This is a genomic window from Roseiarcus fermentans (assembly GCF_003315135.1).
Classification (GTDB): Bacteria; Pseudomonadota; Alphaproteobacteria; order Rhizobiales; family Beijerinckiaceae; genus Roseiarcus; species Roseiarcus fermentans.
Map to the genome: position 1 here is coordinate 112,693 of NZ_QNRK01000013.1, position 51,947 is coordinate 164,639.

47 protein-coding genes, 2 pseudogenes and 1 riboswitch (1 of these 50 running past the window's edge) are annotated in these 51,947 nt (G+C 68.3%); of the genes and pseudogenes, 23 read left to right on the plus strand and 26 right to left on the minus strand.

What is annotated here, in order from left to right; all coding sequences use genetic code 11:
• The 4 genes from pqqC to pqqA form a co-directional block, all read left to right on the plus strand.
• Positions 1-270, plus strand: the 3' portion of a protein-coding gene (gene pqqC / locus DFR50_RS13315) for a pyrroloquinoline-quinone synthase PqqC (protein WP_113889752.1). 471 nt of this gene lie to the left of the window's left edge; the window shows 270 of its 741 coding nt (coding positions 472-741); its start codon lies beyond the left edge, outside the window; it ends in the stop codon at positions 268-270.
• A gap of 4 nt (positions 271-274) precedes the next feature.
• Complete coding sequence (gene pqqD / locus DFR50_RS13320; protein ID WP_113889753.1) at positions 275-544, plus strand: pyrroloquinoline quinone biosynthesis peptide chaperone PqqD; 270 nt, start codon at positions 275-277, stop codon at positions 542-544.
• A gap of 37 nt (positions 545-581) precedes the next feature.
• The gene (gene pqqE, locus DFR50_RS13325) at positions 582-1,682 is read left to right on the plus strand and encodes a pyrroloquinoline quinone biosynthesis protein PqqE (RefSeq protein ID WP_113889806.1); all 1,101 of its coding nucleotides are present in this window, start codon (positions 582-584) and stop codon (positions 1,680-1,682) included.
• A 523-nt stretch (positions 1,683-2,205) separates the two neighbouring features.
• Positions 2,206-2,283 carry a pyrroloquinoline quinone precursor peptide PqqA gene (gene pqqA / locus DFR50_RS33595; RefSeq protein ID WP_113889807.1) on the plus strand — a complete coding sequence of 26 codons (78 nt, stop codon included), beginning with the start codon at positions 2,206-2,208 and terminating at the stop codon, positions 2,281-2,283.
• 175 nt (positions 2,284-2,458) lie between these two features.
• Here pqqA and DFR50_RS13335 read toward each other — a convergent pair whose 3' ends face one another.
• Positions 2,459-2,791 (minus strand): hypothetical protein, encoded by a 333-nt coding sequence (locus tag DFR50_RS13335; protein ID WP_113889754.1) that lies wholly within the window; start codon positions 2,789-2,791, stop codon positions 2,459-2,461.
• Between DFR50_RS13335 and DFR50_RS13340 the strand changes: the two genes are divergently transcribed.
• The 9 genes from DFR50_RS13340 to DFR50_RS13380 all read left to right on the plus strand — a co-directional run bounded on the left by DFR50_RS13340 (position 2,766) and on the right by DFR50_RS13380 (position 11,303).
• Complete coding sequence (locus DFR50_RS13340; protein WP_113889755.1) at positions 2,766-4,079, plus strand: ABC transporter substrate-binding protein; 1,314 nt, start codon at positions 2,766-2,768, stop codon at positions 4,077-4,079. The genes DFR50_RS13335 and DFR50_RS13340 overlap by 26 nt on opposite strands.
• A 191-nt stretch (positions 4,080-4,270) precedes the next feature.
• The gene (locus DFR50_RS13345) at positions 4,271-5,218 is read left to right on the plus strand and encodes a PQQ-dependent catabolism-associated beta-propeller protein (protein ID WP_245427746.1); all 948 of its coding nucleotides are present in this window, start codon (positions 4,271-4,273) and stop codon (positions 5,216-5,218) included.
• The gene (locus tag DFR50_RS13350) at positions 5,215-5,994 is read left to right on the plus strand and encodes an ABC transporter ATP-binding protein (RefSeq protein WP_245427727.1); all 780 of its coding nucleotides are present in this window, start codon (positions 5,215-5,217) and stop codon (positions 5,992-5,994) included. Before DFR50_RS13345 ends, DFR50_RS13350 begins: the two co-directional genes overlap by 4 nt.
• Positions 5,991-6,830 (plus strand): ABC transporter permease, encoded by an 840-nt coding sequence (locus DFR50_RS13355; protein WP_113889757.1) that lies wholly within the window; start codon positions 5,991-5,993, stop codon positions 6,828-6,830. The genes DFR50_RS13350 and DFR50_RS13355 overlap by 4 nt, the downstream gene beginning before the upstream one ends.
• On the plus strand, positions 6,827-7,876 hold the full coding sequence (locus tag DFR50_RS13360; protein WP_245427730.1) for an ABC transporter substrate-binding protein: 1,050 nt from the start codon (positions 6,827-6,829) through the stop codon (positions 7,874-7,876). Before DFR50_RS13355 ends, DFR50_RS13360 begins: the two co-directional genes overlap by 4 nt.
• A 3-nt stretch (positions 7,877-7,879) precedes the next feature.
• Entirely contained in the window at positions 7,880-8,620 is a 741-nt protein-coding gene (locus DFR50_RS13365) for an ABC transporter permease (protein WP_113889758.1), read from the plus strand.
• Positions 8,589-9,308 carry an ABC transporter ATP-binding protein gene (locus DFR50_RS13370; RefSeq protein WP_113889759.1) on the plus strand — a complete coding sequence of 240 codons (720 nt, stop codon included), beginning with the start codon at positions 8,589-8,591 and terminating at the stop codon, positions 9,306-9,308. Before DFR50_RS13365 ends, DFR50_RS13370 begins: the two co-directional genes overlap by 32 nt.
• A 164-nt stretch (positions 9,309-9,472) precedes the next feature.
• Positions 9,473-9,943 (plus strand): peroxiredoxin, encoded by a 471-nt coding sequence (locus DFR50_RS13375; RefSeq protein ID WP_113889760.1) that lies wholly within the window; start codon positions 9,473-9,475, stop codon positions 9,941-9,943.
• A 49-nt stretch (positions 9,944-9,992) separates the two neighbouring features.
• The gene (locus DFR50_RS13380) at positions 9,993-11,303 is read left to right on the plus strand and encodes a DUF1576 domain-containing protein (RefSeq protein ID WP_113889761.1); all 1,311 of its coding nucleotides are present in this window, start codon (positions 9,993-9,995) and stop codon (positions 11,301-11,303) included.
• Positions 11,304-11,316: 13 nt separating this feature from the next.
• Here DFR50_RS13380 and DFR50_RS13385 read toward each other — a convergent pair whose 3' ends face one another.
• On the minus strand, positions 11,317-12,294 hold the full coding sequence (locus tag DFR50_RS13385; RefSeq protein WP_113889762.1) for an urea transporter: 978 nt from the start codon (positions 12,292-12,294) through the stop codon (positions 11,317-11,319).
• A 158-nt stretch (positions 12,295-12,452) separates the two neighbouring features.
• Between DFR50_RS13385 and DFR50_RS13390 the strand changes: the two genes are divergently transcribed.
• The 3 genes from DFR50_RS13390 to DFR50_RS13395 are packed head-to-tail and all read left to right on the plus strand — an operon-like array spanning position 12,453 to position 13,926.
• On the plus strand, positions 12,453-12,959 hold the full coding sequence (locus DFR50_RS13390; protein WP_245427733.1) for a hypothetical protein: 507 nt from the start codon (positions 12,453-12,455) through the stop codon (positions 12,957-12,959).
• Positions 12,878-13,045: a phosphoribosyltransferase family protein gene (locus tag DFR50_RS32965; RefSeq protein WP_245427749.1), complete on the plus strand. Its 168-nt coding sequence runs from the start codon at positions 12,878-12,880 to the stop codon at positions 13,043-13,045. The genes DFR50_RS13390 and DFR50_RS32965 overlap by 82 nt, the downstream gene beginning before the upstream one ends.
• Positions 13,042-13,926 carry an addiction module antidote protein gene (locus DFR50_RS13395; RefSeq protein ID WP_113889763.1) on the plus strand — a complete coding sequence of 295 codons (885 nt, stop codon included), beginning with the start codon at positions 13,042-13,044 and terminating at the stop codon, positions 13,924-13,926. Before DFR50_RS32965 ends, DFR50_RS13395 begins: the two co-directional genes overlap by 4 nt.
• A 141-nt stretch (positions 13,927-14,067) precedes the next feature.
• Here DFR50_RS13395 and ltrA read toward each other — a convergent pair whose 3' ends face one another.
• From ltrA to rplJ, 5 genes are all read right to left on the minus strand, one after another.
• Positions 14,068-15,312, minus strand: a complete 1,245-nt coding sequence (gene ltrA / locus DFR50_RS13400; RefSeq protein WP_113889764.1) for a group II intron reverse transcriptase/maturase — start codon at positions 15,310-15,312, stop codon at positions 14,068-14,070.
• A gap of 615 nt (positions 15,313-15,927) precedes the next feature.
• Positions 15,928-20,184 (minus strand): DNA-directed RNA polymerase subunit beta', encoded by a 4,257-nt coding sequence (gene rpoC, locus DFR50_RS13405; RefSeq protein ID WP_113889765.1) that lies wholly within the window; start codon positions 20,182-20,184, stop codon positions 15,928-15,930.
• 131 nt (positions 20,185-20,315) lie between these two features.
• Positions 20,316-24,443 carry a DNA-directed RNA polymerase subunit beta gene (gene rpoB, locus DFR50_RS13410; protein WP_113889766.1) on the minus strand — a complete coding sequence of 1,376 codons (4,128 nt, stop codon included), beginning with the start codon at positions 24,441-24,443 and terminating at the stop codon, positions 20,316-20,318.
• 230 nt (positions 24,444-24,673) lie between these two features.
• Positions 24,674-25,051 (minus strand): 50S ribosomal protein L7/L12, encoded by a 378-nt coding sequence (gene rplL / locus DFR50_RS13415; RefSeq protein ID WP_113889767.1) that lies wholly within the window; start codon positions 25,049-25,051, stop codon positions 24,674-24,676.
• 50 nt (positions 25,052-25,101) lie between these two features.
• Positions 25,102-25,617 (minus strand): 50S ribosomal protein L10, encoded by a 516-nt coding sequence (rplJ, locus tag DFR50_RS13420; protein WP_113889768.1) that lies wholly within the window; start codon positions 25,615-25,617, stop codon positions 25,102-25,104.
• A gap of 561 nt (positions 25,618-26,178) precedes the next feature.
• On the opposite strand from rplJ, the gene DFR50_RS13425 reads away from it, so the two are divergent.
• The 6 genes from DFR50_RS13425 (at position 26,179) to DFR50_RS13450 (ending at position 32,127) form a co-directional block, all read left to right on the plus strand.
• Complete coding sequence (locus DFR50_RS13425) at positions 26,179-27,294, plus strand: hypothetical protein (protein WP_210208887.1); 1,116 nt, start codon at positions 26,179-26,181, stop codon at positions 27,292-27,294.
• A 28-nt stretch (positions 27,295-27,322) separates the two neighbouring features.
• Positions 27,323-27,760 carry a hypothetical protein gene (locus tag DFR50_RS13430; RefSeq protein ID WP_113889769.1) on the plus strand — a complete coding sequence of 146 codons (438 nt, stop codon included), beginning with the start codon at positions 27,323-27,325 and terminating at the stop codon, positions 27,758-27,760.
• A 24-nt stretch (positions 27,761-27,784) separates the two neighbouring features.
• On the plus strand, positions 27,785-28,555 hold the full coding sequence (locus DFR50_RS13435; RefSeq protein WP_113889770.1) for a hypothetical protein: 771 nt from the start codon (positions 27,785-27,787) through the stop codon (positions 28,553-28,555).
• Between the two features lie 506 nt (positions 28,556-29,061).
• Positions 29,062-29,697: a LuxR C-terminal-related transcriptional regulator gene (locus DFR50_RS13440; protein ID WP_113889771.1), complete on the plus strand. Its 636-nt coding sequence runs from the start codon at positions 29,062-29,064 to the stop codon at positions 29,695-29,697.
• A gap of 124 nt (positions 29,698-29,821) precedes the next feature.
• A complete protein-coding gene (locus DFR50_RS13445) occupies positions 29,822-30,919 on the plus strand; it encodes a Zn-dependent alcohol dehydrogenase (RefSeq protein WP_113889772.1) in 1,098 nt (365 codons plus the stop codon).
• Positions 30,916-32,127: a mandelate racemase/muconate lactonizing enzyme family protein gene (locus tag DFR50_RS13450; protein ID WP_113889773.1), complete on the plus strand. Its 1,212-nt coding sequence runs from the start codon at positions 30,916-30,918 to the stop codon at positions 32,125-32,127. Before DFR50_RS13445 ends, DFR50_RS13450 begins: the two co-directional genes overlap by 4 nt.
• Before the next feature lie 293 nt (positions 32,128-32,420).
• Here DFR50_RS13450 and DFR50_RS13455 read toward each other — a convergent pair whose 3' ends face one another.
• The 4 genes and pseudogenes from DFR50_RS13455 to DFR50_RS13470 form a co-directional block, all read right to left on the minus strand.
• Entirely contained in the window at positions 32,421-33,302 is an 882-nt protein-coding gene (locus DFR50_RS13455; protein WP_113889810.1) for an NADP-dependent oxidoreductase, read from the minus strand.
• 77 nt (positions 33,303-33,379) lie between these two features.
• Positions 33,380-34,120 carry an SDR family oxidoreductase gene (locus DFR50_RS13460; protein ID WP_113889774.1) on the minus strand — a complete coding sequence of 247 codons (741 nt, stop codon included), beginning with the start codon at positions 34,118-34,120 and terminating at the stop codon, positions 33,380-33,382.
• Positions 34,121-34,165: 45 nt separating this feature from the next.
• Positions 34,166-34,568 (minus strand): annotated as a pseudogene (locus tag DFR50_RS33600) (cupin domain-containing protein).
• A gap of 605 nt (positions 34,569-35,173) precedes the next feature.
• Entirely contained in the window at positions 35,174-36,010 is an 837-nt protein-coding gene (locus DFR50_RS13470; RefSeq protein WP_113889775.1) for an HD domain-containing protein, read from the minus strand.
• Between the two features lie 199 nt (positions 36,011-36,209).
• Here DFR50_RS13470 and DFR50_RS13475 point away from each other — a divergent pair, with 199 nt between their 5' ends.
• Entirely contained in the window at positions 36,210-37,121 is a 912-nt protein-coding gene (locus DFR50_RS13475; protein WP_113889776.1) for an NAD(P)-dependent oxidoreductase, read from the plus strand.
• A gap of 107 nt (positions 37,122-37,228) precedes the next feature.
• On the opposite strand, the gene DFR50_RS13480 is transcribed toward DFR50_RS13475, so the two are convergent.
• The 15 genes and pseudogenes from DFR50_RS13480 to DFR50_RS13545 form a co-directional block, all read right to left on the minus strand.
• Entirely contained in the window at positions 37,229-38,032 is an 804-nt protein-coding gene (locus DFR50_RS13480; RefSeq protein WP_113889777.1) for a DODA-type extradiol aromatic ring-opening family dioxygenase, read from the minus strand.
• Positions 38,033-38,154: 122 nt separating this feature from the next.
• Positions 38,155-38,343 carry a helix-turn-helix domain-containing protein gene (locus DFR50_RS32545; RefSeq protein WP_210208888.1) on the minus strand — a complete coding sequence of 63 codons (189 nt, stop codon included), beginning with the start codon at positions 38,341-38,343 and terminating at the stop codon, positions 38,155-38,157.
• Positions 38,344-38,580: 237 nt separating this feature from the next.
• Entirely contained in the window at positions 38,581-39,285 is a 705-nt protein-coding gene (locus DFR50_RS13490; RefSeq protein WP_113889778.1) for a 2OG-Fe(II) oxygenase, read from the minus strand.
• Between the two features lie 86 nt (positions 39,286-39,371).
• Positions 39,372-40,010 carry a LysE family translocator gene (locus DFR50_RS13495; protein ID WP_170153206.1) on the minus strand — a complete coding sequence of 213 codons (639 nt, stop codon included), beginning with the start codon at positions 40,008-40,010 and terminating at the stop codon, positions 39,372-39,374.
• 28 nt (positions 40,011-40,038) lie between these two features.
• Positions 40,039-41,214, minus strand: coding sequence for an HNH endonuclease (locus tag DFR50_RS13500; RefSeq protein ID WP_113889780.1), 1,176 nt, complete (start codon positions 41,212-41,214; stop codon positions 40,039-40,041).
• An 88-nt stretch (positions 41,215-41,302) separates the two neighbouring features.
• Complete coding sequence (mutS, locus tag DFR50_RS13505) at positions 41,303-44,005, minus strand: DNA mismatch repair protein MutS (protein WP_113889781.1); 2,703 nt, start codon at positions 44,003-44,005, stop codon at positions 41,303-41,305.
• An 80-nt stretch (positions 44,006-44,085) separates the two neighbouring features.
• Entirely contained in the window at positions 44,086-45,231 is a 1,146-nt protein-coding gene (locus tag DFR50_RS13510; protein WP_113889782.1) for a DUF3095 family protein, read from the minus strand.
• A gap of 67 nt (positions 45,232-45,298) precedes the next feature.
• The gene (locus DFR50_RS13515) at positions 45,299-46,108 is read right to left on the minus strand and encodes a hypothetical protein (RefSeq protein ID WP_113889783.1); all 810 of its coding nucleotides are present in this window, start codon (positions 46,106-46,108) and stop codon (positions 45,299-45,301) included.
• A gap of 66 nt (positions 46,109-46,174) precedes the next feature.
• Positions 46,175-46,975, minus strand: coding sequence for a bifunctional hydroxymethylpyrimidine kinase/phosphomethylpyrimidine kinase (thiD, locus tag DFR50_RS13520; RefSeq protein WP_245427751.1), 801 nt, complete (start codon positions 46,973-46,975; stop codon positions 46,175-46,177).
• Positions 46,961-47,248: pseudogene (locus DFR50_RS32970) on the minus strand (bifunctional hydroxymethylpyrimidine kinase/phosphomethylpyrimidine kinase); the annotation flags it as partial. The gene thiD and the pseudogene DFR50_RS32970, both read right to left, overlap by 15 nt.
• Complete coding sequence (locus tag DFR50_RS13525; RefSeq protein WP_113889784.1) at positions 47,245-47,868, minus strand: thiamine phosphate synthase; 624 nt, start codon at positions 47,866-47,868, stop codon at positions 47,245-47,247. The pseudogene DFR50_RS32970 and the gene DFR50_RS13525, both read right to left, overlap by 4 nt.
• A gap of 1 nt (position 47,869) precedes the next feature.
• Entirely contained in the window at positions 47,870-48,277 is a 408-nt protein-coding gene (locus DFR50_RS13530) for a PIN domain-containing protein (RefSeq protein ID WP_113889785.1), read from the minus strand.
• An 11-nt stretch (positions 48,278-48,288) separates the two neighbouring features.
• A complete protein-coding gene (locus tag DFR50_RS13535; RefSeq protein ID WP_113889786.1) occupies positions 48,289-48,555 on the minus strand; it encodes a type II toxin-antitoxin system prevent-host-death family antitoxin in 267 nt (88 codons plus the stop codon).
• Positions 48,556-48,664: 109 nt separating this feature from the next.
• Positions 48,665-50,485 (minus strand): phosphomethylpyrimidine synthase ThiC, encoded by a 1,821-nt coding sequence (thiC, locus tag DFR50_RS13540; RefSeq protein WP_113889787.1) that lies wholly within the window; start codon positions 50,483-50,485, stop codon positions 48,665-48,667.
• Positions 50,486-50,540: 55 nt separating this feature from the next.
• Positions 50,541-50,646: riboswitch (TPP riboswitch) on the minus strand.
• Between the two features lie 75 nt (positions 50,647-50,721).
• Positions 50,722-51,579, minus strand: coding sequence for a hypothetical protein (locus tag DFR50_RS13545; RefSeq protein WP_113889788.1), 858 nt, complete (start codon positions 51,577-51,579; stop codon positions 50,722-50,724).
• Positions 51,580-51,947 lie beyond the last annotated feature (368 nt).

The following is a 51,947-nucleotide window of genomic DNA, read 5'->3' on the forward strand; positions in this document are numbered from 1 at the left end:
CACCGCCAGCGGATCGCCGGCATGCTGGCGAATTACGACTTCATCGACGAGCGGGTGGTCGCCTATTTCCGGCGGCGGCTCGACCAGGCGCCGAAGGACGCGGACTTCGCGCTCGACTACGTCAAGCGCAACGCCCGCACGGTCGCCGAGCAGAAGGGCGCGCTCGCCGCGCTGACCTTCAAGACCGAGGTGCTGTGGGCGCAACTCGACGCGCTGCATCACGCCTATGTGTGCGGGGCGATCCCGCCCGGCGCATTCCGGCCGGAGTGACACGATGGAGACGTCAGCCAAGCCGCGGCTGCCGCGCGGCGTCAAACTTCGCCACGACGATGTCCGCCAGCGCTGGACGCTCTTGGCGCCGGAGCGGATCTTCGAGGTCGACGGCACGGCCGCGGCGGTGCTGCAGCTCTGCGACGGCGAGCGCGATCTCGGGCGGATCGTCGCCGAGCTCGCAGCCCGCTACAATGCCCCGCCGGCCATGATCGAGAAGGACGTGGTCGCGATGCTCGGCGATCTCGAGGCCAAGAGGGTGCTGGACCTATGACGCAGGTGCTGGAGCCATGAAGAAGGGCGCTGGAAGCATGACCGCGCTTGCGCCGCCGATCGGCGTCCTCGTCGAGCTGACTCATCGCTGCCCGCTCGGCTGCCCGCACTGCTCGAATCCGCTCAAGCTCGAACCCCCGGCCGCGGAGCTCGACACGGAGACGTGGAAGCGCGTGTTCGAGGAGGCGGCGGCGCTCGGCGCGCTGCACGTGCACCTGTCGGGCGGCGAGCCGACCGCGCGGCGCGACATCGTGGCGTTGACGCGCCACGCCGCGCAATGCGGGCTGTACACCAATCTCATCACCTCCGGGATCGGGGTCGGCGAGAGACTGTGGGGCGGGCTGGTCGAGGCGGGCCTCGATCACGCGCAGCTTTCGTTCCAGGGCGCCGACGAGGGGACCAATGACCGCCTCGGCCATTACGACGGCGCGTGGGCGAAGAAGCGCGCCTTCGCGGCGATGGTGACGACGGCCGGCGTGCCGCTGACGGTCAACGCGGTCGTGAGCCGTCCCAATCTGCATCAGGTCAGCGCCTTCATCGACCTCGCGCTCGAGCTCGGCGCCCGGCGCCTCGAAGTGGCGCACACGCAATATTACGGCTGGGCGCTCGCCAACCGCGCCGCGCTGATGCCGGCGCTGAAGGAGACCGAAGAGGCGATCCGGCTGGTCGAGGCGGCGCGGCCGAAGCTCGCCGGCCGGCTGGTCATCGACATGGTCGTGCCCGACTATTACGCGCGCTACCCCAAGCCCTGCGCGGGCGGATGGGGGCGGCTCGCGATCAACGTCTCGCCGTCCGGCAAGGCGATGCCCTGCCATGCCGCCGAAACGATCCCGGGCCTCGAATTCTGGAATGTGCGCGACCGCTCGCTCGCCGAGATCTGGGCCGACAGCCCGGCCTTCAACGCCTTTCGCGGGACGGACTGGATGCGCGAGCCGTGCCGGACCTGCGACCGGAAGGAGATCGACTTCGGCGGCTGCCGCTGCCAGGCGCTGGCGCTCGCCGGCGACGCCGCCGCCACCGACCCGGCCTGCTCGAAGTCGCCCCTTCACGCGCGCATCGGGCGGACGGCGGCGGCCGAGGCGGAAGCCGGCTCCGAGGCGATCCGCTGGCGCTCGTACAAGGCGGCGCTCGAGGGCTGAGGCGGCGCCGAACGCATCGGCGCTTGCGCGCGTCGGGGCCGAGTCCGGCGCACGCCGCGACGACCGTTCGGCGCCCTTCTGCGCGGCGCGCCCGCGCTGATTCAACCGTCCTGATGTCAACGCGTTCCGGGGGCATTCGCGAACAGAGGAACAGAGGTAACTCCCAAGGCGGGGGGAAGAACGCCGTCATCGCGAGCGACCCCCGGGCCGAAGAGCCCGGGGGGAAGCGATCCAGGGCCGCTGGGCCGCTGTTGCGCCCTCTGATCGTCCCGCCGCCCTTCGTCGCGAGCAGAAGACGGAGCAATTTTTTCCGCAGTCAGCAACCGGCGGCATGGGTTGCTTCGTCGCTTTGCTCCTCGCAATGACGGGGCGGGCCGTTACCGAGCAGAGTCCGGGCGCGAAGTCGCGCCGGCCGCGGTATGTACCTTCGGACAGGTGACGACCAGAAACAGCGCTGTTAGGTTCTTTCGCGTGAAGGGGGTCTAACACCCTTTTTGGAAACGCGCCCCCAAGGAGAGAGCCCATGAGCTGGACCACCCCGGTTGTCGTCGAAATCTGCGCCGGTCTCGAAGTGACCGCCTACGTCAGCGCCGAGATGTAAGCCGCGGTTTCGCCGACCGCGAACGACCGCCGCTCTTTCGCCGCGCTGACTGGTCTGCCGTCCGCGCGGCGCTCGAAGGAGCGTTGTCAAGAGACGCGGGAGCGTCGCTTGCGCGGCGCCGGCCTCTCGGGCTCGGCGCCGCACGCGTCTCAAGAACCCCGATGACCCCTGCCGGTCATTTTCTGCAGTCGGTGAGATCCTTGTCCTCGATCACGAACGCCTTGCCGGCTTCGATCCGTACGGTCCTGGCCATGCAGGTTCGCCCGTCGGCGAGCTTCAGTCGGGCGACATACACGCCGCTGGCGACCCCCTCGACCTTGACCCGCTCGTCGTGGTCGACGGCCTTGTCGGGGTCGTTGAGGCACTGGTTCGGCCCGAAGACGAGGGTGGCCGCCGGCGCGAGCTCCAGCGACGTCACGGTCGCCGACGTCAGATTCCAGAAGCGGGTATCCTTGGCCATTGCGGGCTGCGCGAGCGCGGCGATGGCGAGAGCAATCTCGAGGCGCATCCGGCTGTCCTTGTCCTTTCCGTCCGCCGATCATGGCGGCGGGCGCCGGCGCGCGCAACCCGCGCCATCCCCTCGTCCTGCGGGACGACCGCTTGGCGAGCGCCTCGGGTTCGCGGCCGCGCTCGTCCTCGCCGCGCTGCTCGGGATCGCGCCCGCCGCCCACGCCGATCCGCTCGCCGTCAGGGTCGGCGTGCTCCGGCAAACCCATTCGCGCGACACGATCTCGATCCTCGACATCCCCGCCGCCGACGATTTCGTCGCCGGGGCGAAGCTCGCAATGGCCGACGACAACACGACCGGGAGATTCCTCGACCAGTCGTTCGCGATCGAAGACGTGAAGCTTGCTCCAGGCGACGACGCGGCCGCGGCGGCGAAAACGCTTCTCGACTCCGGGATCGGCTTTCTGATCGCCGATCTGCCGGCGGACGCGCTCCTGAAGGTTGCCGACCTCGCCCGCGCAGGCCGCGCCCTGGTGTTCAACGCCGGCGCGCCGGACGAGCGGCTGCGCGAGGAGGACTGCCGCGCCAACCTCGTCCACGTCGCGCCGTCGCGGGCCCAGCTCGCCGACGCCCTCGCCCAATACCTGATCTGGAAACAATGGCCGAAATGGCTGCTCGTCGTCGGCTCCCATCCCGAGGACGTCGCGCTCGGCGAGGCTTACGAGCGGGCGGCGCGGAAGTTCGGCGCGAAGATCGTCGAGAAGCGGACCTACGCCGACGCCGGCGGCGGACGGCGCTCGGATTCGGGCGTCGTGCAGACCCAGCGCCAGATGCCCGTGTTCACCCAGAAGGCCCCCAATTACGACGTGCTGGTCGCCGCCGACGAGAACCAGGTGTTCGCCGGCTACCTGCCCTACCGCACCTGGGACCCGCGCCCGGTCGCGGGCTCCGGCGGTCTCATGCCCACGAGCTGGGACGCCTCGCACGAGCTGTGGGGCGCCGTGCAGTTGCAGAACCGCTTCGAGCGCATGGCCCATCGCGGCATGAACGCCCGCGACAATCAGGCCTGGGTGGCGATGCGGATGATCGGCGACGCCGTCAACCGGACGAAGTCCGCCGACCCGCAGGCGGCGCGCGACCTGATGCTGTCGCCCGACTTCGACGTCGCCGACTTCAAGGGCGTGAAGCTGACCCTGAGGCCCTGGAATCTCCAGCTTCGCCAGCCGATCCTGCTGACCGACGGGCGCGGCACGGTCAGCGTCTCGCCGCAGGAAGGCTTTCTTCATCAGGTGTCGGAGCTCGATACGCTCGGCCTCGACCAGCCGGAGACGAAATGCAAGCTCAAGTGAAGCGCGCGAGACCCCTTCCCCAGCTTGCTGGGGAAGGTGGCCGAAGGCCGGATGGGGTGTGGCCCGCTGCATTGACCCCAGTCGGACTGCGCGACCGGCGCCCCGAACCTTCGTGGGACCATGCGCTGCTTTCCTCACCCCATCCGGCCTCCGGCCACCTTCCCCGCTTCGCGGAGAAGGGGAAGCTCGCCCTGCTTGCCCTGGCGCTGGCCGCGACCGGGCCGGCCCTCGCCGGCGCCGCCTACGTCACCAACGAGAAGGGCGATTCGGTCTCGATCATCGACACCGCGAAGATGCAGACGACGAAGACCGTCGCGATCGGCCAGCGTCCGCGCGGGCTCGCGCTCTCGAAGGACGGCGCCTTCCTGTTCGTCTGCCTCGGCGACGACGACACGATCGCGATCCTCGACACGAAGTCGCTTCGGATCGTCGGCGCGCTGCCGTCCGGTCCGGACCCGGAGCAGCTTCGGCTGAGCCCCGACGGCGCGACCCTGTTCGTCGCCAACGAGAACGACGCGCTCCTGACCGCGATCGACGTCGCCTCGCGCAAGGCGATCCGCGAGACGCCGGTCGGCGTCGAGCCGGAGGGCGTCGCGGTCAGTCCGGACGGCAAGACGGTGGTCGTCACCTCCGAGACGACCAGCATGGCCCATTTCATCGACTGGCCGGGCGGCGAGTCGGTCGCCAATATCCTCGTCCCCTCGCGTCCGCGCTTCGCCGAATTCAAGCCGGATGGCGCGGAACTCTGGGTGAGCTCGGAAGTGGGCGGCAAGATCTCGGTGATCGATCCCGTCAGGAAGGCGGTCGTCCAGACGTTCGCCTTCGACGTTCCGGGCCTGCGCAAGGAGGCGATCCAGCCGGTCGGCATCCGCTTCACCCGCGACGGCAGGCTCGGCTTCGTCGCGCTCGGGCCGGCGAACCGGGTCGCCGTCGTGGATGGCGCGACCAAGGCGGTGCTCAAGTACATTCTCGTCGGGCAACGCGTCTGGCACCTCGCGCTGACCCCGGATGACACGCAACTTTACGCCACCAACGGCGTCAGCAACGACGTCACCGTCATCGACGTCGCCTCGCTGAAGGCGCTGAAGTCGATCCCCGTCGGGTCCTACCCGTGGGGCGTGGCGATCGCCGGGCCATGAACGAGACCATGGCCCTCGGCGGGGCGGCGGCCGGACCGGCGGCGCTCGCCGTCGAGCGCGTCTCGCACGCCTATGGCGCGCGCAAGGCGCTCGACGATGTCAGCTTCTCGGTCCGGCCGGCGACCTTCGCCGTCCTGCTCGGCCTCAACGGGGCGGGCAAGAGCACGCTGTTTTCCGTGATCACGCATCTCTACGCCGCCCGCGCCGGCGCGGTGCGCATCTTCGGCCACGACGTGGCGCGCCAAAGCGGCGCGGCGCTCGCCGAGCTCGGCGTGGTGTTCCAGAGTCGCACCCTCGACCCCGACCTCAGCGTCGAGCAGAACATGCTCTATCAGGGCGCGCTGCAGGGCATTGGACCGCGGCAGGCGCGCGCCCGCGCGCGCGACCTCGTCGCTCGCATGGGCCTCGCCGACCGACTGAAGGACCGCGTTCGCCAGCTCTCGGGTGGTCAGGCGCGGCGGGTCGAGATCGCGCGCGCGCTCCTGCATGCGCCTCGTCTGGTGCTGCTCGACGAGCCGACCGCGGGGCTCGACATCAAGGCGCGGGCCGACATTCTGGCGCTCACGCGCCGCCTCGTCGCCGAGGACGGCGTCGGGGTGCTCTGGACGACGCATCTCGTCGACGAGATCCGCCCCGACGATCAGGTCGTCCTCCTGCACAAGGGCCGTGTGCTCGCCGACGACCGCGCCGTGGCGGTTATCGCGGCGGCCGGCGCCGACTCGATCGGCGCAGCCTTCTCGCGATTGACCAGCGGCGCCGGCGAGGAGGACGCATGAGCGTGGCGGCGCGCGACGCGCGCCGGCCGTTCGGCCTCGCCGCCTACCTCGTCTGCCTGCAGGGCATCGTCTGGCGCGAGAGCCTCCGCTTTCTCCATCAGCGCGAGCGATTCGTCTCCGCGCTGGTCAGGCCTTTGGTGTGGCTGTTCATCTTCGCCGCCGGCTTCCGCCAGACGCTCGGCGTCTCGATCATCCCGCCCTACGAGACCTACGTCCTCTACGACGTCTACATAACGCCCGGCCTGATCGCGATGATCCAGCTGTTCAACGGCATGCAGTCGTCGCTGTCGATGGTCTACGACCGCGAGATGGGCTCGATGCGCATGCTGCTCGTCAGCCCCGCCCCACGCTGGTTTCTGCTGACCTCGAAACTGCTGGCCGGCGTCGCGGTGTCGATCCTGCAGGTCTACGCCTATCTCGTCATCGCCTATCTCTGGGAGATCGAGCCGCCGACCTGGTGGGGCTACCTGACGATCCTGCCGGCGCTGGCGCTGTCGGGCCTGATGCTCGGCGCGCTCGGCATGGTGCTGTCGTCGCTGATCAAGCAGCTCGAGAATTTCGCCGGCGTGATGAACTTCGTGATCTTTCCGATGTTCTTCGCCTCGTCCGCGCTCTATCCGCTGTGGCGGGTGCAGGAGGGAAGCCCCTGGCTCGCGACCGTATGCGCGCTCAATCCGTTCACCTACGCGGTCGAGCTGATCCGCTTCGCCTTCTGGGGGAAGTTCGAACCGCTGTCGTTCGCGGTCGTGCTCGGCTGCACGATCGTGTTCCTCGCCGCTGCGGTCGTCGCCTACGACCCGTCGCGCGGCATGCTGATGCGCCGAGGCGGCGGATGAAGGGCAATCCAGCGATGAGCGCGACCCTGCTCGCGGGCGCAGAGGACCCGCCCCCGCATGGCTTTGTTCGATCGGCGCGCATGCAGCTCGTCGCCCTGCTCGCCGGCGCGCTCCTCGCCTCGCCCTGCGCGGAGGCGGCGGACACGATCCGCCTCGCCATGCAGAAGACCGGCACCGTCGCCTGGGAGATCGCGACGATGAAGGCGCTCGGCCTCGACAAGGCGGCGGATCTCGACATTCAGACGGCCGAGCTCGCCACTCCCGAATCCGGAAAGATCGCGCTCCAGGGCGGGGCGGCCGACCTGATCGTCTCCGACTGGCTGTGGGCGGCGCGTGAGCGCACGCTCGGCGACAAGCTGCTGTTCGCGCCCTATTCGACCGCGCTCGGCGCGGTGATGGCGCCGAAGGAGCAGCCCATCCACGCGCTCGCCGACCTCGCCGGCCGCTCGCTCGGCGTCGCCGGCGGGCCGCTCGACAAGAGCTGGCTGTTGGTCCAGGCCGCCGCGCGGAAAGAGGGCGTCGATCTCGCCAGGGCCGCCCGCCCGGCCTACGGCGCGCCGCCGCTGATCGCGGAGAAACTCGCGAGCGGCGAACTCGACGCGGCGCTGGAATTCTGGACTTTCTCGGTCGCGCTCGAAGCCCGCGGCTTCCGCCGGGCGGTCGACATGGCGGGCGTCGAAAAGACGCTCGGCGCGACCGGCCCGGTGGCGATGACCGGCTACGTCTTCACCGAGGCCTTCGCTCGCGACCACGGCGACGCGCTGCGGCGCTTTCTCGACGCCGCGGCCAGGGCGCGCCAGGCGCTGGCGAGCGATCCAGCGCTGTGGACGCCCATCAAGGCCCGCCTGCGCCTGACCGACGAGGCGGCGCTCGACATCTACCGGAAGCGCTACGCCGAGGGCGTGCCGAAGCGCTCCGTCGCCGAGGAAGCGCAGGACGCCAAGGCGCTCTATCGCGCGATCGTCGCCGTCGGCGGGCCGGATCTCGTCGGCGGCGCCGCGGACCTCGACACGGGCCTGTTCTACGATGCGAACGCGGCGAGATGACCGATGGCCGCGCGGCTCCTTTCGCTGCTTTCGCTGCTGGCGCTGTGGATCGTCGCGGCCCGTTTCGGCGACCCGCGCCATCTGCCCGGCCCGCTCGCCGTGTTCGCCGCGATGGGCAAGGCCGCCGCTTCGGGCGAGCTGTTCGCGGCGATGGCGATCACCATGGCGCGCGTGGCCGCGTCCTTCCTGCTCGCCATGGCGGCGGGCGCCGCGCTCGGCTATGCGATGGGGCGGCGCGCGCTCGTCGACCGTCTCGCCGATCCGTGGGTCGTCGTGCTGCTCAACCTGCCGGCCCTCGTGATCATCGTCCTGCTTTACATCTGGGCGGGCCTGAACGAGGCGGCGGCGATCGCCGCGGTGGCGCTGAACAAGCTGCCGAACGCCACCGTGACCATCCGCGAAGGCGCGCGCGCCCTCGATCCCGCGCTCGACGAGATGGCGCGCGCATTCGCCTTTTCGCCCTGGAAGCGGCTTCGCCACGTCGTCCTGCCGCAGCTTGCGCCCTATATCGCCGCCGCGACCCGCTCGGGTCTGTCGCTGGTGTGGAAGATCGTGCTGGTGGTCGAACTGATCGGCCGCCCGAACGGCGTCGGCTTCGAGATCAACGAGGCCTTCCAGCTTTTCGACGTCGCCATGCTGCTCGCCTACGCCCTGCCGTTCACCGCGGCGATGCTGGTCGTCGAAGCCCTCGTGGTGCAGCCGTTTGAACGCCATGTCTCCCGCTGGCGCCCCCGGCCCGCTTGACGTTCGCATCGCGCGCAAGCGCGTCGCGAGCGTCGCCGGGCTCGAGGTCGAGATCCTCTCGAACCTCGCCTTCCGGCTCGACGCCGGCGAGGTCGGCGCGCTGATCGGGCCGTCCGGCTGCGGCAAGTCGACAGCCATGCGGATCGTCGCCGGCCTCGATTCGGCGTTCGAAGGCGCGGTCGCCCGCCCGCAGGGCCCGCTCGGCATGGTGTTCCAGGAGCCGCGCCTCCTGCCGTGGCGCAGCGTCGAGGACAACATTCGCCTCGCCGCGCCTGACATCGGCGAGGCGGAGTTCGCGGCCCTGCTGAAGCGGCTCAGCCTCGCCGACCACCGGGCGCATTTCCCCAGCGAGCTGTCGCTCGGGCTGGCGCGTCGCGTGGCGCTGGCGCGCGCCTTCGCCGTGCGCCCGTCGCTGCTGCTGCTCGACGAGCCGTTCGTCTCGCTCGACGCGCCGCTCGCGCGGGCCTTGCGCGGCGAACTCCTGGCGCTCGTCGGCGAGCGCGCCGTGACCACGGTTCTGGTGACCCACGACGTCGAGGAAGCCATTCGCCTCGCCGACCGCATTTTCGTGCTCTCGCCGCGGCCGGCGCGGGTGATCGGCGAGATTCGCGTCCGACCGCCCCGGGAGGGGATGAGCGCGGCGGAGGCGCGATCGATCAAAGCCGATATCGACGCGCTGTCGCCGTGAACGCCGGGCTCTCGCGGGGTGCGAGCGACGCCCGTGCGGCCGCGATTGTTTATCCCCACCGCCGCCGGACCGCTTGAAACGCGCCGCCGTCCGATCCAACGTCCGCGGCGCGAGCGCAGCTTTCGCTGGGCGTCGAATCGACATCGAGACAGGACGAGGGCGACATGGCCAAGGAACTCGACGAGGGCGATCCCGCCCCCCATTTCACGCTGCCGACCGACGGGGGGGCGCGGGCGGACCTCGCGGATTTCGCCGGAAAGCCGGTCGTCCTCTACTTCTACCCGAAAGACGACACCTCCGGCTGCACCGCCGAGGCGATCGCGTTCAGCGGCCTGAAGCCGGAGTTCGACGCGGCCGGCGCCGCGGTGATCGGCGTGTCGCCCGACAGCGCCGCCAGCCACGACAAGTTCAAGGCCAAGCACGCGCTTTCCGTGGCGCTCGCGGCCGACCCCGAGCGCTCGGCGATCGAGGCCTATGGGGTGTGGAAGGAAAAGAGCATGTACGGGCGCAAATATTTCGGCGTCGAGCGCTCGACCTTCCTGATCGGCCGCGACGGGCGAATCGCGAAAATCTGGCGCAAGGTGAAGGTGCCGAAGCACGCCGAGGACGTGTTGAAGGCGGTCCGGGCGCTCTGAGCGGGCGCGCGATCCCATTTTCGCTTAGCATTGCGGCGCAGGAGAAGGCATGGCGATTCCGACCGACGAGCGTGCGCCGCGGCCTGTTCCCGACGGGGTCGTCCTCAGCGTGGTCGCGGCTTATGCGGCCGCGTTCGTGCTGTTCGGCCTCGCCGTCGAGCCCCCGGGAAAGGTTCTCGGCGGACTGTGGGCGATCCTGACCACCCGCGACGCCCTGCTCACCGACTATTTCGGCGTCGGCGGCATCGGCGGCGGCTGCGTCAGCGCCGGGTTGCTCACGCTCGCGGCGGCGTTCGTCTACCGGCGCGCCGGCGCTCCGATGACCGGCGCCGCCGTCGCCTGTCTGTTCCTGGTGCTCGGCTTCGGCCTGTTCGGCAAGAACCTCCTGAACGTCTGGCCGATCGTCGCCGGCGTCGCGCTCTACGCCCGCTTTCGCGGCGAACCGTTCCGCGTCCATATCAACACCGCCTTCTTCGGCGCGGCCCTGGCCCCGATCGTCTCCGAGATCCTGTTCTCGACCACGCTTGCGCCGCTCGCGAGCGTCCCGCTGGCGCTCGCGACCGGGCTCGCGATCGGGTTCATCCTGCCGCCCGCGGCCGCTCACCTGTTTCGGACGCACATGGGGTTCAGCCTCTACAACATGGGCTTCGCCGCCGGCATCGTCGGCACCCTGGTCGTGGCCATGTACAAGGCGTTCGGCTATGTGCCGAACCCCGTCTTCATCTGGACGACCGGCGCCAACCTTCTCCTCTCGGCGTTCCTCGCCGTGGTCTTCGCCTCGATGGCGGCGGTCGGCTATGGGCTCGACCGCGGCGCCTTCAGGCGGCTCGCCGTCATCTTCGCCGCCCCCGGGCGGGCGCCGACCGATTTCGTGGCGCTCGCCGGCTTCGGCGCGACGCTCACCAACATGGGACTGGCCGGCGCGCTCGGCGCCGCCTATGTGCTCGCCACCGGCGGCGACCTCAACGGCCCGAGCATCGGCGCGATCCTGACGATCGTCGGCTTCGCCGCCTTCGGCAAGCATCCGCGCACCATCGCGCCCGTCATGCTCGGTGTTTTCCTCGGCGCGCTCTCTCGCGCGGCCAGTCCGGGCGACCCGTCGCTGACGCTCGCCGCGCTGTTCGGGACGACGCTCGCGCCGATCGCCGGCCGGTTCGGCGCCGGCTGGGGCGTGGTGGCCGGCTTCGCGCACGCCTCGGCGGCCTTGACGGTCGGGCCGCTGCACGCCGGCCTCAACCTCTACAACAACGGATTTGCCGCGGGCATCGTCGCCGCCGTTCTGGTGCCGGTGATCGTCGCCATACGCGCAGGTCTCGGCTATCGTGACGATCTCGACGCCGAGGCGGCGGCCGCGAAGTGATACGCGCGCGTCGTCAGTCGGAGGCGGGCTTCGCGTCCGGCAGCAGGAACATCCACGACACGAGGATGAACGGCGCGGTCAGCGCGGGGATCGCGAACGGCCTCAGCGCGACGTTCAGCGCCGCCTGGGCGACGACCGTGAACACGACGCCGAGCGCCGCATAGGCGAGGGCGTTGCGCCCGGGCCTGCGGAAGGTGACGCCGAGCGCGACCGCGGTCAGGACCGGGCTGAAGCCGAGCAGGCCCTGGCTCACCACGTCGCTCTCAGCGCCGAAGCCGTGGGCGACCGCGACCGCGAGCGCCGCCCCGCCGAGCGCGTAGAGAGCCGCAGGGATGGAGCTGACCGCGAGCCCGGCCAGAAAAAGCAGCGCCGAGACGAGGCTCGCCTTGAGAAAGACTTGCGAAATCGACAGGAGCACCGCGCCCAGATAGCTCGCCACCCCGGCGGAGAGCGCCGGCTCGGGCTCGAAAGGCGCGACGACGCCCGCGGCCGGCAGCCCGGCGCCGGAAAGGCCAGCGAAGCCGTAGCTCGCCAGCAGCATGATCCAGGTCACCGCCACGAACGGCGCGGTCAGCGCCGGCGCGCCGAGCGGCCTCAGCGCGCCCGCCGTCGCGAGCGCGGCGACGGTCGAGACGGCGGCGCCGAGCGCGACATAGACCCAGAGCGCCGGGCCGCTGGCGAGGAAGGTCGCGAGCGCCAGCCCGACGAGCACGCCGTTGTAGCCGTAGAGGCCGGCTTTCAGCGCGGCCGCGTCGGCCTTCAGCCACATCGCCGTCAGCGTCGCCGCGGCCACGCCGACGAGGCCGGCGAGAAAGACATGCGGCGCGCCCGCCGCAAGCGAGCCCCACAGGATCGCCGCGAGAAAGAGCGCTCCCGACAGCGGATTGTCCTGGAACATCACCTGCCCGACGCCGCGCAGGCAGATGTCGACGAAGCGCAGCGCGGGCGACTGCGTGCAAACCTCCTCCCAGCGTGTCAGCGCCGCGTCCAAGAGCCTCTACCCTCCTTCGGCGCAGAGTTCGCCGACGCACGCACGATAGGGCTAGCCGCGCCGGTCGGGCAAGGACGCGGCGCCGCGATGAATGACGGGAGGAAATCCTCCTTGCTCATCTGTAGCCTGCGGGTTACAGTGAGGAGCGGAGGGCGACTATGGCCATCGTCAAAATCAATCCGATTGCTATAGCCGGACACTGGAAATCGGGAGTCGCGTTGGATCTTCACACGATCAGCAGCACGCCGATCGGCTACAATGATTTCGGATATATGCAGTTTGAAACCGCTCGCCCGGAAATCGCTGAACTGCTGTTTCGCTTGAAAAATCGATCTGATCGATCTGCCGCCGGCCCCATTGTCGAAACCGTCGCTGATTTTCTCGGGCGTCACCGGGACAAGTTCGATGCAATCGTCCCCGTTCCGCCCTCCCACCAGCGGGCAGTCCAGCCGGTAATCATCATGGCTGAAGGGATCGGACAGGCGCTGAGAGTCCCGGTTCTCCCCTGCATTACCACGACGCGACCAACGGCCAGCTCAAGAACATCACCGACCCCGACGAGCGCAAGGAGCACGTCAAGGGCCTGTATGCGGTCGACACGGCGCAGACGCGGGGTCGCAAGATTCTCCTGTTCGACGATCTGTTCCGTTCCGGCACCACCATGAACGCAATTACCGATGTCCTTCTGGATGCCGGCAAGGCGGAGGTGGTTCGGGCGCTCACCATCACCAAGACCCGGAGCAACCAATGAACACCATCTTCATCGGCGGCTCGCGACATATTTCCCGCCTTCCGGCCGAGGTCAAAAAGCGCCTCGACAACGTAATCGCCAGCCGTCATCAGGTCATCGTCGGAGACGCCAACGGCGCCGACAAAGCCGTTCAGAAGCATTTTTTAGACGCCAAATATTCCAACGTCACCGTTTTCTGTTCGGGTGATCATCCCCGCAACAATCTCGGATCGTGGATCACGCATCGCGTCGATGTTCCCAAGGAAACGAAAGGCTTTCAGTTCTACGCCGCCAAGGATCGGGAAATGGCTCGCGAAGCCGATTTCGGTCTGATGATCTGGGATGGCAAGAGCCCCGGCACCGTGCTGAACGTGCTGCGCATGGTTCAGGCCGGCAAGATCTCTGTCCTCTTCAACGTTCCCGACAAGGCGGCAGTCAACGTCAAGACGGTCGATCAGTATCGCGATTTCATCCGCCAGCGCGATCCCGCCTTCCGCGCCGACCTCCGCGAAAGGGCGACATCACAAGAATGGTCCCTGATCGAAGCCGATCCGGAGCCGAGTTTGCCCGATCATGCCTCCGTGAGCGGAACCGACGTTTCAAATGCGCCCGCAGTGGCTTCTCCGCCGCCGACGGACGAGACTGTCCGAGCCCTCAACGCCGCGCTGGCGTCCGGTGACGCCGCGCGGATCCTGGATGCTCTGGGTGCGATTGCCCGTGACCGGGGAATGAGCCAAATCGCGCGCGAGACGGGCTTGGCGCGTGAAAGTCTCTATCGGTCCCTCGACGCAGGTGGGAATCCCGAATTCATGACCGTCATGAAAGTCTTGACTTCGCTGGGGGTGCGGTTGGAGGCAAAGCCGCACGATCTGTCCGCGCCGGAGCACGCCGCAGCCGAATAGAGTGAGAGGGCGGCGTTTCGCTCAGTGACGGGTGGAAGCCGGATGAGAGGCTCCCGGCTCGATCGGGATAGGGGGGAACCTCGCGGTCCCTCCCCTCCCACACCACCGTGCGTACGGGTCCGTACACGGCGGTTCGGCTGATTATGCGGTCCTGGCGGTCGCGAGGGAAGCGAGGCCGAGGGTTTTCCGGAAAAGGTCGTTCGAGAGCGCAATGTTCAGCGCAGGGCTGGCGCTGATCCGCCACGGGCCGTGAGCGCTTCCGGCGGTTTGCGCCGCCAGATCGCGGTCCACGTTCCGGCGGCGCAGCTCCGCAAAGCGCATCCGCCCGCGTTTCCATTGCTTCCAGACGATGGATCGAAGCCTGCGCCTGATCCACTGGTCGAGCGCGCGCAGCACCGAAGGCGTCTCGCAGAAGCCGAAGTAGCCGCGCCATCCCACGAGATAGCGCGACAGGTCCTCCACGATCCTTTCGAGACTCACGCCCCGCGTCCGTTTCGTCGCCTCACGCACCCGTTCCTTCAACCGGGCCAGCGCCTGCGGGGCGATGCGACGCTTCGGCGTCACGCCGCCCGTGAAGCTGAACCCGAGGAACTTGCGATGCGACGGCGGAGCGACCGCGCTCTTGGCCCTGTTGACCTTCAGCTTCAGCCTCTGTTCGAGGAACCGTTCGACGCTCGCCATCACCCGCTCGCCCGCGCGCCGGCTGCGAACGTAGATGTTGCAGTCGTCGGCGTAGCGGGCGAAGCGATGCCCGCGCCGCTCCAGTTCCCTGTCCAGCACGTCGAGCATCAGGTTCGACAGGAGCGGCAAGAGCGGGCCGCCTTGCGGGGTTCCTTCGTCGGTCGGTCCGACCAGCCCGTCCGCCAGCACGCCGCAGGTCAGAAACCCACGGATGAGCGTCAGGATGCGCTTGTCGGCGACCCGTTGGGCCACGAGCCCCATCAGGATGTCGTGGTTGACCCGGTCGAAGAACTTTTCGATGTCCAGATCCACCACCACCCGGCGGCCCGTCGCAATCAACGCCTGCGCCGCGCTTACCGCCTGATGCGCCGAGCGGCCGGGCCGGAACCCGTAGCTCGAAGCGCTGAACGTTCCGTCCCAGTGCGCCTGCAACACCTGCAAAACCGCCTGCTGGACAAAGCGGTCGAGAACCGTCGGCACGCCGAGGGCGCGAACGCCGCCGGCGGGCTTCGGGATCTCGACCCGCCTGACCGGCTGCGGCTCGTAGGAGCCGTCGAGCAACCGGGCGCGGATCGTCGGCCAATGGTCCTTGAGATGCGCGCTCAGGGCCTCGACGGTCATGCCGTCGATCCCCGGCGCGCCCTTGTTGCGCTTCACTCGCGCCAACGCTTCCTTGAGATTGTCCCTCTCGACAATCGCTTCCATGCACGGTCCGGCCAACGCCGACGGGCTTTCGACTGCGACGCCCGCCGCAATGGCTTCGGTCCCTCCGGCGCGGACGCTTCGGGCTTCACCCGTCGCTTCCCCTCCGAAAGCCAGCTCGAGCTGGATTTTCGACCGCTTGGCCAATGCGAGAGCTCCGCCCTACCGACCCTTTCAACCGTTCGGGCCTTCAGCCGATACGCAGGCCTACTACGCCCTCTGCTGACTTCCGCGCCGCGGTCACGCGCCTTGCGACGCGCTCAGTCCGGAGGTTCCGGACGCGCACTCGGATCTCCCGAGGTAAGATCGAACGCCTTCCCCGCACACCCGCCGGATCTACCACCCCGGTCTTTGATGACCGTGGACTTTGCGGTCATTGGCCCGCTCGTCCGGCCGGGTAGGCCTCGTATCCGGTTCTTGTCCATCGGGTCGCGGGTTTGCTCCTCGCTTCCTTCAGACCCCGCCTCACGACGACGCCCTTGCGCTTCGCTAGCCCTTCGCCGTCATCAGGCTGGGCAGAGGACTTCCACCTCCAAGCTCCCGATCATGCTCGGCACACCCAAAAAAAGAGCCGCCCGAAGGCGGCTCCGTCGTTCTTTGTCGGATTGGTCCGGGGACCTACTCCGCAGCCGACCGCTCGCGCCGGCGCGCCGGGCCCTCGGTCGTGGTGGGGCCGGCGATCGGCAGCGCCGCGGGCTGCTCCGACTCCTCGGCCTTCTGCGCCAGGATCAGCGTGTCGCGCATCGAGGCGATCGAGCGGATCTTGGTCATCGCCGCGCCGGTGCCGGCCGGGATCAGACGGCCGACGATGACGTTCTCCTTGAGGCCCTCGAGCGTGTCGACCTTGCCGTTGACCGCCGCCTCGGTGAGGACGCGGGTGGTCTCCTGGAACGACGCCGCCGAGATGAACGAGCGCGTCTGCAACGACGCCTTGGTGATGCCGAGCAGCACCGGGATGCCGGTCGCGGGCTTCTTGCCCTCGGCCTGCGCCGCCTCGTTGGCGGCGTCGAGATCGAGCTTGTCGACCTGCTCGTCCTTGAGGAAGTCGGTGTCGCCCGGATCGACGACGTCGACCTTCTGCAGCATCTGGCGCACGATCACCTCGATGTGCTTGTCGTTTATGGCGACGCCCTGGAGGCGGTAGACCTCCTGGATCTCGTTGACCAGATAGGCGGCCAGCTCCTCGACGCCCTTGATGGCGAGAATGTCGTGCGGCGCCGGGTTGCCGTCGACGATGAACTCGCCCTTCTCGATCACGTCGCCATCCTGCAGGTGGATGTGCTTCGATTTCGGGATCAGGTACTCGACCGACTCGGCGCCCTCCTCGCTCGGCTCGATGCTCAGGCGCTGCTTGTTCTTGAAGTCCTTGCCGAACCGCACCGTGCCCGAGATCTCGGCGATGATCGCGTGATCCTTGGGCCGGCGCGCCTCGAACAGCTCCGCCACCCGCGGCAGACCGCCGGTGATGTCGCGGGTCTTGGCGCTGTTGATCGAGATGCGCGCGATCACGTCGCCGGCGCGCACGCTCGCGCCCGGCTCGAACGACAGGATCGATTCGACCGGAAGCGCGTAGCGCGCGTCGCCGCCGCGCGGCAGCTTGAGAATCTTGCCGTCGGGGCCCTTGATCACCATGGCGGGCTTGAGGCTCGCCGTGCGCTGCGACGACCGCCAGTCGGTGACGATGCGCTTGGCGATGCCGGTGGCTTCGTCCACCTGCTCCGACATCGACAGGTTGTCGAGGAGATCCTCGAAGCCGATCACGCCGTCGATCTCGGTGAGAATCGGACGGGTGAACGGGTCCCACTCGGCGATGCGCTGGCCGCGCTTGACCTTGTCGCCCTCGTCGACCTTGAGGCGGGCGCCGTACAAGAGGCGGTGCACCGCCCGCTCGGCCCCGGACTTGTCGACGATCACCACGGCGACGTTGCGCGCCATCGCCATCAGGTCGCCGTTGGAGTTGCGGGCGATGTTGCGGTTGCGGATCCTCACCTCGCCATCGAAGTTCGACTCGATGAACGACTGGTCGGCGAGCTGCGCCGCGCCGCCGATATGGAAGGTGCGCATGGTCAGCTGGGTGCCCGGCTCGCCGATCGACTGCGCCGCGATCACGCCGACCGCCTCGCCCATGTTGACCGGCGTGCCGCGGGCGAGATCGCGCCCGTAGCACGACGCGCAGACGCCGTTCTTGGCCTCGCAGGTCAGCACCGAGCGGATCTTCACCTCCTGGATGCCAGCGGCGTAGATCGCCGGCATGTCTTCCTCGACGATCATCTGCCCGGACGCGATGATCACGTTTCCATCGAGGTCGCGCAGATCCTCGGCCGCGGTGCGGCCGAGGATGCGGGTGCCGAGCGAGGCCACCACCGTGCCCGCGTCCATGATCGCGCGCATGCTGATGCCGCGGGTGGAGCCGCAGTCGGTCATGGTGATGATCGAGTCCTGGGCGACGTCGACCAGACGGCGGGTCAGATATCCCGAGTTCGCCGTCTTCAGCGCGGTGTCGGCGAGGCCCTTGCGGGCGCCATGGGTCGAGTTGAAGTACTCGAGCACCGACAGGCCTTCCTTGAAGTTCGACTTGATCGGGCTCTCGATGATCTCGCCCGAGGGCTTCGCCATCAGGCCGCGCATCGCCGCGAGCTGGCGCATCTGGGTCGGCGAACCGCGCGCGCCGGAATGCGACATCATGTAGATCGAGTTGATCGGCCGGTCGCGCCCGTGCTCGTCCTTGCGCACCGCCGAGATGCCCGCCATCATTTCCTCGGCGAGCTTGTCGGAGCACTTCGCCCAGGCGTCGACGACCTTGTTGTACTTCTCGCCCTGGGTGATGAGGCCGTCGTTGTACTGCTGCTCGTACTCCTTGGCGAGCGCCTCGGTCTCGGCGATGCGCTGCGGCTTGGTGTCCGGCACGACCATGTCGTCCTTGCCGAACGAGATGCCGGCCTTGAACGCCTCGCGGAAGCCGAGCGCCATGATCCGGTCGCAGAAGATCACCGTCTCCTTCTGCCCGCAGTTGCGGTAGACGATGTCGATCATGTTCGAGATCTCCTTCTTGGTCATCAGCTTGTTGACGACGTCGAAGGGAATCTTGGCGTGGTTGGGCACGAGCTGGCCGAGGATCATCCGCCCGGGCGTGGTGTCGAAGATCTTCGCCACGCGCTGGCCGTTCTCGTCGAACGTCCAGGCGCGGCCCTTGATCCGCGTGTGCAGCGTGATCGCCTTGGCGGCGAGCGCGTGCTCGATCTCGCCCATGTTGGCGTAGAAGCCGCGGATCGGGCGCTTGGTCTCGGGATCCTCCGCATACTGGCCGATGTCGCCGTCGCGCATCAACGACACGTAGTAGAGGCCGAGCACGATGTCCTGGGAAGGCACGATGATCGGCTGGCCGTTGGCGGGGTGCAGGATGTTGTTGGTCGACATCATCAGCACGCGCGCTTCCAGCTGCGCCTCGAGCGAGAGGGGCACGTGCACCGCCATCTGGTCGCCGTCGAAGTCGGCGTTGAACGCCGAGCAGACGAGCGGATGCAGCTGGATCGCCTTGCCCTCGATCAGCACCGGCTCGAACGCCTGGATGCCGAGGCGATGCAGGGTCGGGGCGCGGTTGAGCATCACCGGGTGCTCGCGGATCACCTCGTCGAGGATGTCCCAGACCTCGGGCTTCTCCTTCTCGACCAGCTTCTTGGCCTGCTTGACGGTGGCCGACAGGCCCTTGGCGTCGAGGCGCGAGTAGATGAACGGCTTGAACAGCTCGAGCGCCATCTTCTTGGGCAGGCCGCACTGGTGCAGCTTGAGCTCGGGGCCGACCACGATCACCGAGCGCCCGGAATAGTCGACGCGCTTGCCGAGCAGGTTCTGGCGGAACCGGCCCTGCTTGCCCTTGAGCATGTCGGCGAGCGACTTCAGCGGGCGCTTGTTGGCGCCGGTGATGACGCGGCCGCGGCGGCCGTTGTCGAACAGCGCGTCCACCGACTCCTGCAGCATCCGCTTCTCGTTGCGGATGATGATGTCGGGCGCGCGCAATTCCATCAGCCGCTTGAGGCGGTTGTTGCGGTTGATGACGCGGCGGTAGAGGTCGTTGAGGTCGGAGGTGGCGAAGCGGCCGCCGTCGAGCGGCACCAGCGGCCGCAGGTCCGGCGGGATGACCGGGATCTCGGTCAGGATCATCCACTCCGGCTTGTTGCCCGAGTGCATGAACGCCTCGATGATCTTCAGCCGCTTGGCGAGACGCTTCGGCTTCAGCTCGCTCTTCGATTCCGAGATCTCGACCTTGAGGTCCTCGGCGATCTTCGACAGGTTCATGCCCTTGAGCATCTCGCGGATCGCCTCGGCGCCGATCAGCGCGGTGAAGCTGTCCTGCCCGTACTCGTCGAGCGCGCGCAGGAAATCGTCCTCGCTGAGCAGCTGGCGGTCCTTCATCGGCGTCAGGCCGGGATCGAGCACGATGTAGGACTCGAAGTAGAGCACGCGCTCGAGGTCCTTCAGCGTCATGTCGAGCAAGAGCCCGATGCGCGAGGGCAGCGACTTCAGGAACCAGATGTGGGCGACCGGGGCCGCGAGCGAGATGTGGCCCATGCGCTCGCGCCGCACGCGCGACAGCGTGACCTCGACGCCGCACTTCTCGCAGATGACGCCCTTGTACTTCATACGCTTGTATTTACCGCACAGGCACTCGTAGTCCTTGATCGGCCCGAAGATGCGGGCGCAGAACAGGCCGTCCCGCTCGGGCTTGAAGGTGCGGTAGTTGATCGTCTCCGGCTTCTTGATCTCGCCGAACGACCACGAGAGGATCTTCTCGGGGCTCGCAATGGCGATCTGGATCTGGTCGAACGCCTGGGGCGCTGCGACCGGGGCGAAGGGATTGGTGATTTCCTGGTTCATTCTCGTCTCCCGCGAGCCTCGGGCGCGGCCAACGCCCGAACTCGCCGCGATGGAAGAAAGCCGCGGCCAACGACGCCGCGACGGAAGTCTCTAGAAGGACGCGCGCCGGCGCTCGCCGGCGCGGCGGGCGCCTATTCGGCGGCCTCGGCGGGCGGCGGCGCCTCGTCCGGCGCGCGCTTGATCGACGCCAGTTCGACGTTGAGGCCGAGCGATCGCATTTCCTTGACCAGCACGTTGAAGCTCTCCGGGATGCCCGATTCGAAGGTGTCGTCGCCGCGCACGATCGCCTCGTAGACCTTGGTGCGGCCCGCGACGTCGTCCGACTTCACGGTCAGCATCTCCTGCAGCGTGTAGGCGGCGCCGTAGGCTTCCAGCGCCCAGACCTCCATTTCGCCGAAGCGCTGGCCGCCGAACTGCGCCTTGCCGCCCAGCGGCTGCTGGGTGACGAGGCTGTAGGGGCCGATCGAGCGGGCGTGGATCTTGTCGTCGACGAGGTGGTGGAGCTTCAGGATGTAGATGTAGCCCACCGTCACCTTGCGGTCGAACGGATCGCCGGTGCGGCCGTCGAACAGCGTCACCTGCCCCGACGAGTCGAGACCCGCCATCTCCAGCATGTCGACGATGTCCTTCTCGCGCGCGCCGTCGAACACCGGGGTCGAGATCGGCACCCCGCGGCGCAGGTTCTCGCCGAGTTCGGCGAGGCTCGCGTCGTCGAGCGCCTTGATCGTCTCCTCCCCGTCGCCGTAGATCTGGCGCAGCTTGCTGCGCAGCGGCCCGGCGTCGTGCGAGCGCAGATAGGCGTCGACCGTCTCGCCGACCTGCTTGCCCAGGCCCGCGCAGGCCCAGCCCAGGTGGGTCTCGAGAATCTGCCCGACGTTCATGCGGCTCGGCACGCCGAGCGGGTTCAGCACGATGTCGACCGGCTGGCCGTCGGCGAGGAAGGGCATGTCCTCCTGCGGCACGATGCGCGAGACGACGCCCTTGTTGCCGTGGCGTCCCGCCATCTTGTCGCCGGGCTGGATCTTGCGCTTCACCGCGATGAACACCTTGGCCATCTTCATCACGCCGGGCGGCAGCTCGTCGCCGCGCTGCAGCTTCTCGACCTTGTCGAGGAAGCGGTTCTCGAGCGACTTCTTCGACTCGTCGTACTGCTTCCGCATCGCCTCGATTTCCGACATGGTCTGGTCGGACTCGAGCGCGAAGCCCCACCATTGCGAGCGGGGAACCTCGTCGAGGATCGGCCGGGTCAGGATCTGATCCTTCTTGAAGCCCTTCGGTCCCGAGAGCGCATGCGCGCCCTCGAGCGTCACGGCCAGACGCGCGTAGACGTTGCGGTCGAGGATCGCCTGTTCGTCGTCGCGGTCCTTGGCCAGCCGCTCGATCTCCTCGCGCTCGATCGCCTGGGCGCGCTCGTCCTTCTCGACGCCGTGGCGGTTGAACACCCGCACCTCGACCACCGTGCCCTGCACGCCCGGGGGGACGCGCAGCGAGGTGTCGCGGACGTCGGACGCCTTCTCGCCGAAGATGGCGCGCAGGAGCTTCTCTTCCGGCGTCATCGGGCTTTCGCCCTTCGGGGTGATCTTGCCGACGAGGATGTCGCCCGCCTGCACTTCGGCGCCGATGTAGACGATGCCGGCTTCGTCGAGGTTCTTGAGCGCCTCTTCCGAGACGTTGGGAATGTCGCGCGTGATCTCCTCCGGCCCGAGCTTGGTGTCGCGGGCCATCGCCTCGAACTCCTCGATGTGGATCGAGGTGAAGACGTCGTCCTTGACGATGCGCTCGGAGAGCAGGATCGAGTCCTCGAAGTTGTAGCCGTTCCACGGCATGAAGGCGACGAGGACGTTGCGGCCGAGCGCCAGATCGCCGAGATCGGTCGACGGGCCGTCGGCGATGATGTCGCCGACCTCGACCCGGTCGCCGACCTTCACCAGCGGCTTCTGGTTGATGCAGGTCGACTGGTTGGAGCGCTGGAACTTCATCAGCCGGTAGATGTCGACGCCGGGCTTGGCGGCGTCGGTCTCCTCGGTGGCGCGCACGACGATGCGGGTGGCGTCGATCTGGTCGACGATCCCCGCCCGGCGGGCGCCGATCGCGGCGCCCGAATCGCGCGCCACCACCGCTTCCATCCCGGTGCCGACCAGCGGCGCGTCGGAGCGCAGCAGCGGCACCGCCTGGCGCTGCATGTTCGAGCCCATCAGCGCGCGGTTGGCGTCGTCGTTCTCGAGGAACGGGATCAGCGCCGCGGCGACCGAGACCAGCTGCTTGGGCGACACGTCCATGTAGTCGACGTGGTCGGAGGCGAGGAACACGACGTCGCCGGCGCGCCGGCACACCATCAGGTCCTCGGTCAGGCGCCCGTCGGCGTCCATCGGGGTGTCGGCCTGCGCAACCGAGTACTTCTGCTCCTCCATCGCCGACATGTACACGACCTCGTCGGTCACCACGCCGTCGCGCACCTTGCGGTAGGGCGCCTCGATGAAGCCGTACTTGTTCACCCGGGCGAAAGTCGCGAGCGAGTTGATCAGGCCGATGTTCGGCCCTTCCGGCGTCTCGATCGGGCAGATGCGGCCGTAGTGGGTCGGATGCACGTCGCGCACCTCGAAGCCGGCGCGCTCACGGGTGAGACCGCCCGGCCCGAGCGCCGACAGGCGGCGCTTGTGGGTGATCTCGGAGAGCGGGTTGGTCTGGTCCATGAACTGCGACAGCTGCGAGGAGCCGAAGAACTCGCGCACGGCGGCGGCGGCGGGCTTGGCGTTGATCAGGTCCTGCGGCATGATCGTGTCGATCTCGACCGAGCTCATGCGCTCCTTGATCGCGCGCTCCATCCGCAGGAGGCCGATGCGGTACTGGTTCTCCATCAATTCGCCGACCGAGCGCACGCGCCGGTTGCCGAGATGGTCGATGTCGTCGATCTCGCCGCGGCCGTCGCGCAGGTTCACCAGCGCCTTGACCACCGCGAGGATGTCGTCCTTGCGCAAAGTGCGCTGGGTGTCGGGCGCGTCGAGGTCGAGGCGCATGTTCATCTTCACCCGGCCGACGGCCGACAGGTCGTAGCGCTCGGAGTCGAAGAACAGCGACTGGAACATCGCCTCCGCGCTCTCGATGGTCGGCGGCTCGCCCGGGCGCATCACCCGATAGATGTCGAACAGCGAGTCCTCGCGCGAGATGTTCTTGTCGACCTTGAGCGTGTTGCGGATGTACGGGCCGACGTTGACGTGGTCGATGTCGAGGATCGGCAACTCGGTGAACCCGAGGTCGAGAAGTTGGGTCAGCGACTTCTCTGTGATCTCGTCGCCGGCTTCCGCATAGATCTCGCCGGTCTCCGGGTTATACAGATCCTCGGCGATATACTGGCCGAACAGGTCGGCGTCGTTGGCGAACAGCGCCTTGAGGCCCTTGTCGGCGAGCTGCCGGGCGGAGCGCACGGTCAGCTTGCGGCCGATCTCGATGGCGACTTCGCCGGTGTCGGCGTCGATCAGGTCGACGGTGGCCTTGACGCCCTTCATCCGGTCGGGATCGTAGGGCACGCGCCAGCCGCCCTTGAGCCGGGTGTAATTGACGGTGCGGTAGAAGGTCTTGAGAATCTCTTCGCCGTCGAAGCCGAGCGCGTGCAGGAGCGACGTCACCGGGATCTTCCGGCGGCGGTCGATGCGGGCGTAAACGATGTCCTTGGCGTCGAACTCGATGTCGAGCCACGAGCCGCGGTAGGGAATGATGCGGGCGGCGAACAGGAGCTTGCCGGAGGAGTGGCTCTTGCCCTTGTCGTGGTCGAAGAACACGCCGGGCGAGCGGTGCATCTGCGACACGATGACGCGCTCGGTGCCGTTGACGATGAAGGTGCCGTTCGGCGTCATGAGCGGCATGTCGCCCATGTAGACGTCCTGCTCCTTGATGTCCTTGACGGATTTGGCCTGCGTCTCCGGATCGACGTCGAACACGATGAGGCGCAGGGTCACCTTGAGCGGCGCGGCGTAGGTCATGCCGCGCTGACGGCACTCGTCGATGTCGTACTTGGGCGCCTCGTATTCGTACTTGACGAACTCGAGATGCGCGGTGTCGGCGAAATCCTTGATCGGAAACACCGACTTGAACACCGCCTGCAAGCCCTCGGTGGGACGGCCGCCTTTCGGCGCGTCCATCAGGAGGAACTGGTCGTAGGAAGCCTTCTGCACTTCGATCAGGTTCGGCATCTCGCCGACTTCCTTGACGTGCCCGAAGATCTTGCGAACGCGCTTGCGGCCGGTGAATGTCTGCGCCATGTCGTTCCTCAATGCTCACGCCCCTCTCGCGATCCTGCGGCGTGGATCGCTGTCGGGGCCGTCCGGGCGAACCGATCGCCCGCTCAATTCGCCGCCGCTGGTCGCGCGAACGGCGCTCCCGCGAGGGTCCAAAACAACGCCAACCGAAAAACGCGGGAACGGCCCCGGGGCCGAGGGCCCGGGACCGTCCGCATTCTAAACGACGAGCCCGCGCGGGGCCCGACGGCTCATTACTTGAGCTCGACCTTCGCGCCGACCTTCTCCAGGGCGGCCTTGATCTTCTCGCCTTCGTCCTTGGAGACGCCTTCCTTGACGGCCTTGGGCGCGCCTTCGACGAGGTCCTTGGCCTCCTTGAGGCCGAGCGAGGTGATCGCGCGGACTTCCTTGATGACCTCGATCTTCTTGTCGCCGATGGCGGCGAGGATGACGGTGAACTCGGTCTGCTCCTCGACCGGCGCGGCGGCGGCGGCGGCGCCCGGAGCGGCGGCGACCGCAACCGCGGCGGCGGCCGAGACGCCCCACTTGGCTTCGAGGAGCTTGGCGAGATCAGCGGCTTCGAGAACCGTCAGGGAGGAGAGTTCTTCGACGATCTTTTCGAGATTGGCCATTTCTGCGTGTTCCTTAATATAGGTTCGAACCGAGGGATGTGAAGAGCCTGTCAGGCTGCGTCTTTGGCGGCATAGGCCCCGACCACGCGCGCCAGCTTGGCTGCGGGCGCGGTGGAGAGCTGGGCGAGCTTGGTGGCGGGGGCGACGAGAAGCCCCAGCAACTTGGCGCGCAGCTCGTCGAGGGACGGCAAGGTCGCGAGCGCCTTGACCCCATCGACGTCGAGGGCCGTCTTTCCCATGGCGCCGCCGAGGAGAACGAACTTGTCGTTGTCCTTGGCGAAGGCCACGGCTGCCTTGGCCGCCGCCACCGGATCGGCCGAATGGGCGATCAGGGTCGGACCCTTGAGCAAGGGACCGATGGAGGCGACGTCCGTGCCTTCGAGAGCAATCTGGGCGAGGCGGTTCTTGGCGACCTGCACGGAAGCGCCAGCGGCCTTCATCTGCTTGCGCAGACGCTGCATCTGGGCCACCGTCAAGCCGGAATAGTGCGCCACGACCACGACCGACGCCTTCGAGAAGACGCCGTTCAGGGCCGCGACAGCTTCTTTCTTTTCCGCTCTATCCACGGTGCTGTCTCCGGTCGGCGGGCCCCGAGGCCCGCCTGTTGCACATGCCGCGCCGCGCGAGTGAGACCACTCGAGCGCCGCGACGACTTGCGCCTGTCCCCGGAGATGGGCGAACCCAGCGCCGGACAGATGGTTCGAACCGCATTGGCCGTAAGGAATCCCCCACGGTTGGAAATTCGGTCTTCCCCGTCTATGCTGGCCCCGCCGGCTCCTGTGACGGAGCCTTCTCGGAATTAAGCGGTCGACCCGAAGGTTTTCCGCGCCGGCAGTCTCGGACAGGACACGGCCGGAATGGACGAGAAGGGTTTCCCCCTCCGTCCTCCGGCCCATCCGCCGCCTCTCCCCGAACCCGCCTCGACGAGGCAGGGACTGGTAGGGCGGTAGCCATGTATGATCATTCGGGGTCCATCGCGCCGTTAACCCCGGCCGGGTCTCATAGCGCCTTTCCCCTGCCCGCGCAAGGGGCCGCATAGCGCAATTTGAACGCGGAGTCGCCTTGACGGACCAGCGTGAACATGCCCCACTGGACAGCGGACCCGGCGGTTTTCGGAGGCTTTGACGATGTCCAACCCACCTCTGCACGGCGTGGACGACGGTCCGACGGGCTATGGCGTTCTCGGCGAGGGCCCCGCCCGAGCGGTGCTGGGGATTTCCACCAACGGCACGGCGATCGAGGGGCGGACGTCGAGGCCGGGGGACGGCCCGGCGGTGTTCGGCACGGCCAGCGGCAACGGCCCCGGCGCGCAGGGCAACGCGTTCGGCCCTCAGTCCGTCGGGGTCTGGGGTCAAGGGCGGATCGGCGTCCAGGGCAACGGCTCAGGGGACGGCGAAGGCGTCCGCGGAGTCGGCGCGCAGGGGCCCGGCGTGACCGGAACGTCGCAAACCCAGGCCGGCGTGCAGGGAACGAGCGTCACGGGCTTCGGCGTGCACGGCACGAGCGCCGACGGCGACGGCGTGCACGGCGACGCGGCGGGGAACGGTTCCTCCGGCGTGGCCGGCTTCAACAGCGCCGGCGGCCACGGCGTATGGGGCGGCAGCGCCTCGGGCATCGGAGTCTACGGCCAGAGCGGCGCCGGCGGCGCGCCCGCCATCTATGCGAAGAACACCGGGGGAGGAGCGGCCGCCTTGCTCGACGGCAAGGTCGCGGTCTCCTCCGACCTGACCGTCGGAGGCGCGGCGCACGTGGCTCAGGCGCTGACGGTCGCGTCGGACCTGACGGTGAACGGCACGATCCACGTGGCCAACGACATTCTGCTCGGCGGCGGCGCCGACTGCGCCGAGGAATTCGACGTCGCCGCGGGTTGCGACGCGAGTCCGGGGACCGTGATGATCATCGACGATTCCGGCGCGCTCGTCCCTTCGGCGCAAGCCTACGACAAGCGGGTCGTCGGCGTGATCTCCGGCGCGGGGGCCTACAGGCCCGCGATAACGCTCGACCGCCAGGATCGGCCGTCCGGACGGCGCGGCGTGGTCGCGCTGGTCGGCAAGGCGTTCTGCAAGGTCGACGCGGGCTTCGGCGCCATCCGGGCCGGCGATCTGCTCAGCGCGTCTCCCACCCCCGGCCACGCCATGCGGGCGGCGGATCAGGCCCAGGCTTTTGGCGCGGTGCTCGGCAAGGCCCTGCAGCCCCTGCCGGAGGGAACCGGCCTGGTCGCGATGCTGATCGCCCTGCAATAGCCTCGCAGGTCGCTTCGGGAGCCGGCCGGTGAACCGCGAACCGCCCAATCTGGAAATCAGCTCGTACGGCAAGACCCTGGCCGGCGCCGCGCGTTTCCACGTCGTCGTCAAGCTGACGCAGTACGGCGGCGCCCACAACTATCATCTGGATGTTTCGGCGGATGGAACCGCGCTGGAGCAGAAGGAAGCCTCGGATGGCGACTTCGTCCAGACGACGCTCGGCGGCTACACGAGCTACAGTTTTTCCGCGCAGGCGTTCGAGCTCCAGAACGATGGCGGGTTTGCCTGGGGCGACTGGTCGGCGCCGATCACTCGCGACGCGCCCCCCGACTACAGCAGCCTGTCGGCTTTCCTGCGGGCGAGCGTCGCGCTCGGCGTGCAAGGGGTCGACCCCGCCGACGCGAGCCTGAGAGCCTTGCTGAAGCGCGCCGGCGCAAGAACCTTGAGGGCCCTGCTCGTCTCGTGACGTGGCCAGAAGAGGAATCGCGCCTTGGGTTTCTACACCTTCAAGCTGCTGACCTGCCACATCGCAAACACGCGGTCCCGGCACAAGGACACCGACACCGTCGCGTTCACCCTCAGCATCGACGGTCGCACGCTGCCGATCCAGCAGAAGGCGCTGGGCGACCTCAACAACGGCGACTACCCGATAGACCTCACGTATTCAATGGTCTACATAGGCGCTCCGACGGCTATCGTAACTTTCAACTACACCATCTATAATGGAGATCAATCCAAGCTTGGAACCGGTATAACAGATATTTCTGACCAACTCGCCGACAAGGCGACGGACTTTGTAAAGCAGAAGGTCGAGAACGGTGACCTTTCGGATTACACCGATTTTCCCCAGTCCGATCCGCCCGAGCCGGATGCGGGTCAGGATTACTTCGAGGACGCGTCCTGGACGCTGTACCTGGAGTATCTATCGCTCGCAAATTTCGTCTTCCCGGATTGCGACGGCTTCGTGGCCGTGGGCACGCAGGCGAACACCAGGGGTTGCTGGGATTCTCTGATCAAGGCCCGGGGCGGCGGCGCGCTCAGCAGGTCGATCCGCTATCCGGGGGACAACTCGCCGGCGGGATGCGGCGGAAACTCCGACTACACCGTCTCATGGAGCGTCGCACGGGCGCGACCGGCCGATGGCGCTCCGCACAGCCTCCGCAGGTTCCTGCAGGGCGTCGGCGCCTCGCCCGCGACCGGCATCCGCCGCCTCGCCGGCAACCAGCAAACGAGTCTGATCGATCTGCTTGGGCTGAGCTGACCAGCGGCTTCGACCAGCCTTCTTGTCCTCTGGCCGGCAGTCGAGCAGGACGGGAAAGCAACGCCGCGCAGACCCGCGCCCTCGCGCTTCGCGAGGATGCCGTGAGAGTCGCGCTTCGCCGCGTCTGCGGCGCCCAGGCGATCCAGACCGTCCCGGCGTTCGACAAGGCGATCCAACGCGTCCGCCCGAGCCGGTATTGCCCGCGGCCCGTTAGAATCATCTCGCCGCAGTCTCGCGTCTTGGGGCGCCGGCGATCCGAGGCAATTTGTTTGCGTCGTTCGCTCGTAGTCTGGCGCCGACGCGGCTACAGGCGGCGGCAAGGACAAGTCATCGGCGCGCTCGTCCCGCAAAACTCGCGGAAAGACTTCCCAATCGCGCATTCCACAACCCGCCTGATCGAAGCGGATGCATCGATATCTCACCCCTTAATGGGTCCTAGGCCCTTGACGTCCTTAGAACTCTCGTTCACTTGGTTTGCCAATGCCCATCAGTATCTGGTTAACCTCGTGAAATTTCTCGTGGTCGACGGCCATGCCATGACCCGGGACGGACTCGGCGCAACATTGGCGCAGCTTCGTCCCGAGGCGCTCGTCCTGCAGGCGAGAGACCTGACGGAAGCGCTCGCGCTCGTCGCCGAACACGACGACATCGAGGCGGTCCTGCTCGTCGTGGGGGCCGCCGGATCCGGCCTCGACGCGATCGACGCCTTTCGCAACGCGCGCGAAAGCCTTCCGGTCGTCGTCCTGTCCGGCGCCGAGACGGCCCGGGACGCGCGCGACGCCCTGACGCGCGGCGCCTTCGGCTACGTGCCGCGATCGGCCAGCCCCCGCACCCTCCTTTCGGCGGTCCGTCTCGTGCTCGACGGCGACCGCTACGTGCCGCCGCTGGTTCTGAACGGGCTCGCCGATTCCGGAAAGTCCGAGGCGCGCGGCGACAAGCCTCCCCGCCCGCCGGCGCTGACCGACCGGCAGATCGAGGTCCTGCGGCGCGTTTGCGCCGGCTTTTCCAACAAGGCGATCGCCCGGGAACTCGGCGTATCGGAAAAGACCGTCAAGGCGCACGTGACCGCGATCCTGAAGGCGCTGAACGTCGCCAATCGCGGCCAGGCGGCGACCGCCGGCCGCGCCGCCGGGTTTGTCTGAAGCGATCGTCGGGCGCGCGCGCCTTCTCAAAAAGGCATGCCCCCCTCATCAAGTCTGCGCTTGAACTCTCGCGCCGCGCACGAAAGCCTTGGGCCGTTTTCGGCAACGAAGCCTTCGGGGAATCATGCAAGCCAGAGCCGCCGTCTGCCGCGCCTTCGCGGCGCCGCTGTCGATCGAGACGATCGAGGTGGCCGACCCCGGCCCGGGCGAAGCGCTGATCCGCACCGTCGCCTGCGCCATCTGCCACAGCGACATCTTCTACATCGACGGCGCCTGGGGCGGCGAGCTTCCGGCGGTGTTCGGCCACGAGGCCGCCGGCGTGGTCGAGGCGGTCGGAGCCGGCGTGACGCGGCTGAAGCCCGGCGACCCGGTCGTCGTCACCCTGATTCGCAACTGCGGCTTCTGCCCGGCCTGCGCCGTGGGCGCGCCGGTGTTCTGCGAGGAGGTCTTTCCGCTCGACCGCCAGACGCCGCTGACGGACCGCTGGGGCAAGCCGCTCGTCCACGGCCTGCGCACCGGCGCTTTCGCCGAACGCATGGTGGTCGACGCGTCGCAGGCGGTGGCGATCCCCGACGACATGCCGCTCGACGTCGCCTCGCTGATCGCTTGCGGCGTGCTGACCGGCCTCGGCGCCGTGGTCAACACGGCGCAGGTCGAGGCCGGGTCGAGCGTCGTCGTCATCGGCTGCGGCGGCGTCGGCCTGAATTCCGTGCAGGGGGCGCGGCTCGCCGGCTGCGATCCCGTGATCGCGGTGGACGTGGCGCCGGCCAAGCTCGACGTCGCGCGCGCCTTCGGCGCCACCCACGCGATCGACGCGAGAACCGAAAACGTCGAGGAGCGGGTCAAGGCGCTGACCGGCGGCCGCAAGGCCGACTGGGTGTTCGTCACCGTCGGCGTCAGGGGCGCAGCCGAACAGGCGGTCGGGCTGATGAAGCGCGGCGGCGGGACGGTGCTCGTCGGCATGCCGCCCTCCGGCGTCCACGCGACGATCGATCCCGGCTGGCTCGCCGCCGACGGCCAGAAGATTTTCGGCTCGAAGATGGGCTCGGCGCGTCCGGTGGTCGACGTGCCGAAGATCGTCGCGCTCTATCGCGACGGCCGCCTGAAGCTCGACGAGCTGATCAGCGGCCGCTATCCGCTGGAGCGCATCAACGACGCGCTCGCCTCGTCGCGCTCGGGCGCGGCGGTGCGCAACGTCATCGTGTTCCAGGACGGCCCATGAAGATCGCGGACCTGAAGACCTTCGTCGTCGGCAACCCCCCGCCAGCCTTCGGCGGACGGTATTTCGTCTTCCTCACGCTGCGGACCGCCTGCGGCGTCGAGGGTGTCGGCGAGGTTTACGCCGCAAGCTTCGCGCCGGAGGCGATCGTGCCGATGATCCGCGACGTGTTCGAGCGCCATGTGCTGGGGTCGGACCCGTTCCGGATCGAGGCCTTGTGGCGCAACGTCTACGCCCGCGGCTACACCGGGCGCCCGGACGCGTCGCTGATGGGCGTCCTCTCCGGGATCGAGATGGCGCTGTGGGACATCGTCGGCAAGGCGGTCGAAAAACCCGTCTATGAACTGCTCGGCGGAAAAGTCCACGAGCGGCTGCGCAGCTACACCTACCTCTATCCCGACGAGCCGGGCTCGCACGCCTATTCCGACAGCCCGGTCTATTCCACGCCGGAAGCCGCGGCCGAGCGCGCGCTCAAATACCTCGCCCAGGGTTTTACGGCGGTGAAGTTCGATCCCGCCGGCCCCTACTCCGCGTTCGATCCGCGCCAGCCGAGCCTCGAGCGGCTGGAGCTCGCCGAGGCGTTCTGCAAGACGTTGCGCGAGGCCGTCGGGACGCGCTGCGACCTCCTGTTCGGCACCCACGGGCAGTTCACCGTGTCGGGCGCGCTGCGCCTCGCGCGAAGAATCGAGCCCTACGAGCCGCTGTGGTTCGAGGAGCCGACGCCGCCCGAAGCGCCCGAGGAGATGGCGAAAGTGGCGGCCCAGTGCCGCATGCCGATCGCGACCGGCGAAAGGCTCACCACCAAATACGAGTTCGCCCGCGTGCTCGCGACCGGCGCGGCCTCGATCCTGCAGCCGAACCTCGGCCGGGTCGGCGGCGTTCTGGAGGCCAAGAAGATCGCCGCGATGGCGGAAGCCCATTACGCCCAGATCGCGCCGCACCTCTATTGCGGGCCGGTGGTCGGGGCGGCCAACGTCCAGCTCGCCGCCTGCATCCCCAATTTTCTCATCCTCGAAAGCATCGAGCGCTTCGACGGGTTTCACGCAAGGATCCTGAAAAAGCCGATCCGCTGGGAGGACGGCTTCGTCATCCCGCCGACCGAGCCGGGCCTCGGCGTCGAACTCGACGAGGCGGTCGCCGACGCCCACCCCTGGCAGGGGTCCGCGCTGCATCTGATGCCGCGGACGGCGCCGGTCGCCGCGCCCGATTAGGCCGCCGGTTGCGCCGGGCCGCCGCGGCGCCCTTCGACACGGGCTCGCGGTCGGACGCAGCGCCACAGCGATCCCACCGCCCCGTCGACCGGCCGTCGGCCCCTGTCGTTGGCGTGGACGATCGCGGCGCGCTCACGCCCGGAAAGTCTCCGCTCGGCCTGGCTCGTTGGCTCCGCTGCTCCTCGACGCTCAGAGCCTGCGGTCCAACGCCCGCCCTGCCCATTGCCGACCCGGTTAGCCGCGCGATGCGGAGCAGACAATCGGGAACCCGACTCTCGGAACCCAACTCCATCTCACGTCGTGAGCATGATCTTGCCGCGCGGCTTCGGCCGGCTTCCGTCGAGCATCTCGTGGGCGGTCCTCGCATCGGCGAGCGGCAAGACTGCGCCGACGCCGGCCGAGAGCGCTCCGGAGGCGAGCATGACGGCGATCGGTTCGAGGCGAGAGGTGGTGACATCGACGAGGAAGAACCGCGCCTCGACCCCGAAGCGCTCGGCGGCAGCCGGGTCGGGCGGCGAAACCGTCGAGACGAGCCTGCCCCCACGCCTCAAGACGCCGAAAGAGCGCGCCTGCGTTTCGCCCCCGACGAGGTCGATCACCGCGTCCACGTTTTGCGCGCGATCCTCGAATCGTTCGCTCTGGAAGTCGATCGCTTCTTCCGCCCCGAGCATCATGACGAAAGCGATGTCGCTCGCCTTTGCGGTCCCGACGACCTTGATCCCCGCCGCGCGCGCGAGTTGCACGGCAATGGCGCCCACGCCGCCGGCCGCGCCATGAATGACGACCGTTTCGCCGCGCTCGAGCTTCGCCTGCTCGAACAAGGCCTGCCACGCGGTGACGGCGACGACCGGGGTCGCCGCGGCCGCCACGTCGGACACATCGCCCGGCTTCACAGCGAGCCTGCCGGCGTCGGCGATCGCCGCCTCGGCGTAGGCGCCGGTGAAGCGCGCGTTGGTCGCGCCAAAAACGGATTGCCCGACCGCCAGACCGGAAACCCCTTCGCCGACGGCGTCGATCACGCCCGCGAGATCCGAACCGAGCGTCAGTGGCAGAGGCTGCGGCAGCACGCTCTTGCCGGCGCGCACCCAGGCGTCCCAAGGGCCGACGCCGGCGGCGCCGATCCGCACACGCGCCTCGCCTACGCCCGGCGCCGGAATCGCGACGTCCTCGACCATGATCGCGTCCGGACCGCCGAAGCGATGGACGCGGCAGGCTCTCGCGAACAATGGGGACGGGCGCGCCACGGGCTCCCTCACAGCGTGCTCATGCCGCCGTCGACGACGATTTCACTTCCAACGCAGAACGCGCTTTCCTCCGAGGCCAGGAAAACGATCGCGTCGGCGACCTCGACCGGGACGCCGCGGCGCCCGGCGGGGATCTGCGCCACAAGCGCTTTGACGGCTGCCTCGTCCATGCCGATCTTTTCATGGAAGGGCGTCGCGATCGGTCCGGGGCTGACGACGTTTGCGCGCACGCCGCGCGGCAGGAGCTCGCCGGAAAGGGTCTCGGCCAACGACATCAGCCCCGCCTTGGTCGCCGCATAGATCGACGTGTTCGGCATGCCGATATGGGCGTTGATTGATCCGTTGAGCACGATGGAGGCGGGATTTGCCAGAAGCGGCAAGAGCGCCTGAATCAGGAAGAACGGGCCCTTGAGGTTCACCGCGAACGAACGGTCGAAGTCGGCCTCTTCCCATTGCCCGATCGGGCGGAAGTCGCCGATCCCGGCGTTGATGACGACGATGTCCAGGCCGCCGAACGCCTCTCTCACCGCATTGGCGATCGTCGTTTGCGCGGCGACGACGCCGGCGTCGGCTTCAATGGTCAGACCGGCCTCGCCCAAGTCGTGCTTCGCGGCGGCGAGCCCGCTTGCCCTGGCGCCGGTGACGGCGACGCGGGCGCCCTCCTCGACGAAGCGCTTCGCCGTCGCTCGTCCGATGCCGCTCGTGCCGCCCGTGACGAGGGCGCGCTTCCCTGCGAGTCTGTCGCTCATGTCGCGGTCTCCAGCGGGGCCTGGCTGAACGAGAATGCCAATCCCTCACGGATCGTCAATCGTCAGGACGGCGCCATCGTCGGCGACGAACACGGCGACCAGGGTCGCCGGCTCCGTTGCGCTGGCGTTCTCGCTGACGAGGTGTTCGCTTCCGGGCGGCTCGAAGAAGGCCTCGCCGGCCTGGTAGCGCCGGACCGGTTGCCGAATTTTCCGAGCGGACCGCGCCGGAGACGACAAACGCCAGGACACTCCCGGCGTGATGATGTCTCTCCGATTTCCCCCCGGGCGGATAGGCGACCAAGACCGCGGTGACCGTCTTGCGCGGGACGTTCGGCAGCGCCGCTGAGAGGATCGGCCGCACCGCTTCCCTCACCTCGGCTGCGGTCGTCCAGGGAATGGGCGCCGGACCGGCGCCCGCGACGACAGCGACCGCCAAGGCCGACCGCATGGATTTATGCACCGCTCCGCCCTCCCGGATATGCAAAAGCGTCGGTGCAGCGATACCCGTCGGAGGAGCCGCCCGCTTGGCTCTTTCTGCGTCGCTTTGCGCGTTTCGAGCGCAAAACGCGCTCCACAGGATTGCGCCATTGCGCGCTCAGAACCTTCCCCTCCCCGCCTGTGTGCAATCGGAAAGCAGGAATGGTCCTGACGTTCGCGAAGCCGGTCGGTTCTCAGGCTCATCCGGAACGTCCCTTCGCGCCGATGTCCGGCCGCTGGCGATCCCCTCGCCTGTGCGCCCCTATGGAACGCTTCGCCCAGCCGCGCGCCAGGGTTGCTCGTCAGGCCCGGTGCGATGTCGCGCGACGCCCTCGCGCCGGTCGCCGGGTCATCGAGATCCTCCGCGAGACTGACCATGCAGGCCCGGCGCGCAGCGAGCCGAAGCGAAACGCCCCGAACGGCTGCAAAGTCTCGTTTGCCGGGCCCCTTCCCCGGTCGGCCGGAGCGGAAACGACCCGCGCTGGCCGCGCGGCCCGTGACGAGCGGGTCGGCGAGCGTGAAACCGAACCTCTCCGCAACCCTCCGGAAAGTCTCAATTCGGGAGCCGCGCGCGCCTCAGTGCTGCGGCCCCATCAGCCACTGTCCGTGCTCGGCGCACCAGACGTGGTTGTGCAGGTTCGCCACCCATTGCCGCCCCGAGGCGGTGATCGACAGGTACTTCACCCCCTCCTCGATGTGGTCCTTGACGCTGTTGGAGAAGAACGTCGGATATTTGTCGACGAGATCGGCCGGCGTGTCGTAGCCGAACTGACGGTTGGTGCCGGTCTCCTCGAACTCGGCGAACAGGGCGTTGGCCTTTTTCGGATAGAGCGGGTCGCCGAGCTGGCCGATCAGGTCCGAGGCCAGCATCAGCCTCGCCTCGAGATCGGCGCCGCCGGGGCCGTCGAGACAGGGCGGAAAGCGGGTCAGCTCGATCGCCTCGGCGACCCTGGCCGGATCGAGGTGGGGGGAATTGCCCAGCCGCTCGTAGACGAACAGCTTCGAGCGGTCGACGTGGTAGGGCATCAGCGCCGCGTCGGAGGCGCCGCGTTGCAGCGTCACCTTCCGCCCGCTCTGGTCGATCACGAATTCGCTGGTCGTGTCGCCCTTCAGAATCCCGCGCACGAAGCCGATGTCGTGCAGAAGACAGGCGCAGATCAGGTGGAGGTAGTCGGACGGCTCGATTCGCTGTGTCAGGAGGCGCCCGCGCAAGATGTCGCGCCCGACCGCCGTCACCAGCATCGTATGTTCGAAATTGTGGTAGAGCGCGTCGCTCTTGGCGATCGCCTCGATGGCGCTGCACGCCAGCGATCCCAATCGTTCGGCCTGATCCTCGTGCGCCGATCCGAAGATGTCCCGAAAGTCTCCGGCGAGAAATTTTCCCAGCCTCCGGGCCGCCAAGGCCGCGATCATCTCCACTGTCCACGCTCCCCGAAGACTAACCCGCCCGCCCATGATCGACGCGCGATGGCGGCACTATAGATTTAGGGCGCCCCACAGCTTTGCGCCAGTGGCTGAAAACAGTCGCGAGTCGCGCCTTCGCGTCGCTTGCCGCCCGCGCCCCGCCGCCTATGCTCCCCAGGGCGACGGATTCGACTCACGGGAGGCGCGAATGACGATGCGGTACGGCTTCATCGGGCTCGGCGCCCTCGGCGGCGCCCTCGCCATGAGCCTCCGGCGCGCCGGTTTCGGCCTCGTGGTGCACGACCTCGATCGGCAATCGGCCGCGGCGCTCCTGCAGGCGGGCGCGGTCTGGGCCGACGATCCCGCAGCCCTCGCCGGGCAGGTCGACGCGGCGTTCACCTGCCTGCCCTCCCCGGCCGTCTCCGAGCGGGTGCTGACCGGCGAGCGCGGCCTCATCTCCGGGTTGCGGCCCGGCTCGACCTGGATCGAGACGAGCACGGTCGACGCGGATTCGATCCGGCGCCTGGCGGCGCTCGCGGCCGAGTCGGGCGTCTTCACCCTCGAGGCGCCGGTCACCGGCGGCGTGCACAAGGCGGCCGAGGGCGCAGTCGCGGTCATCGTCGGCGGCGAGGACAAGGTCTTCGAGCGCCACCGCGCCGCGCTCGAGGCGATCGGGCGGCCGGTGTTCCGTGTCGGGCCGCTGGGCTCGGCGTCGGTGATGAAGGTCATCACCAACATGCTGGCCTTCATCCACCTCGTGGCGGCGGGGGAAGCGCTGATGCTGGCCCGGCGCGGCGGACTCGACCTCGCCCAGGCCTATGCGATCATCAAGGCGAGTTCGGGCGCGAGCTTCGTGCACGAGACCGAATCCCAGCTCGTCCTCAACGGCTCCTACAACATCGGCTTCACCATGGATCTCGCCTGCAAGGACCTGGGCTTCGCCATGGCGCTGGGACGCGACCTCGGCGTGCCGCTCGACCTCGCCGCGATCACCGCCCAGACCTTCATCCGCGCCCGCGAGGCCTACGGCGGCGGGGCGTGGTCGACGCAGGTCGTCAAGCTGCTCGAAGACGCGCTGCACACGGATTTGCGCGCGCCCGGGTTCCCGGAAACGCTTTGATCGCAAGGCGGCTGGAGAGGAGCGGGACTCGCGCTCCGGGGCGGCGGGACGCCGCCCCTCCCGCACGCCGCGTTCGGCTCGCCCTTGTGTGAGGCCGGCCCGGCCTGTCAGCGGAACTCGAAGGCCGAGATCGTCTTGCCGGCGATCACGTCGCGGAAGGCGTGGATGCCGGCGCTGTCGCCGGCGGCGCCGGCGACCACCATCAGCGGCATCAGGTGTTCTTCACGCGGGTGGCAGGCGCGGGCCCCGGGCGCCTTGTCCCATGCCGCGAGCCGCGCCTCGCGTTCGGCCGCCGGCGCCCGGACGGTCTCGTCGAGCCAGGCGTCGAAGGTCGAGGACGCCCCGTCGCCGCCGGTGAAGAAGGTCCCGAGATCGTGGAAGCTCATGCCGCTGCCGACGATCGCCACGCCGGAATCGCGCAGCGGCGCCAGCGCCTTGCCGAGGCGGACGTGGAACGCCGCGTCGAGGTCGCGCCGCAGCGACAGCATGACGACGGGAATCTCGGCCTTCGGGTCGACGATCAGGAACGGCACGAACACGCCGTGGTCGAACCCGCGCGCGGCGTCGGCGGCGACGGGAAGCCCCGCCGCCTCGATCAGGCGCTTGACCTCGAGGCCGAGGGTCGCGTCGCCCGGCGCGGGGAACTGCAGACGATAGGTGTGCTCCGGAAAGCCGTAGTAGTCGTAGAGCATGCCCGGCTTCGGATTGACGCTGACCGTCGGCTGCGCCGCCTCCCAATGGGCGGTCACGACCAGGAACGCCTTCGGCCGCTCCGGCAGCGAGGCGACGAGGCCGGCGAGATAGCCCCTGAGCCTGTCCCAGGCGTGCGGCCCGAACGGCGGCGGGAACTCCATCCAGAAACAGGGCCCTCCGCCATGCGGCAGAAAGATCGCGGGCTGGCGGGCGGGCATGCGGCATCCTCGTGACTGAGACATCCTCCAAGCCTAGGTACGCGCTCGGGTGACGCCCGGCAACACGGGCGCCGGCGCGGGCCGCGCAACGCTCTGTCCCTCGGACCGCGACGTTTCGCGGCTCAGACGGCCGACTGCCGTCCGGTCTTCGGCGGCGCGATCAAGGCCTCGGCGGGTATGCCCCATTGGCGATTGAGCTTCCACGCCATCCCCATCGTCAGGGATCGCTTTCCGGACAGGACGTCGGAGGCGCGCTGCCGCGAACCGAGCAGGCGGCCGAGATCCGACTGGGTGCGGCCGCCGGTCTCCATGCCATAGCGAATCGCGTCGACCGCGTCCGGCGGCGCGATCGGCCAGCGCTTGCGTTCGTAATCTTCGATCGCCAGCGCCAGACGATCGAAGCGATCCGCCTCCGGCGCGGCGGGCTTCGGCTCGTTGTCGAAAAACGTTTCGATCTCGTCGAGCGCCGTTCGTAATCGGCCTCGGAGCGAAGCGGTCGGACTATCGTGTTCGCCAGGAGACGGTCTCCGGATCGATGCGGCCGTCTCTTACGCCGCGTCGTGAAAAATAATCCCCACCGTGTAGCGCTCGCCGCTGCGGATCCGGCTGACGCCGTGGCGCAGCGCCACCCGGTAGACGCCGCGCGTCCCTTCGACGGGGCGCTCGCGCACGGCGAAGATCACGCCGTCGCCCTGCCCGAGTTCGACGACCTCGACGCGCGACTGCATCCGCGGGCGCTGCTCGGTCAGCACGAACGCGCCGCCGGAAAAATCCCGCCCCGGCGCCGAGAGCAGGACCGCGACCTGGAGCGGAAAGACGAGCGCGCCATAGACGTCCTGGTGCAGGCAATTGTAGTCGCCGGCGCGATAGCGCAGCAGGAGCGGCGTCGGCTTCCCTTGCCCGGCGGCGCGGCAGAGGGCGCGGAAGGCGTCGAGATCGGCCGGGAAGCGGTCCGCTCGGCCCATCGCCGCGCTCCAGCGGTCGGCGACCGGCGCGAGCCGCCGATAGAGGGTTTGGCGCAGCGCGCCGACGACGGCGGGCAGCGGCTCGGCGAAATACTTGTACTCGCCCCGACCAAAACCGTGGCGGGCCATGACCACGGTCGAACGGAAGCTTTGGTCGTCCGGATAGAGGGCGGCCAGCGCCCGGCATGCGTCGGGCGCGAGCAGGTTTGGCGCGACGGCCGCGCCATAGGCGTCGAGGTCGCGCTCGATACGAGGCCAGTCGAGCGCGTGAAGCGTTGGTTCGGTCATGACTTCGCCTTCCCGAGGAAAGAACACGGGGGACGGTCCTGGCCGTTCCAGCTTCGGCCGGCCACCCGATTCCGGAGCGGCGCCGCTCACGCCGCCCGTCGCATCGCCCCCTCGGCCGCGTCGGCGATCGAGCGCGCGCCGAACAGAATGAAGATCACCCCCACGATCCGCGTCACCGCGACGCCGTGGGTGAGGAAGAACCTCCGCACCGCAGGAAGACCGGCGACGAGGATCAGCGTCGCGTCGGCCAGCAGAAACCCTGCGAAGGCCGCGACGAACATCTGCGGCGCGTCGGCTGCCTTGAGCGCGCCGATGTAGGGGGCGACGATGGCGGAAAACATCGCCAGCGCCACCGGATAGGATTTCGGATTGGTGAGGCCGAAGGCCATGCCGGTGGCGAGCGGCCGCTCGGCCCCGATCGTCTTCGGCGGCGCGTCCTTGCGCGTCATCACCGCGCGGACGCCGAGATAGATGAGATACAGGCCGCAGACGAAGCCGAGCGCCTCGAACAGCGTCGGCCCGAGCGTGTTGGCGCCGACGATCGCCGCGACCGCGAGCGCGCCCCACACCACGTCGCCGACAAGATGGCCACAGATGAACCACGCCCCCGCCGCCCGCCCGCGCGCGGCGGCGAGGGTGAAGAGCGCGAGAAACGCCGGCCCCGGCGTGACCACGTAGAGGTAGGCGGCGGCGAGGGTGGCGATCAGGATTTGGGGGTTGGTCATCATATTCCTCCGCTATAATACCCAGAACTCAGCGAGGACCCGGAAGAACACCTGGATCAATTCTCAGCGCCTCAAGAGAGGCAAGGTTTGGGTCAATATTATGCCCGTTACGGTGATTCAAATAAGCCGCTAGCCCAACCGGCCCACTAAAGCATTTTCTTTCCGGAATTACGATAAATATTGCACCGTGTTTGTAGTCGTCAAATTGCTCCGCTCTCCATAATTCTGGCTCATCCGAGATGACCACGTTCATACCCCGTGAACTTGGCGTACAAATATGCAACGAAAACTGTTCTGGCTGAGCCCAAAAAAACAGAGTCCATGCCCCGCCCCAAGACAGAATATTTGAAACTCCTGCTGTCTTCTCAGCGTTCCAAATATTTGTCCCTCGTACTCTAATCTTAGATTTCTCATCTGGATCTTTCAACCATAATAATTTTCGCAATTCCTTAACATACGCGGTTTCCAAGAACCTCTTACCAAGGATATTAGCACCTACGCCGAGTGCAATCTTGGCCAAGAACCTATCAGAGAAATCGATCCTCAGGGCAATATTCATCATGCTTACTTTGTTTTCCTGTCGGCCCTTGATCCAATCAATTTCTTTCCTCTCTACTTCGGTGCAACCCCTTTGCGCGACGAACCTTGCCTCAAGGTCACTTGGCATACCAACGACTACTGTAAGACAAAATAGACGAGTAGATATATCGGAAAAATGTTCGACAAATGAGTAAAGCCCTGTTAGGGACCAATAGTTAACCCGAGACGTCAATACAAGGTACGCGCGTCCGCCATCGAGCCTCTTCCTCTTGATGAAATCACCTCCCGCATAACCATACCACCGATCGTCGTCACGGACGTGGATATGGTAGACATGCTCACCTGCAGGCCCGACCCAACGTTCACAGATCTCTTCTCGTTGCACAGGAAACTCTTGGTCTATACCCATGTAAGTTAAAAGAGAAGGTCCGGGCCGTTTGGGGTCAAGATACTGGCGAGCTGCGAAACTAGCCTCATGTGATACAAGCCAGCTTTTCAAAAAAGCTCCATCGATCCATATTCCAGCGAGATTATTGCAAGTCTGGCAGACTGAGCGAGTCTGAAAAAGGGGCCCTGCAACTGCGCCTCCGAGCGATTGAGGCCAAATATGCTCCAAAGACATGCGATCATCTTTTCGTTGGCCGTCGCAGTAGATGCATGTCATCGATGCTCGTCCATCTGCTAAACAAATTATTCGCTTGGAACCGGTCTCGCCAGGAGGCCAAATTGCCGACTCATATGGGAGCGGCCGGTCATTTCGTCCGGTCCTGTACCAGCCGCTTCAGCTGATAGAGCGCCGCGTGCGCCTCGCGCGGGCTCAAGCTGTCCGGGTCGAGGGCGGCGACCGCCGCGCGCAGCGCGTCGTCGCGCGGCGCCGGCGCCGGCGCCGGGGGCTCGTGCGGCTCGAACGAGAACAGCGGCAGCGAATCGAGCGTGCCGCTCGGCCGCGACGCCTCGAGGTCGGCCAGCACCTTTCGCGCCCGCCTGACGACGGAACCCGGCAGCCCGGCGAGCTTGGCGACCTGGATGCCGTAGGAGCGGTCCGCGGCCCCGCGCGCCACCTCGTGCAGGAAGATCAGGCTGCCCTTGAACTCGCTGACCCGCATGGTGAGGTTGACGATCCGCGGCAGAATTTCGGCGAGCCGGGTCAGTTCGTGAAAGTGCGTCGCGAACAGGGTGCGCGAGCGGTTGACCGCGTTCAGGTGTTCGACGCAGGCGTAGGCGATCGAGAGCCCGTCGAAGGTCGCGGTGCCACGGCCGATCTCGTCGAGGATGACGAGCGAGCGCCGGGTCGCCTGGTTGAGGATCGCCGCCGTCTCGACCATCTCGACCATGAAGGTCGAACGCCCGCGGGCGAGGTCGTCGGCCGCCCCGACGCGCGAGAACAGTCGGTCGACCACGCCGACGTGGGCTTGGGCGGCGGGGACGTAGGACCCCATCTGCGCAATCAGCGCGATCAGCGCGTTCTGGCGCAGATAGGTCGACTTGCCGGCCATGTTCGGGCCAGTGACCACGGCGATCCGGCCGCCTTCGGCGGCGTCGCCCGACAGATCGCAGTCGTTGGCGACGAACGGCTCGCCCGCGCCTTTCAGCGCAGCCTCGACCACCGGGTGCCGGCCGCCGCGAATCGTGAAGGCGAGCGAAGCGTCGACGACCGGCCGCGTCCAGTCGCGCCTGACCGCGAGTTCCGCCAGCGCCGCAGCGACGTCGACCTCGGCGATCGCCGTGCCGAACGCCCGCAGGACGTCGCTTTCGGCGAGGCAGGCGAGCCGAAGGCGCTCGAACGCGTCGAGTTCGAGCGCCAGCGCCCGGTCAGCGGCGGAGGCAATCTTGGCCTCGAGCGCGACCAGCGCGTTGGTGGTGAAACGCAGCGCCCCGGCCATGGTCTGGCGATGGATGAAGGTCGCGTTGAGGGGCGCTTTCAGGAGCGCCTCGCCCTGCGCCTGCGGGGTCTCGATGTAGAAGCCCAGCACGTTGTTGTGTTTGATCTTCAGCGCTCGGACGCCGGTCTGATCGGCATAGGCTCCCTGCATCTCGGCGATCACCCGCCGGCTCTCGTCGCGAAGCGCGCGCGCTTCGTCCAGCGCCGGCAGACTGCCCGCCCTGACGAAGCCGCCGTCGCGTTTGACCAGCGGCAGGTCGTCGGCGAGCGTCGCCGCGAGGGCGCCGTGCAGGGCCCCGCAATCGGCCCGCAAGGCGCCTTGCGCGCGCCGCAGCTCGGACGGGAGCGGGCCGGCGGAAGCGAGGATACGCGCCAGCGCGGCCGCCGCCGCGAGGCCGTCGCGCACCGCGGCGAGGTCGCGCGGCCCCGCTCGGTCGAGGCTCAGGCGCGCAAGCGCGCGCAGGAAATCCGGCGCGCCCTTGAGGTCGCCCCTCAGCGCGTCGCGCGTCGCCGCGTCCAGGACGAGGAAGCCGAGCGCGTCGAGCCGGCCGGCGATCGCCGCTGGGTCGGTCAGCGGGCTCGCCAGACGCTCGGCGAGCGCCCGCGCGCCGGCGGGCGTGACCGTCAGGTCGATGGTCGCGAGCAGCGAGCCCTCGCGCGCCCCCCCAAGCGTCCGGGTCAGCTCCAGGTTGGCGCGGGTGGCGGGGTCGATCTCGAGGCTCGCGCCGCGCGCGCGTCGGGTCGGCGGCGACAGCGCCGGCCGCGCCTCGAGTTGCGTCCGCTTGACGTAGGCGAGCGCCAGCGCCGCCGCGGCGACTTCCGCGCGGGAGAAGGCGCCGAAGCCGTCCAGGGTCTCGACGCCGTAGAACTCGCACACACGCAGCGTCGCCGCGGCGGCGTCGCCGGCTTCCCGCGCGAGCGGCGTGGTGGGAACCCGGAGCTCGGCGACGAGACGGGCGAAATGCGGCTCGTCGCAGACTGCCTGCGCCGCCACGATCTCGCTCGGCTCCAGGCGCGCGATCTCGGCGGCCAGACCCGATTCGTCGGTCTCCGAGAGCGCAAAGGCGCCGGTCGAAAGATCGAGCGCGGCGAGGCCGAAGCCCGAGCGCCCGTCGGGCCCGCGCACCCGCTGCACAGCGACCAGCAGGCGCGCGCGGCCGGGCTCGAGCAGGCGATCCTCGGTGATCGTGCCGGGCGTGACGAGCCGCACCACGTCGCGCTTCACCACCGACTTCGCGCCGCGCTTCTTCGACTCCGCCGGGTCCTCGAGCTGCTCGCACACGGCGACGCGATGGCCGAGCGCGATCAGCCGGTTGAGGTAGTCGTCGGCGCGCTCGATCGGCACGCCGCACATGCGGATGTCCTCGCCGTCGTGCTTGCCGCGCTTGGTCAGCACGATGCCGAGCGCGCGGCTCGCCACCTCCGCGTCGTCGAAGAACAGCTCGTAGAAGTCGCCCATCCGGTAGAACAGCAGGCAATCCGGATTGGCCGCCTTGATCTCGAAATACTGCGCCATCATCGGCGTCAGGCGGGGGGCGGTCGTTTCCAGACCCGGGTCTTCGGTGGCGTCCATGGGGCGCGACCCTAGCAAACCGCCGCCCTCCGCGTCCTGGGAGCGAGGCCGGATATCCACGGGGCCTTCGAATTGCTGCGTCACCCGGCCTTCAACAGCCGACGCGCTTTCAGCGCGCTCGCAGCCAACGTGTAGCCGCCTTCCGCGCCGTCGACGAAATGCACGTGGCCACGATCGGCGAGCGAGGGCACGATGCAGGTGATCTGGGCCGACTTCTGGCGGTAGAGGCCCCAGTCGGCGTAGGCGTCGGCGGCCGCGAGCCGCGCCTCGAGCTTGTCGGCGAAGGCCGGCGAGCAGTCGAGGGTCATGCGCAGGCCGTCGTCGAACTTGCGGAAGTCGGCGTTGGCCGCCACCTCGACGGCGTAGAGCGCCGCGTCGAAAGCGCCCGCCTTGAGCCGGAACCGATGAAACACATTGCCGAGCGCATAGCCGAGCGCGGCCTGAAGCCTCGCCTTGAGCGCCGAAACCCCCGAGGCCCGAATCGCCGAGGTTTCGAGCGCGATGGCGGTCGGGGCCGACCCGGCCTGCAGCCTTTCGACGGTGACGGGCCTGTCGGACTGCCAACCGTCGATCGCAAGCCGCACGATGTCCTCGATCAGCGCGGCGTAGCGCGGGTCCTCTCCGCGCGGGATCACGATCACCGACAGGACGATCCCGTGCTTCGCCGGCGCGACGCCCCAGCGGCAGGACAGGCCGGACAGATCCGGGGCGGCGCCGGGGGCGGCGGGCGGAATCCCAAAAGCGCCCGCCTTCGCCCGCTCCTCGAGCCAGGTCAGCCCGCCTCCGGCGAACATGGCGTAGACGGCGGCCTCGGAGGCGGCGAAGCGGGCGACCCTGATGTCGCGCCCGGCGGCGCGGATTTCGGCGACAGGCGCCGTCGCCACCCGCAATTCGAGCTCGAACTCGGTCTTGGCGTAGGCGGCGATGCGGGCGAGCGCATCGGCCGCGGCGGCGGCGTCCTCGGCGGAAACGGCGAAGCTCGCGCCGTCGCCGCCGAACACGAACGGAAACGGGCGGCGACGAAGGGCGTTGGAAACGGCCGCCACGACCCCGGCGCCGACGAAGTTCACCGCCTTGTAGCGCCCTTCCGAAATCGCCCGGGTCGAACCGACGACGTCGGAGAAGCCGACGACCCAGTCGTCGGGGACGGGACGATAATTCTCCGGCCTCGCCGCAGCGGCGAAGTCGGTCAGGATCGGCAAGGACTGATAAAACACGTCCCCCATGGCGGCGCGCTCGCAACGGCTGGAGAGGTTGATTCGATCATAACGCACAACGCCGCGAAGCGCGCGTTCACGGCTCGAGAAACGCCCGGAGCGAGCGAAGGCTCCCCGCCAGACGTAAGCCTCGCCTTAGAAACCCGCGCCAACGCCGCGGCGCCGCGCGCTCCCGCGCCTCCGACGCGGCGACGGCCGCTGGCGTGTCGAATCGGAACGCCGCGTAGAGGCCGGCGTAACGGTCGAGGAACGCGGCCTGCTCGGCGGCCGGCATTTCGCGGTAGCGCAATGGCTCGCCTTTGTTGAACTGGCCGATCCGGCGCCTGTCGCGAAAGGACGCGACCACCGCGGGCGCGTCGACCGCCACGCCGATCTGGGCCGCGATTCGGGACACCACCGACGCGGTCTCGAAGCTGATTTCGTTGTAGCGAAACACTTCGACCGACTTCAGGGCCGACCAGCGGCCGAGATTGGCGACCTGATTGTCGAGCGACGGCCACGCGTCGAACACGGTCCGGCATTCGCTGAACTCGGTCAGGCCCATGCGCCGCGCCTTGCGTCCATGATCGACCATCGAGAGCGCGATCTCGCGCGGATCGCGAACGGATGCGCTGGCCAGAATCTCGCCGGCCTCGATGCGCCGCGCGACCTCCGGATGAAGGCCCTGGTGCGTCTTCAGCACGACGTCGCGTCCCCGGGCCGCTTTCGCAATTGCGTCGAGCAGCGCCGGGTCGATATCGTCGAAATAATTTTCCGGCGATCCGCGCGGGCGAAAAGGCGGGCCGAGACGCGCGGGCGCGCGTCCGGCGACGCGAAATGTCTGCTCTGTCAACTGATAGACGAAAGTGCTGGCCGATTTCGTCATGCCGAAGCAGATGTAGATCATGATCCGCCGACGCCGCTCACGGTCCGAACAGCATGCGGCGATCCGCGATCGGCAGCGACTCGCGCCTCATGCGCGATCCTGCCGGCGGGCGGGCGCCGAGGCAACGAGGGCCAACTGCACGAGCGGCCCGGGCCCGTGGCCGAGGCGGGCCGCCGCGCCCCGCTCGATCGCCGCGCCGACGAAGGCCTTGGCCGCGGCGACCGCCTCGGCCAGCGGCAGGCCGAGCGCGACATGCGCCGCGATCGCGCTCGACAACGTGCAGCCGGTGCCGTGCGTATTGGGGGAAGCGATCTTCGGCGCGGCGAAGCGGCGGACGCCATCGGCCGTCACCAGCAGGTCCACCGCCTCCTCGCCCGCGAGATGCCCTCCCTTCATCAGCACGGCGCCGGGACCGAGCGCGAGCAGCGCCTGCCCTTGCGCGATCATCGCGGCCTCGCTCGCGGCCTCGCGCGCCCCGAGCAGCGCCGCCGCCTCGGGCAAATTGGGGGTGAGGCAATCGACGCGCGGCAGGACCTTCGCCCGGACCGCCTCGAGGAAGCCTGCGCCGGCCAGCGCGTCGCCGGAGGTGGCGGCGAGAACCGGGTCGTAGACGACGAAAGGCCTCCCCTCCCCCTCACGATCGCATGTGCTCGTCCCATTAACGGCGGAACTCCGAGTGACGAGCAGCGTCCCCGCCCCCCCTGTGGGGGCGGGACAGGGTGGGGGGTCACGCCGCCCTCTCAGCCTGTTGGACGCAGACGCTAACGTTGAAGTTCGGCGTGACCCCCCTCCTCGGTCCTCCCCCACAGGGGGGGAGGAGGCGCGCGGCGCCGACTCTTCACGCCGGACCTCGAGGTTTGCATCCCGCAGTCTGATCGCCTCCGCCACCGCCTCCGCGATCTCCGCGTTGGCCAGCATGCCGATCTTGATCGCGACGACGCAGAAATCCGCGACGACGGCGTCGATCTGGGCGCGCACGATCGCCGGCGGCGCGGCGAAGATCGCGCCGACGCCGAGCGTGTTCTGCGCGGTCAGCGCCGTGATCGCGCTCGCGCCGTGGACGCCGAGCGCGGCGAAGGTCTTCAAATCCGCCTGGATGCCGGCGCCGCCGCCGGAATCCGAGCCTGCGATGGTCAGCGCGGTTCGAACGGCGCCGGTCATGCGGGCCGGATCGCCGCGATCCATTGGCGCGCGCGCCCTTCCGGGTCGGCGTCGAGGGTGATGTCCGAGATCACCGCCACGATGTCGGCGCCGGCGGCGAGGCAGCGCTTCGCCCGGTCGAGGTCGATGCCGCCGATGGCGCAGAGCGGCAGCGGCCCGACGCGCCGCTTCCACCTGGTCAGGCCTTCCAGCCCCAGCGCCGCAGCGGCCTGATCCTTCGAGATCGTCGGGAAGACCGGGCCGTAAGCCACGTAGTCGGGATCGACCGCGAGCCCGCGCTCCAGTTCCGCCTCGTCGCTGGTCGAGACGCCGAGCCTGAGGCCCTTGCGGCGGATGGCGGCGAGGTCGGCCGCAGCGAGGTCGGCCTGCCCGAGATGGACCCACTCCGCGCCTTCATCGATCGCCGCGCGCCAGTCGTCGTTGACGACCAGCGTCGCGCCGGCCTTGCGGCAGTGGGCGAGCGCCACGCGCGTCTCGCGCGCGAACGTCGGCCCGTCGGCGTCCTTGATCCGAAGCTGGATCAGCCGCGCGCCGACGCCGACGAGCCGGGCGACCCAGGCGGCGCTGTCGACGATGGGATAGAAGGGGTCGAGGGCCCTGACGTTGACCGAATTTCTCACGTCAGGCCGTCCACGGATTCACCAGCTCGATTCCCAGCGGTTCGAAGTCTTTCGTATTGCGCGTCGCGAGCTTTGCGCCGGCTCTGACCGCGCTCGCCGCGATCAGCGAATCCATCGGCTTCAGCTCACGTCCGAGGCGTTGCGCTTTCGCCCGCAGCCTGCCGGAAAGTTGAGACACTTCGTAGTCGACGACGATGATCCGCTCCCCGTATCGGCTATGAAACCCCTCGATTTCCGAAACCATTCGAAGCTTTCTATCGCTCTCCGGAAGCCGCGCAACGCCATATGCGAGCTCGTGGAAAACGACGGCGCTGACGAAGGGATCGTCCAGTTGAGCCACGAAGTCGACGACGTGCGGATCGGGCCCGATCCGCATGAGTTCGGAGAGGACATTGGTGTCGAGGGCCATCCGTTCGCGTATCACCTGCCGAAGTCCCTATCGCCCCAATCCGCGAAAGGACTAGGCCGATCCTCATCGCGCGAAGGCAGTTCAATCTCTCCCAGCCCTGCGAGATGCTTCACCAGCCACCGCCCCGGGTGCGTTTCGTCGGTCTCCATGGCCTTGAGGCGGGCATATTCGGCCCGCGAAATGACGACGCCCGTTTCTCCGACAAACTGCGGCTCCCCCGCCTCGGCGCGCTGAAGAACTTCCGCAAGCCTTTCTCTGGCTTCCTGTTCCGTCCACATCCTCGCCTCCAGGCGTCGACGCCTCAATTTACGGTGACTTCGCCTTCCGCCGCGAGCGGCAGACGTCGTCAGGTCGAAAGACCGAAGACGCCGCCCGTTCCGGCGCCCGCTACTCCGCCGCGTCGACGTAGAGCGCGCCGCCGCCGGCGAGGAATTCCCGGGATTTCTCCGCCATGCCGGCCATCGCCTCGGTTTCGGCCCGGATGTCCTGGCTGATCTTCATCGAGCAGAATTTCGGCCCGCACATCGAGCAGAAATGCGCCACCTTGTGGGAATCCTTTGGCAGCGTCTCGTCGTGGTACTTGCAGGCCGTGTCCGGGTCGAGCGACAGGTTGAACTGGTCCATCCAGCGGAAGTCGAAGCGCGCGCGCGACATGGCGTCGTCGCGGATGCGGGCGGCCGGATGGCCCTTGGCGAGGTCGGCCGCGTGCGCCGCGATGCGGTAGGTGATGACGCCGGTCTTGACGTCCTCGCGGTCGGGCAGGCCGAGGTGCTCCTTGGGCGTGACGTAGCAGAGCATCGCCGTGCCGAACCAGCCGATCATCGCCGCGCCGATGCCCGAGGTGATGTGGTCGTAGCCCGGGGCGATGTCGGTCACCAGCGGCCCGAGGGTGTAGAACGGCGCCTCGCCGCACTCCCGCAGCTGCTTGTCCATGTTGACCTTGATCTTGTGCATCGGCACGTGGCCGGGGCCTTCGATCATCACCTGGCAGCCCTTGTCCCAGGCGACCTTCGACAGTTCGCCCAGCGTCTCGAGCTCGGCGAACTGCGCCCTGTCGTTGGCGTCGGCGTTGGAGCCGGGGCGCAGGCCGTCGCCGAGCGAGAACGACACGTCGTACTTGCGCATGATGTCGCAGATGTCGCCGAACCGCTCGTAGAGGAAGCTCTCGCGGTGGCCGGCGAGGCACCAGCGCGCCATGATCGAGCCGCCGCGCGACACGATGCCGGTGACCCGCTTGGCGGTCAGCGGCACGTAGGCCAGCCGCACGCCGGCGTGGATGGTGAAATAATCCACCCCCTGCTCCGCCTGCTCGATCAGGGTGTCCTTGAACACCTCCCAGTCGAGCTTCAAGGGATCGCCGCCGACCTTTTCCAGCGCCTGGTAGATCGGCACGGTGCCGATCGGCACGGGCGCGTTGCGCACGATCCAGGAGCGGATGTTGTGGATGTTGCGCCCGGTCGAGAGGTCCATCACCGTGTCGGCGCCCCAGCGGATCGCCCACACCATCTTCTCGACCTCTTCCGCCACGCCCGAACTCAGCGCCGAATTGCCGATGTTGGCGTTGACCTTGACGAGGAAGTTGCGGCCGATCGCCATCGGCTCGAGCTCGACGTGGTTGATGTTGGCCGGGATGATGGCGCGGCCGCGCGCGACTTCGGAGCGCACGAACTCGGGCGTCACGAACTCCGGGATCTCCGCGCCGAAACTGTCGCCGTCGGCGATCCGTTCGGCGGCCCCCTCGACCGCCGCTTCGCGCGCCAGATTCTCGCGGTGGGCGACGTAGATCATCTCCTCGGTGACGATGCCGGCGCGGGCGAACTCGAACTGGGTGACGAGCTGGCCGGGCTTTCCGGCGCGCAACGTGCGCGTCGCCGGGCAGAGCGGGGCGAGCCGCTCGGCGCCGACGTTGCCGTTGTCCTCCGGCTTGATCGCCCGGCCCGCGACGGTCGCGAAGCCGCGGCCGGCGATCCAGGCTTCGCGCACCGGCTCGAGGCCGCGGGCGAGGTCGATGCGCGCGTCGCTCTCGGTATAGGGGCCGGAGGGGTCGTAGACCCGCACCGGCGGCTCGGCGGCGGTGGAGAGCGCGATCTCGCGCAGCGGAATGCGCAGGTCCGGGCGGTCCGTGGGCGAAACGTAGACCTTTCGAGATCCCTGCACCGGCCCGGTGGTGACGCTCTGCGGCGCGGCGAATTTCGGAATCTCGTTCATGGCCGTCTCCTCGCGTTGGGCCGGAATCGGCTGCGGAACGGACGGCGCGGATGGGAGGGTTGCGGCCGCTACGTCCCTTCGCCGGCATGACCCGGATCAGGTTCAAAGGGTTCGGCGTGTCGCCGTCTCAGCCCCGTTTCGGGACGCCCCTCGAGCAAGGTCAATATCTGGTCCCGGTCCTCCCCGATGTCAAGTTCGGCCCCGGAAAAGCGAAGCAAAGGCCGATCCGACCACGGTCAGGTCGGCCCGAGCGCGGCGGTTCCGAACACGGGGTCGTCGCGGTAGGGGGCGATGCAGCGCTCCTCGCGGGCGCGGTCGGAGGCGCTGAAGCCGTAGGGCGCGGCCTGATCCGGGTCGCCGAGCGACAGGTACGACACGCCGACCGGCTGGCCGCGGATCTCCACCGCGCGCTGGATCATCAGGCACTGCAGCACGGTCTGCACCCGCCACAGGTGGCCGAGCGTCATCCGGCCGGGATCGGGGTCGGCGAGCGCCGCCGGCCAGACGCCGCCGTTGCCCTCGTGGGCGCGCAGTTGCGTCTCCAGGCCCTGCTTCAGCCGGGTCTGGCAGGTGTAGACGAGCTCGAGCACCGCGCGCACCGGCAGCGGTTCGCCCTTCGCTCGCAGTCCGTCGAGCGCATAATGGGTGCACTCGGCCTTCTGGGCGCGCGCGGTGGCGGCGAGGTCGTCGATGCCGAACTGCGAATCGATCACGATTTCCAGGGTCGAGGCGAGGCTCTGGTGCTGCCGCTCCCACGCCCCGTCGGCGTCGGCGAACCGCTTGACCGCCGCATCGAGCTTGGCGCCCTCGAGGCGCGTCTTGATGGCGTCGTCGAGGGCGTAGGCGGACAGGAATTTCTCTTCGATCACCCGGTTCAGCCCGTCGAGCGCCGACATCGCCCCGGCCGAGTCCTTGTCGATCTTGTCGGCGCGCTTCTGGTAGGTCCAGTTGCGCTGCTGAAAATAGGCGCTGATCGCCGTGCCGAGCACGCCGGTGGCGAGCACGATGCCGCCGATCGAGCCGAGCACCTGCCGCGTCCAGTGCAGGCCGTGGCCGTCCCGCGCCCGCCCCCCGTCGCCCTCGGACTCCGCCATGCCGCCGCTCCTCGCCGATTGTCGCGCCGGCAGGGTTTGCACGGAACGGCGGCCGGATTCAAACGGCGAGCCGGCCGGCCCGGCCATGGGCCTGTCCGACAAGACCCGCCGAACGCGACAACGGCGGAAGCGCCGCGCCGCCGCCGAGCCGGTTTCTCGGCTTTTCAAGCCTTTGCGCGGAGTTTTCCGGGCGGCTGTAACTCCCAAGCCGCCTTTTACGCGGCGAAGGCTTGGACGATCTGAGCTGGGGTGGCGGTTAGGATCTGGAGGATGTTGCAGCCGTGCTTTCTCGCGGTCGAGACGACGGATCTGAGGCTGGCGAAGATTTGAGCGCCGGCGAGGGTTCGGAACGAGCCCGAGATTTTCAT

Excerpts from the sequence above, each read along its gene's own strand:
- pqqD (WP_113889753.1), top strand. The coding sequence starts at position 275 with ATGGAGACGTCAGCCAAGCCGCGGCTGCCGCGCGGCGTCAAACTTCGC.
- pqqE (WP_113889806.1), top strand. The coding sequence starts at position 582 with ATGACCGCGCTTGCGCCGCCGATCGGCGTCCTCGTCGAGCTGACTCAT.
- pqqA (WP_113889807.1), top strand. The coding sequence starts at position 2,206 with ATGAGCTGGACCACCCCGGTTGTCGTCGAAATCTGCGCCGGTCTCGAA.
- DFR50_RS13340 (WP_113889755.1), top strand. The coding sequence starts at position 2,766 with ATGGCGAGAGCAATCTCGAGGCGCATCCGGCTGTCCTTGTCCTTTCCG.
- DFR50_RS13335 (WP_113889754.1), bottom strand. The coding sequence starts at position 2,791 with ATGCGCCTCGAGATTGCTCTCGCCATCGCCGCGCTCGCGCAGCCCGCA.
- DFR50_RS13350 (WP_245427727.1), top strand. The coding sequence starts at position 5,215 with ATGAACGAGACCATGGCCCTCGGCGGGGCGGCGGCCGGACCGGCGGCG.
- DFR50_RS13355 (WP_113889757.1), top strand. The coding sequence starts at position 5,991 with ATGAGCGTGGCGGCGCGCGACGCGCGCCGGCCGTTCGGCCTCGCCGCC.
- DFR50_RS13360 (WP_245427730.1), top strand. The coding sequence starts at position 6,827 with ATGAAGGGCAATCCAGCGATGAGCGCGACCCTGCTCGCGGGCGCAGAG.
- DFR50_RS13365 (WP_113889758.1), top strand. The coding sequence starts at position 7,880 with ATGGCCGCGCGGCTCCTTTCGCTGCTTTCGCTGCTGGCGCTGTGGATC.
- DFR50_RS13370 (WP_113889759.1), top strand. The coding sequence starts at position 8,589 with ATGTCTCCCGCTGGCGCCCCCGGCCCGCTTGACGTTCGCATCGCGCGC.
- DFR50_RS13375 (WP_113889760.1), top strand. The coding sequence starts at position 9,473 with ATGGCCAAGGAACTCGACGAGGGCGATCCCGCCCCCCATTTCACGCTG.
- DFR50_RS13380 (WP_113889761.1), top strand. The coding sequence starts at position 9,993 with ATGGCGATTCCGACCGACGAGCGTGCGCCGCGGCCTGTTCCCGACGGG.
- DFR50_RS13390 (WP_245427733.1), top strand. The coding sequence starts at position 12,453 with ATGGCCATCGTCAAAATCAATCCGATTGCTATAGCCGGACACTGGAAA.
- DFR50_RS13395 (WP_113889763.1), top strand. The coding sequence starts at position 13,042 with ATGAACACCATCTTCATCGGCGGCTCGCGACATATTTCCCGCCTTCCG.
- ltrA (WP_113889764.1), bottom strand. The coding sequence starts at position 15,312 with ATGGAAGCGATTGTCGAGAGGGACAATCTCAAGGAAGCGTTGGCGCGA.
- rpoC (WP_113889765.1), bottom strand. The coding sequence starts at position 20,184 with ATGAACCAGGAAATCACCAATCCCTTCGCCCCGGTCGCAGCGCCCCAG.
- rpoB (WP_113889766.1), bottom strand. The coding sequence starts at position 24,443 with ATGGCGCAGACATTCACCGGCCGCAAGCGCGTTCGCAAGATCTTCGGG.
- rplL (WP_113889767.1), bottom strand. The coding sequence starts at position 25,051 with ATGGCCAATCTCGAAAAGATCGTCGAAGAACTCTCCTCCCTGACGGTT.
- DFR50_RS13425 (WP_210208887.1), top strand. The coding sequence starts at position 26,179 with ATGTCCAACCCACCTCTGCACGGCGTGGACGACGGTCCGACGGGCTAT.
- DFR50_RS13445 (WP_113889772.1), top strand. The coding sequence starts at position 29,822 with ATGCAAGCCAGAGCCGCCGTCTGCCGCGCCTTCGCGGCGCCGCTGTCG.
- DFR50_RS13450 (WP_113889773.1), top strand. The coding sequence starts at position 30,916 with ATGAAGATCGCGGACCTGAAGACCTTCGTCGTCGGCAACCCCCCGCCA.
- DFR50_RS13455 (WP_113889810.1), bottom strand. The coding sequence starts at position 33,302 with ATGGTCGAGGACGTCGCGATTCCGGCGCCGGGCGTAGGCGAGGCGCGT.
- DFR50_RS13460 (WP_113889774.1), bottom strand. The coding sequence starts at position 34,120 with ATGAGCGACAGACTCGCAGGGAAGCGCGCCCTCGTCACGGGCGGCACG.
- DFR50_RS13470 (WP_113889775.1), bottom strand. The coding sequence starts at position 36,010 with ATGATCGCGGCCTTGGCGGCCCGGAGGCTGGGAAAATTTCTCGCCGGA.
- DFR50_RS13475 (WP_113889776.1), top strand. The coding sequence starts at position 36,210 with ATGACGATGCGGTACGGCTTCATCGGGCTCGGCGCCCTCGGCGGCGCC.
- DFR50_RS13480 (WP_113889777.1), bottom strand. The coding sequence starts at position 38,032 with ATGCCCGCCCGCCAGCCCGCGATCTTTCTGCCGCATGGCGGAGGGCCC.
- DFR50_RS32545 (WP_210208888.1), bottom strand. The coding sequence starts at position 38,343 with ATGGAGACCGGCGGCCGCACCCAGTCGGATCTCGGCCGCCTGCTCGGT.
- DFR50_RS13490 (WP_113889778.1), bottom strand. The coding sequence starts at position 39,285 with ATGACCGAACCAACGCTTCACGCGCTCGACTGGCCTCGTATCGAGCGC.
- DFR50_RS13495 (WP_170153206.1), bottom strand. The coding sequence starts at position 40,010 with ATGACCAACCCCCAAATCCTGATCGCCACCCTCGCCGCCGCCTACCTC.
- DFR50_RS13500 (WP_113889780.1), bottom strand. The coding sequence starts at position 41,214 with ATGACATGCATCTACTGCGACGGCCAACGAAAAGATGATCGCATGTCT.
- mutS (WP_113889781.1), bottom strand. The coding sequence starts at position 44,005 with ATGGACGCCACCGAAGACCCGGGTCTGGAAACGACCGCCCCCCGCCTG.
- DFR50_RS13510 (WP_113889782.1), bottom strand. The coding sequence starts at position 45,231 with ATGGGGGACGTGTTTTATCAGTCCTTGCCGATCCTGACCGACTTCGCC.
- DFR50_RS13515 (WP_113889783.1), bottom strand. The coding sequence starts at position 46,108 with ATGATCTACATCTGCTTCGGCATGACGAAATCGGCCAGCACTTTCGTC.
- DFR50_RS13530 (WP_113889785.1), bottom strand. The coding sequence starts at position 48,277 with ATGGCCCTCGACACCAATGTCCTCTCCGAACTCATGCGGATCGGGCCC.
- DFR50_RS13535 (WP_113889786.1), bottom strand. The coding sequence starts at position 48,555 with ATGTGGACGGAACAGGAAGCCAGAGAAAGGCTTGCGGAAGTTCTTCAG.
- thiC (WP_113889787.1), bottom strand. The coding sequence starts at position 50,485 with ATGAACGAGATTCCGAAATTCGCCGCGCCGCAGAGCGTCACCACCGGG.
- DFR50_RS13545 (WP_113889788.1), bottom strand. The coding sequence starts at position 51,579 with ATGGCGGAGTCCGAGGGCGACGGGGGGCGGGCGCGGGACGGCCACGGC.